This is a genomic window from Sulfitobacter sp. G5_S2_6_S6 (genome assembly GCF_054968505.1).
The window spans coordinates 168,565-226,235 of record NZ_JBQKUI010000002.1 but is presented as its reverse complement, the minus strand read 5'-3'; the positions used below and the strand labels follow the sequence as shown (position 1 = coordinate 226,235).

At 60.5% G+C, this 57,671-nt stretch carries 49 protein-coding genes (2 of these 49 only partly in view); 21 read left to right on the top strand and 28 right to left on the bottom strand.

Translation table 11 applies throughout. The annotated features are described in order from the left end of the window. A protein-coding gene (locus tag ACTRWK_RS05140; RefSeq protein WP_289081360.1) for a lytic murein transglycosylase crosses the window boundary here: on the top strand, nt 1-596 show its final stretch. The gene continues 664 nt to the left of window position 1, outside the view; only the last 596 of its 1,260 coding nucleotides appear in the window; its start codon lies off the left edge, out of view; it ends in the stop codon at nt 594-596. Nucleotides 597-675: 79 nt separating this feature from the next. Here ACTRWK_RS05140 and ACTRWK_RS05135 read toward each other — a convergent pair whose 3' ends face one another. The 6 genes from ACTRWK_RS05135 to ACTRWK_RS05110 all read right to left on the bottom strand — a co-directional run bounded on the left by ACTRWK_RS05135 (nt 676) and on the right by ACTRWK_RS05110 (nt 8,547). Beyond that, a complete protein-coding gene (locus ACTRWK_RS05135) occupies nt 676-1,854 on the bottom strand; it encodes an ABC transporter permease (protein ID WP_037942574.1) in 1,179 nt (392 codons plus the stop codon). Nucleotides 1,855-1,858: 4 nt separating this feature from the next. Further along, the gene (locus ACTRWK_RS05130) at nt 1,859-3,526 is read right to left on the bottom strand and encodes an ABC transporter permease (RefSeq protein ID WP_289081359.1); all 1,668 of its coding nucleotides are present in this window, start codon (nt 3,524-3,526) and stop codon (nt 1,859-1,861) included. A gap of 100 nt (nt 3,527-3,626) precedes the next feature. Further along, nucleotides 3,627-4,742: an extracellular solute-binding protein gene (locus tag ACTRWK_RS05125; RefSeq protein WP_009825599.1), complete on the bottom strand. Its 1,116-nt coding sequence runs from the start codon at nt 4,740-4,742 to the stop codon at nt 3,627-3,629. A gap of 111 nt (nt 4,743-4,853) precedes the next feature. Beyond that, a complete protein-coding gene (locus ACTRWK_RS05120) occupies nt 4,854-5,954 on the bottom strand; it encodes an ABC transporter ATP-binding protein (RefSeq protein ID WP_005850522.1) in 1,101 nt (366 codons plus the stop codon). Nucleotides 5,955-6,314: 360 nt separating this feature from the next. Then, entirely contained in the window at nt 6,315-7,745 is a 1,431-nt protein-coding gene (locus ACTRWK_RS05115; protein WP_289081358.1) for an aspartate aminotransferase family protein, read from the bottom strand. Between the two features lie 121 nt (nt 7,746-7,866). Then, the gene (locus ACTRWK_RS05110; RefSeq protein ID WP_051843876.1) at nt 7,867-8,547 is read right to left on the bottom strand and encodes a GntR family transcriptional regulator; all 681 of its coding nucleotides are present in this window, start codon (nt 8,545-8,547) and stop codon (nt 7,867-7,869) included. 146 nt (nt 8,548-8,693) lie between these two features. Here ACTRWK_RS05110 and ACTRWK_RS05105 point away from each other — a divergent pair, with 146 nt between their 5' ends. From ACTRWK_RS05105 to ACTRWK_RS05080, 6 genes are all read left to right on the top strand, one after another. Further along, the gene (locus tag ACTRWK_RS05105; protein WP_037942580.1) at nt 8,694-9,779 is read left to right on the top strand and encodes a polyamine ABC transporter substrate-binding protein; all 1,086 of its coding nucleotides are present in this window, start codon (nt 8,694-8,696) and stop codon (nt 9,777-9,779) included. A gap of 92 nt (nt 9,780-9,871) precedes the next feature. Further along, nucleotides 9,872-10,999: an ABC transporter ATP-binding protein gene (locus tag ACTRWK_RS05100; protein WP_132997588.1), complete on the top strand. Its 1,128-nt coding sequence runs from the start codon at nt 9,872-9,874 to the stop codon at nt 10,997-10,999. A 2-nt stretch (nt 11,000-11,001) separates the two neighbouring features. Continuing rightward, nucleotides 11,002-11,877 carry an ABC transporter permease subunit gene (locus ACTRWK_RS05095; RefSeq protein ID WP_037942582.1) on the top strand — a complete coding sequence of 292 codons (876 nt, stop codon included), beginning with the start codon at nt 11,002-11,004 and terminating at the stop codon, nt 11,875-11,877. Next, a complete protein-coding gene (locus ACTRWK_RS05090; protein WP_009825592.1) occupies nt 11,874-12,695 on the top strand; it encodes an ABC transporter permease in 822 nt (273 codons plus the stop codon). The genes ACTRWK_RS05095 and ACTRWK_RS05090 overlap by 4 nt, the downstream gene beginning before the upstream one ends. A gap of 12 nt (nt 12,696-12,707) precedes the next feature. Further along, on the top strand, nt 12,708-14,036 hold the full coding sequence (locus tag ACTRWK_RS05085; RefSeq protein WP_462843811.1) for an NAD(P)/FAD-dependent oxidoreductase: 1,329 nt from the start codon (nt 12,708-12,710) through the stop codon (nt 14,034-14,036). Between the two features lie 60 nt (nt 14,037-14,096). Further along, entirely contained in the window at nt 14,097-15,416 is a 1,320-nt protein-coding gene (locus ACTRWK_RS05080) for a UDP-glucose dehydrogenase family protein (RefSeq protein ID WP_037942586.1), read from the top strand. A 47-nt stretch (nt 15,417-15,463) separates the two neighbouring features. On the opposite strand, the gene trhO is transcribed toward ACTRWK_RS05080, so the two are convergent. Continuing rightward, nucleotides 15,464-16,363 (bottom strand): oxygen-dependent tRNA uridine(34) hydroxylase TrhO, encoded by a 900-nt coding sequence (trhO, locus tag ACTRWK_RS05075; RefSeq protein ID WP_289081356.1) that lies wholly within the window; start codon nt 16,361-16,363, stop codon nt 15,464-15,466. A 102-nt stretch (nt 16,364-16,465) separates the two neighbouring features. Here trhO and pncA point away from each other — a divergent pair, with 102 nt between their 5' ends. Continuing rightward, on the top strand, nt 16,466-17,062 hold the full coding sequence (gene pncA / locus ACTRWK_RS05070) for a bifunctional nicotinamidase/pyrazinamidase (RefSeq protein ID WP_180829228.1): 597 nt from the start codon (nt 16,466-16,468) through the stop codon (nt 17,060-17,062). Here the strand turns inward: pncA and ACTRWK_RS05065 are convergent. Next, nucleotides 17,049-17,708 carry a MarC family protein gene (locus tag ACTRWK_RS05065; RefSeq protein ID WP_005850509.1) on the bottom strand — a complete coding sequence of 220 codons (660 nt, stop codon included), beginning with the start codon at nt 17,706-17,708 and terminating at the stop codon, nt 17,049-17,051. The two genes, pncA and ACTRWK_RS05065, sit on opposite strands and share 14 nt — an antisense overlap. A gap of 125 nt (nt 17,709-17,833) precedes the next feature. On the opposite strand from ACTRWK_RS05065, the gene pncB reads away from it, so the two are divergent. Then, a complete protein-coding gene (gene pncB / locus ACTRWK_RS05060; protein WP_009825586.1) occupies nt 17,834-19,126 on the top strand; it encodes a nicotinate phosphoribosyltransferase in 1,293 nt (430 codons plus the stop codon). Between the two features lie 87 nt (nt 19,127-19,213). Here pncB and ACTRWK_RS05055 read toward each other — a convergent pair whose 3' ends face one another. From ACTRWK_RS05055 to ACTRWK_RS05030, 6 genes are all read right to left on the bottom strand, one after another. Further along, a complete protein-coding gene (locus ACTRWK_RS05055) occupies nt 19,214-19,759 on the bottom strand; it encodes a hypothetical protein (protein ID WP_037942593.1) in 546 nt (181 codons plus the stop codon). Between the two features lie 202 nt (nt 19,760-19,961). Then, complete coding sequence (arfB, locus tag ACTRWK_RS05050) at nt 19,962-20,384, bottom strand: alternative ribosome rescue aminoacyl-tRNA hydrolase ArfB (protein ID WP_005850506.1); 423 nt, start codon at nt 20,382-20,384, stop codon at nt 19,962-19,964. Between the two features lie 332 nt (nt 20,385-20,716). Next, nucleotides 20,717-21,337 (bottom strand): queuosine precursor transporter, encoded by a 621-nt coding sequence (locus tag ACTRWK_RS05045; RefSeq protein WP_037942876.1) that lies wholly within the window; start codon nt 21,335-21,337, stop codon nt 20,717-20,719. A 92-nt stretch (nt 21,338-21,429) separates the two neighbouring features. Continuing rightward, complete coding sequence (locus tag ACTRWK_RS05040; protein WP_289081355.1) at nt 21,430-22,296, bottom strand: esterase-like activity of phytase family protein; 867 nt, start codon at nt 22,294-22,296, stop codon at nt 21,430-21,432. A gap of 2 nt (nt 22,297-22,298) precedes the next feature. After that, a complete protein-coding gene (gene mepA, locus ACTRWK_RS05035; RefSeq protein ID WP_005850503.1) occupies nt 22,299-23,234 on the bottom strand; it encodes a penicillin-insensitive murein endopeptidase in 936 nt (311 codons plus the stop codon). Then, complete coding sequence (locus ACTRWK_RS05030) at nt 23,231-24,604, bottom strand: MFS transporter (protein WP_037942596.1); 1,374 nt, start codon at nt 24,602-24,604, stop codon at nt 23,231-23,233. Before ACTRWK_RS05030 ends, mepA begins: the two co-directional genes overlap by 4 nt. A gap of 201 nt (nt 24,605-24,805) precedes the next feature. Here ACTRWK_RS05030 and ACTRWK_RS05025 point away from each other — a divergent pair, with 201 nt between their 5' ends. From ACTRWK_RS05025 to yaaA, 4 genes are all read left to right on the top strand, one after another. Further along, nucleotides 24,806-25,132 carry a BLUF domain-containing protein gene (locus ACTRWK_RS05025; RefSeq protein WP_289081354.1) on the top strand — a complete coding sequence of 109 codons (327 nt, stop codon included), beginning with the start codon at nt 24,806-24,808 and terminating at the stop codon, nt 25,130-25,132. A gap of 102 nt (nt 25,133-25,234) precedes the next feature. Next, the gene (locus ACTRWK_RS05020) at nt 25,235-25,522 is read left to right on the top strand and encodes a YggT family protein (protein ID WP_005850500.1); all 288 of its coding nucleotides are present in this window, start codon (nt 25,235-25,237) and stop codon (nt 25,520-25,522) included. Between the two features lie 110 nt (nt 25,523-25,632). Then, nucleotides 25,633-27,678 (top strand): DNA helicase RecQ, encoded by a 2,046-nt coding sequence (gene recQ, locus ACTRWK_RS05015; RefSeq protein ID WP_289081353.1) that lies wholly within the window; start codon nt 25,633-25,635, stop codon nt 27,676-27,678. 29 nt (nt 27,679-27,707) lie between these two features. Beyond that, entirely contained in the window at nt 27,708-28,487 is a 780-nt protein-coding gene (gene yaaA / locus ACTRWK_RS05010; RefSeq protein ID WP_289081352.1) for a peroxide stress protein YaaA, read from the top strand. Here yaaA and ACTRWK_RS05005 read toward each other — a convergent pair. From ACTRWK_RS05005 to ACTRWK_RS04985, 5 genes are all read right to left on the bottom strand, one after another. Continuing rightward, nucleotides 28,472-30,613: a response regulator gene (locus tag ACTRWK_RS05005; RefSeq protein WP_289081351.1), complete on the bottom strand. Its 2,142-nt coding sequence runs from the start codon at nt 30,611-30,613 to the stop codon at nt 28,472-28,474. The genes yaaA and ACTRWK_RS05005 overlap by 16 nt on opposite strands. A gap of 103 nt (nt 30,614-30,716) precedes the next feature. After that, nucleotides 30,717-32,759, bottom strand: coding sequence for a hypothetical protein (locus tag ACTRWK_RS05000; RefSeq protein WP_289081350.1), 2,043 nt, complete (start codon nt 32,757-32,759; stop codon nt 30,717-30,719). Continuing rightward, nucleotides 32,756-35,518: a DUF4159 domain-containing protein gene (locus ACTRWK_RS04995; protein WP_462843810.1), complete on the bottom strand. Its 2,763-nt coding sequence runs from the start codon at nt 35,516-35,518 to the stop codon at nt 32,756-32,758. The genes ACTRWK_RS05000 and ACTRWK_RS04995 overlap by 4 nt, the downstream gene beginning before the upstream one ends. Then, nucleotides 35,515-36,399: a DUF58 domain-containing protein gene (locus ACTRWK_RS04990; RefSeq protein ID WP_289081348.1), complete on the bottom strand. Its 885-nt coding sequence runs from the start codon at nt 36,397-36,399 to the stop codon at nt 35,515-35,517. The genes ACTRWK_RS04995 and ACTRWK_RS04990 overlap by 4 nt, the downstream gene beginning before the upstream one ends. Then, nucleotides 36,396-37,403 carry an AAA family ATPase gene (locus ACTRWK_RS04985; protein ID WP_005850489.1) on the bottom strand — a complete coding sequence of 336 codons (1,008 nt, stop codon included), beginning with the start codon at nt 37,401-37,403 and terminating at the stop codon, nt 36,396-36,398. The genes ACTRWK_RS04990 and ACTRWK_RS04985 overlap by 4 nt, the downstream gene beginning before the upstream one ends. A 70-nt stretch (nt 37,404-37,473) precedes the next feature. Here ACTRWK_RS04985 and ACTRWK_RS04980 point away from each other — a divergent pair, with 70 nt between their 5' ends. Both ACTRWK_RS04980 and ACTRWK_RS04975 read left to right on the top strand, forming a co-directional pair. After that, nucleotides 37,474-38,052 (top strand): DUF1285 domain-containing protein, encoded by a 579-nt coding sequence (locus tag ACTRWK_RS04980; RefSeq protein ID WP_289081347.1) that lies wholly within the window; start codon nt 37,474-37,476, stop codon nt 38,050-38,052. A 49-nt stretch (nt 38,053-38,101) separates the two neighbouring features. Next, entirely contained in the window at nt 38,102-38,857 is a 756-nt protein-coding gene (locus tag ACTRWK_RS04975) for a hydroxypyruvate isomerase family protein (protein WP_289081346.1), read from the top strand. 24 nt (nt 38,858-38,881) lie between these two features. Here ACTRWK_RS04975 and polA read toward each other — a convergent pair whose 3' ends face one another. From polA to ACTRWK_RS04960, 3 genes are all read right to left on the bottom strand, one after another. Continuing rightward, the gene (gene polA / locus ACTRWK_RS04970) at nt 38,882-41,680 is read right to left on the bottom strand and encodes a DNA polymerase I (protein WP_289081345.1); all 2,799 of its coding nucleotides are present in this window, start codon (nt 41,678-41,680) and stop codon (nt 38,882-38,884) included. Nucleotides 41,681-41,799: 119 nt separating this feature from the next. Beyond that, nucleotides 41,800-42,429, bottom strand: a complete 630-nt coding sequence (locus ACTRWK_RS04965) for a TIGR02117 family protein (RefSeq protein ID WP_289081344.1) — start codon at nt 42,427-42,429, stop codon at nt 41,800-41,802. 50 nt (nt 42,430-42,479) lie between these two features. Next, nucleotides 42,480-42,659, bottom strand: a complete 180-nt coding sequence (locus ACTRWK_RS04960) for a zinc-finger domain-containing protein (protein ID WP_005850479.1) — start codon at nt 42,657-42,659, stop codon at nt 42,480-42,482. Between the two features lie 185 nt (nt 42,660-42,844). Here ACTRWK_RS04960 and gpmI point away from each other — a divergent pair, with 185 nt between their 5' ends. Genes gpmI through ACTRWK_RS04945 form a run of 3 tightly spaced genes read left to right on the top strand, consistent with a single transcriptional unit; the run spans nt 42,845 to nt 46,830 of the window. After that, on the top strand, nt 42,845-44,362 hold the full coding sequence (gene gpmI, locus ACTRWK_RS04955; protein WP_289081343.1) for a 2,3-bisphosphoglycerate-independent phosphoglycerate mutase: 1,518 nt from the start codon (nt 42,845-42,847) through the stop codon (nt 44,360-44,362). Next, complete coding sequence (locus tag ACTRWK_RS04950) at nt 44,359-45,489, top strand: murein hydrolase activator EnvC family protein (protein WP_064216119.1); 1,131 nt, start codon at nt 44,359-44,361, stop codon at nt 45,487-45,489. The genes gpmI and ACTRWK_RS04950 overlap by 4 nt, the downstream gene beginning before the upstream one ends. A gap of 3 nt (nt 45,490-45,492) precedes the next feature. Then, nucleotides 45,493-46,830, top strand: a complete 1,338-nt coding sequence (locus ACTRWK_RS04945; RefSeq protein WP_037942619.1) for a S41 family peptidase — start codon at nt 45,493-45,495, stop codon at nt 46,828-46,830. An 81-nt stretch (nt 46,831-46,911) separates the two neighbouring features. Here the strand turns inward: ACTRWK_RS04945 and ACTRWK_RS04940 are convergent, their stop codons facing one another. The 6 genes from ACTRWK_RS04940 to ilvD all read right to left on the bottom strand — a co-directional run bounded on the left by ACTRWK_RS04940 (nt 46,912) and on the right by ilvD (nt 52,579). Then, a complete protein-coding gene (locus ACTRWK_RS04940; RefSeq protein ID WP_180829220.1) occupies nt 46,912-48,174 on the bottom strand; it encodes a TrkH family potassium uptake protein in 1,263 nt (420 codons plus the stop codon). Nucleotides 48,175-48,251: 77 nt separating this feature from the next. Then, the gene (locus ACTRWK_RS04935) at nt 48,252-48,914 is read right to left on the bottom strand and encodes a potassium channel family protein (protein WP_005850470.1); all 663 of its coding nucleotides are present in this window, start codon (nt 48,912-48,914) and stop codon (nt 48,252-48,254) included. Between the two features lie 73 nt (nt 48,915-48,987). Next, a complete protein-coding gene (locus ACTRWK_RS04930; protein WP_037942620.1) occupies nt 48,988-49,359 on the bottom strand; it encodes a hypothetical protein in 372 nt (123 codons plus the stop codon). Nucleotides 49,360-49,368: 9 nt separating this feature from the next. Then, complete coding sequence (locus tag ACTRWK_RS04925; RefSeq protein WP_037942621.1) at nt 49,369-50,142, bottom strand: DUF6478 family protein; 774 nt, start codon at nt 50,140-50,142, stop codon at nt 49,369-49,371. A 93-nt stretch (nt 50,143-50,235) separates the two neighbouring features. Beyond that, on the bottom strand, nt 50,236-50,832 hold the full coding sequence (locus tag ACTRWK_RS04920; protein WP_132997827.1) for a hypothetical protein: 597 nt from the start codon (nt 50,830-50,832) through the stop codon (nt 50,236-50,238). Next, the gene (ilvD, locus tag ACTRWK_RS04915; RefSeq protein WP_005850463.1) at nt 50,813-52,579 is read right to left on the bottom strand and encodes a dihydroxy-acid dehydratase; all 1,767 of its coding nucleotides are present in this window, start codon (nt 52,577-52,579) and stop codon (nt 50,813-50,815) included. The genes ACTRWK_RS04920 and ilvD overlap by 20 nt, the downstream gene beginning before the upstream one ends. A gap of 152 nt (nt 52,580-52,731) precedes the next feature. Here ilvD and ACTRWK_RS04910 point away from each other — a divergent pair, with 152 nt between their 5' ends. The 3 genes in view from ACTRWK_RS04910 to accD are tightly spaced (at most 58 nt apart) and all read left to right on the top strand, a layout consistent with a single transcriptional unit that may run on beyond the window. Continuing rightward, nucleotides 52,732-55,833, top strand: a complete 3,102-nt coding sequence (locus ACTRWK_RS04910; RefSeq protein WP_289081342.1) for an ABC transporter transmembrane domain-containing protein — start codon at nt 52,732-52,734, stop codon at nt 55,831-55,833. Further along, nucleotides 55,830-56,720, top strand: a complete 891-nt coding sequence (locus ACTRWK_RS04905) for a CPBP family intramembrane glutamic endopeptidase (RefSeq protein WP_037942623.1) — start codon at nt 55,830-55,832, stop codon at nt 56,718-56,720. Before ACTRWK_RS04910 ends, ACTRWK_RS04905 begins: the two co-directional genes overlap by 4 nt. Nucleotides 56,721-56,778: 58 nt before the next feature. Continuing rightward, nucleotides 56,779-57,671, top strand: the 5' portion of a protein-coding gene (gene accD, locus ACTRWK_RS04900; RefSeq protein ID WP_005850460.1) for an acetyl-CoA carboxylase, carboxyltransferase subunit beta. The gene runs 73 nt beyond the window's last position; 893 of the gene's 966 nt are visible here — the first part of the coding sequence; the start codon lies at nt 56,779-56,781; its stop codon lies off the right edge, out of view.

Here is a 57,671-nt window from a genome sequence, read left to right as displayed (position 1 = left end):
GCAAACGCGATATCTGGAGCGATGATCCACGTGACGCGCTTGCCTCTACCGCGGCGTATCTCAAGCATTTCGGATGGGTCCAGGGGCAGCCTTGGGGCGTCGAGGTACGGCTGCCCGAGGGGTTCGACTATCTTCTGGCGGGGCGGGATATCCTGAAAACGTCCGCGGAATGGCGTGCGCTTGGGGTGCGCCCTGTGACAGGGTCGCTGGGGGATCACGGCCCTGCGTCCCTGCTTTTGCCCGGTGGGACAGAGGGTGCGGCGTTTCTGATTTATGCCAATTTCGCGGTGATCGAACGCTATAATTCGGCCGATGCCTATGTGATCGGTGTGGGGCATCTGGCGGACCGTATCGCCGGGGGCGGGCCGATCGAGGCCAGCTGGCCGGTGCAAGACCGCGCGCTGACCTATGACGAACGGATCGAGCTTCAGACGCAGTTGACGGCGCAGGGGTTTGATACGGTCCAGATCGACGCCAAGATCGGCCCGCTGACCATCAATGCGGTGCGCGAGTTCCAATTGTCGCAGGGGCTTGTGCCTGACGGCTATGCCTCCCCCCGATTGTTGGAGGCGCTGCGCGCAGCCGCGGCGGAATAATCTGGCGTAAATGAAACGCGCCGGACCTTTGGGTCCGGCGCGTGCCTTCGGCGAGGATTTTAAACCATTTGGAAGCGGCTTAGCCGGGTGACATCCCGCGCAGCCGTTCGGAGCGGCGGCGCAGCAGTTCGACCACGGTCAGCAGGCAGATCGAGATGACCACGAGGATCGTCGCCACGGCAAGGATCGTGGGGCTGATCTGTTCGCGCAGGCCGGTGAACATCTGCCACGGGAGCGTTTTCTGACCGGCAGACCCGACAAAGAGCACCACGACGACTTCATCAAACGAGGTGATGAAGGCGAACAAACCGCCCGAGATCACGCCCGGCAGGATCAACGGCATTTGCACGCGGAAGAAGGTCGTGACCGGATTGGCCCCCATATTCGCCGCCGCGCGGGTGAGAGAGCGGTCAAAGCCCACCAGTGTCGCGGTGACGGTGATGATGACGAAGGGGATGCCCAAGGCCGCGTGGGCCAGAACAACGCCGACATATGTGCCCTGCAGGCCGACGCGGCTGTAAAAGAAGTACATGCCCGCCGCCGAGATGATCAGCGGGACGATCATGGGCGAGATCAGGATGGCCATGATCGCGCGCCGGAACGGCACGTGCTGCTGGCTCAGGCCAATCGCCGCGAGGGTGCCGAAGCTGACCGACAGAAGGGTCGCGGCCGGGGCGATCTTGATCGAGTTCCAGACGGCACCTTGCCATGCGGAGCTGCTGAAGAAGTCTTTGTAGTGGCGCAGCGAATACCCTTCGGGATCAAAACGCAGCATTTCAGGGGTGAAGGTAAAGAAGTTCTCGGCGTTGAAGCTAAGTGGCATGACCACGAGGATCGGTGTGATCAGGAACACAAGGATCGCGCCGCAAATAATGCGGAAGGCAAAGTGCCAGAGCACCTGACCCGGGGTTAGGTAGGGCGCGACCTTGGCGCGGTAGCGTCCCTCGTAGAGCCAGAAGCTGAACCAGCCGAAGAACCAGCCGAAGATGGCCCCTAGGACCAGCAAGGGCACGCCGCCCAGAATAAAGCCGATCACCGCCAGCAGAATGACAGAGGTCCAGCGGGCGATGGTTTCGTTCTTGATCAGCTGCGTCAGCACAAAGGCCAGCGCCCCCATTGAGAGGGCTCCGATCAGGATGCCCAGCAGTCCGCTGCCTTGGGCGGTGCCGACAAAGAGCCCGGCAAAGGCACCTGCTGCTGCGACAACCGGTACATAGAAACCGACGGGTTTGCGGGAGATAGGTGTGAGTGCGACCATGATATCAGCCTCCCAGTTTCACGTTGTCGATGCCGACGATCTTGTCGTAGGCCCAGTAAAGCCCAAGCACCACGGCCAGCAGGATCGCCCCGAGCGCGGCCGCGAGGCCCCAGTTGAGGGAGCTGGAGATGTGGTAGGCAATCCGGTTGGAGATGAATGTCCCCGTGGTGCCGCCGACGATTTCCGGCGTGATATAGTAGCCGATCGACAGGATGAACACGAGGATCGACCCCGCGCCGATGCCGGGCACTGATTGCGGGAAATACACGCGCCAGAAGGCTGTCCAGTTCGTGGCCCCCAGCGACTTTGCCGCACGTAGATAGCTGGGCGGTACTGTTTGCATCACCGAATAGAGCGGCAGGATCATGAAGGGCAGCAGGATGTGCGTCATCGCGATGATCGTGCCGGTTTGGTTGTTGATCAGCGCAAGACGGCTGTCATCGGCTACCAGGCCCAGCCACACCAGAGTATCGTTGATCACACCCTGTTGTTGCAGCATGACCTTCCACGCCGATGTCCGCACCAGAAGCGAGGTCCAGAAGGGCAACAGCACGAGGATCATCAGCAGGTTCGCGGTACGCGCGGGCAGATTGGCGAGGATCCACGCCACCGGATAGCCCAGCAGGATACAGCTGAGGGTGATGCAGACCGACATGAACAGCGTGCGTAGGAACAGCGTGCCGTAGATGCGTTCGTTGTCGGGGCGGAATTCGGGACCGTCAGCCGTTTTCTGCATGTCGACGGCATTCAGGAAATAGCCGTTGGTCAGCGCGGGACTGTAGGCGCGGATGGTGCTCCAGATCGGGGTTTTGCCCCAATCGTCGTCAATCTCGGTGAAGGCTGTTTTGTAATCGACTGCGTCGAATGTAGGGGCGGCTGCGGCTGCCTCGGTAAGTTCGGCTGATGCCGGGCCTGAATAGCTGGCGATTTGCGATGCCGTGGGGCCTGTCAGGTCGTCATAAAGGGCCGAGTAGATCAGCGCCCATGGGTCTTCCTTGTAGAGGTTGTCTTCGTCGTCGTTCTGAACGAAGTCGGCGAAAATTTCGTAGTATTCGGCGATCTCGGGCAGAAGCTCTGCCATGCCTTCGCGCATTTCAAACGCGGGTTGGTCGTCGCCGGAGGATTTTTTCCAGTCGGAAATCTCTGCCAGCCATGCGTCGGAGCCAAGCAGAGCGTTCCAGTTTTCGCCCTTCTTCCAGAAGTCGTTCAGATCCTCGAACTGGTCCTGAAACACTTCACCAATGTCATCCACGCCGCGGCCGGATTTGCGGAACAGGGACGATGCACCGGTCAGCTCGTAGTTGAGCCTTGAGCCCAGACGGGTGTGCAGTTTGCGTTCCTGCGCGATGAACAGGTCTTCGTAGAGCGCCTTGTAGACGGGGGCACCGGGGGTTTCACCGCTTTCGCTGTCCCAGTCGGACAGGGTTTGCGTGGTGCGGGGCAGCGTGTCGCTGACGATCTGGTTCTCGACAGAGCGGAACAGCATATCGGCGATCGGGGCGATAAAGGTGATCAGGATAAAGATCAGCAGAGGGGCGATCAGCAAAAGCGCGCTGAGCTTCTGACGACGGAGCGCACGGTTCAGGCTGCGTTTCAGCGGTGTGCCGTCCGCGGCCAGCATCGGGCCGGTCTGTTCAGGTGTGTCGTTCGTCGCGTCGGCGGTATCGCTCATATCGGCCCCATGGGGTTAGGTCGCTGGAAGGTCGGGAAAATGGAAAAACAAATAAGGGGTGGAGGAGGCCAAAGCGGCCTCCTCCGAATGGTTCAGGCGATTATTGCGCCAACCATGCCTGGAACTTCGCGTCGATGTCGTCGCGGTAGTCAGCCCAGAACTCGTAGTTGTAGAGGAACGTGTTCTTTGCGTTGGCCGGGTCGGTTGGCATGTGTGGTGCCATGTCGATGCCCAGTTCTGCGTGCTTGCCAACCATAGGAGCGGAGGACAAACGGGCAGGGCCGTAGCTGATGTACTGCGATTGATCCGCCAGACGCTGGGTGTCTGTCGCGAATTTCACGAAGTCTTTGACGCGCGCCAGACGGTCGTCAGGCAGACCTGCTGGGATGATCCAACCGTCAAGGTCGAACACCTGTGCGTCCCACAGCATTGCAACGGGCTGGTCTTGCTCTTCGATAACGCTGAACAGACGGCCGTTGTAGGTGGACCCCATGACGACTTCACCATCGGCCAGCAGCTGTGGCGTGTCGGCACCGGCGGACCACCAGATCACGTCGTCCTTGATTGTGTCGAGCTTTGCCAGAGCCTGTTCCTGACCTTCCGGAGTTGCCAGAACGTCATAGACTTCGTCCTTTGCAACGCCGTCACAGAGCAGCGCCCATTCCATGTTGTTGATGGGGCGCTTTTCAAGCGCGCGCTTGCCTGGGTAGGCTTCGGTGTCGAAGACGTCGCAGATTTTGGTTGGGGGCGTGTCGCCAACCATGTCTGTGCGATACCCGAATGTGGTCGAATACACGATCTGCGGGATAAAGCAGTCGCTCACCAGCAGGTCGCCAAAGTCGTCTTCAGCGGATGTCCCGTCGGGGGCTTCTGCCAGCATTTCGTCCGCGTCGATTTCCATCGCCAGACCTTCGTCGCACAGGCGGATGGCGTCAGCGGCAACCACGTCGACCAGATCCCAGGTCACGTTGCCGGCTTCGTTCATCGCGCGCAGCTTTGCCACGGCTTCGTTGGAGCTTTCATCCCAAACAGCAGAGAGTTCAGGGTGCATTTCCAGATAGGGCTGCAGATACGCTTTGTCTTGGCTGGCTTGGTAAGCGCCACCCCAGGAAACAAGCGTCATCTCTTTGGCCATGTCCGCATGCGCATCGGCGAATGCCAATGTGCCAGCGCCAATGATCGCGGAGGATGCGAGTAGCGTTGTCGTAAACTTCATTAGATAGTCTCCCATTATATGCCCGTTAGGGTCTTGAGGGTGTGATATCGGGCTTAACCACAGCCTCGTGCGACGCCGTCGAACGTTGGACGGCCGGCCGCGTCCTGACGCTTATGCGTCGAGGGCGCGGCAATCCTCTGCCAACCAGCCAATCTCGATCTGCTGGCCTGGCTTCAAACGTACCTGATCGGGTGCGTTTCGTGTCTTGATGATAAAGTTGTCGGTCCCGGCAACCCGCAGGCGGGTGCGGAAGATGTCGCCCATATAGACGAATTCAAGAACTTCGGCTTTCAGGGTATGTGCCCCTTCCTGCATCCGGTCCTTGTTGAATTCGACACGTTCGGGGCGGATCGATACGCGGGTGCGTTCGCCGGCGCGGGTCACGTTGATCGGCTTTGCCTCGATCAGGCCGCCGCCGTCCAACTGCACAAGGCAAGTGCCGCCCTTGATCTCGGTCACGACGCCTTCAAGAGTGTTATTCTCGCCGATGAACTGCGCAACAAAGCTGTTTTCGGGCTCTTCATACAGCAGATCGGGCGGGGCCAACTGCTGGATGCGGCCGTTTTCAAACACGGCCACGCGGTCGGACATTGTCAGCGCTTCGGTCTGGTCGTGGGTCACGTAGACCACGGTGATGCCCAGTTCATGCGCCAGATGCGTGATCTCGAACTGCAATGTTTCGCGCAGCTGTTTGTCCAACGCCCCCAGCGGTTCGTCCATCAACACCAGTTCGGGTTCGAAGACCAAAGCACGGGCCAAGGCAACGCGTTGCTGCTGACCACCGGAAAGCTGTGCCGGACGGCGGCCGCCGAAGTCGCCCATCTGAACACGGTCCAGCGCGATCTTCACTTTCTCTTCACGCTCGGACTTGCCGATCTTGCGCACCTCAAGCGGGAAGGCGAGGTTTTCGGCAACGGTCATATGCGGGAAAAGCGCGTAGTTCTGGAACACCATGCCAATGCCGCGTTTGTGCGGCGGGATGTTGTTGATCGATTTACCATCAAGCCGGATGTCGCCATGCGTGGCCGTTTCGAAACCCGCCAGCATCATCAGGCAGGTGGTCTTGCCGGACCCCGATGGCCCGAGCATTGTCAGAAACTCGCCTTTCGGCATCGACAGGTTGAGGTCTTTTACGACGAGATTTTCGCCGTCATAGCTTTTCTGCACGCGTTCAAATTCTACGAACGCATTCGTTGCTGAAGTATCTGCCAAAGCTGGCTCCCCGTTTATTGTGACGTTCAAGCGCCCTTGTTGACAGGAAGTTAAAACTGGCTGGTTTCCGCTTTGCAACCAATTAACGACACTTTTGGGCAGAAAGCGTCAATTGCGGGAAGATCGACGGTTATTTGACAAGAAACAGTTCTTTTGCCTGCGGAATTACTGTGCAGCCTGCTTGAAATAAGGGGAATTCGTTAATATCTGCCATAGGTTAAGCCTCAGCGGCTCGCCCCGAACCCGGCGATTTTGAGCGCTGGTCAGCCACTGCCGATGTCGCAAACAGACAAGTCCTTGCAGGGCTTCCAGTGGCGGGACGGGCGACCTTTGCGCCGCGTCCCGAATGTATGTCACGCCTTAGCCGAGCGGCGATTCAGCGTCTTGCGCGTGGTCTTCGGCTGCCTTGAGCAGGCCGCCTTCTTTGACCGCGGTATAGGTTTCATCCAGCGCTTTGGTGGCGCGCGTCATGAATACTTTGATCTCTTCGGGGGTGATCACCAGCGGTGGCGAGATGATCATCCGGTCGCCGACGTGGCGCATCACCAGATTATTCGCAAAGCAGCGTTCACGACACATATAACCGACGGTTCCTGCATCGCCTGCGAACTTTGACCGCGTTTCTTTGCGCGGGGACAGCGGCAGCGACGCCATAAGACCCGCGACGTTGACGGTGCCAACCAATGGATGCTCTGCCAGTTTGGCCAGCCCTTCCTTCAGGGCGGGGGCGGCAACATTGTTCACGTGATCCAGAATGTTTTCGTCCTGCATAATCCGCAGGTTTTCCAGTGCCACGGCCGAGCAAACGGGGTGCCCCGAATAGGTATAGCCGTGATTGAACTCCCCAGACCCGATGGTCTGCGCGATCTCTTCACACACAATGGACCCGCCAATCGGCTGGTAGCCAGAGCTCAGGCCCTTGGCGATGGTCATGATATGCGGCTTTATCCCCATGGTCTCGGACCCGAACCAGCTGCCTGTCCGGCCAAAGCCACAGATCACCTCGTCCGCGATGATCAATACGTCGTACTTGTCACAAATACGCTGGATTTCGGGCCAGTAGGTGCTTGGCGGCACGATAACCCCGCCTGCGCCCTGAATGGGTTCACCGATGAACGCCGCGACATTATCTGCCCCAAGCTCAAGGATCTTGGCCTCAAGCTCTTGCGCGCGGGCAAGGCCGAAGGCCTCGGGCGTGAGGTCGCCGCCTTCCACCCACCAGTCGGGCTGGTTGATGTGGTGAATACCGGGGATCGGCATGCCGCCCTGTTCGTGCATATAGCTCATGCCACCAAGAGAGCCGGACCCCATCGACGACCCGTGATAGGCATTCTTGCGGCTGATGATGTGGGATTTCTCTGGCTTCCCTTTCATGGCCCAATAGGTGCGCACCATCCGGATGTTGGTGTCATTCGCTTCGGAGCCCGACCCGGCAAAGAACACATGGTTCAGATCGCCGGGGGCCAGTGACGCGATCTCTTTTGCAAGGGCGATGGCGGGCACGTGCGAGGTCATGAAGAAGGTGTTGTAGTAGTTCAGCTCGAGCATCTGGCGCGCGGCGACGTCGGCCATTTCCTGACGGCCATAACCGATGTTGACGCACCAAAGTCCCGCCATCCCGTCAAGGATCTCGTTCCCCTCACTGTCGGTCAGGTAGACGCCCTTGGCACGGGTGATAATCCGCGCGCCCTTCTCGGCAAGTTCGTCATTGGTGGTGAACGGGTGCATGTGATGCGCGGCGTCAAGTGCTTGCAGCTCGGCGGTGGGCATGTGGTTGGTGATATGGGCCATAAAGAACACCTCTGGGAATGGGGAGGGAAGATTGGGCTCAGAATATGATCAAATTATACAGAGTCAATCGAATCGCTCTGCTGTGGTGACGATAAACGGCTATCAGCCGATCAGATTTTAATCAAAGAGAGGCGCGAATCTGGACCATGCCCTGAGAAACATCCTCGGTCATGGCCTGCGCAGCCTTTGCCGCATCGCCTTCGCGAAAAGCCGCCAGCAAGTCGGCATGTTTATCTGGCAGGTTCGACGTGCCAAACCGACCGCAGACCACGCGCAGCGACGGGCCGAACATCAGCCATAAACGGTCGACGGTCGCGGCCAGAATAGGGGCCTCGGCACAGGTGTTGACGATGGTGTGAAAGCGGTAGTTCTGGGTCAGGTATTCGCCGATATCCCCACGATCAATCGCGTGGTTCAGCGCGTCGTCCACCTGTGCAAGTTCGCTTAAAACAGTCTCTGACATGCGGCTTGTGGCCCGTTGAGCAAGCTCTGCTTCAAGAGTTTTTCGCATGAATTCCAGCTCGTTAACCCCTTCGAGGTCCAGCACAGGGACCGATACGCGGCGATTGCCCTGATGCACCAGCGCGCCTTCGGCGATCAAACGGCGCAGCGCTTCGCGCACCGGGGTCATGCCCGCATCAAGGGTTTCCGCGAGGCCTTGAATGGTGACCGCTTGACCGGGGGCAAGATCGCCGAACAGGATCAGCTTGCGCACGCGTTCATAGACATGCTGATGGGCCGGCACCTTGGCCGGGCTTTCCAAAGGCTTTTGCGACGCAAGGTCAGCGGAATTTACGTTCATCAAATTTGCCTAAATTGTACTCAACCACATTTTGAACCACGGCATGCACCTGCGTAAAATTATAAATGATCTTGTCGCATGACGCAAAACTTGATCAAATTGACGAAAGGTTCGGATCAACTGAGCCTACACAACGGGAGATGACAATGAAATATAGCTTGCTCAGCTCAATCGCAGCAACGGCATTGATCGCCACCAGCGCCTTGGGTGAAGAGGTGCGGGTCTATAACTGGTCCGACTACATCGACGAAGACCTGTTGCAGAAATTTGAAAAAGAAACCGGCATTGATCTGATCTATGACGTGTTTGACAGTAACGAAGTGCTTGAAACCAAGATGCTTGCAGGCGGGTCTGGCTATGACGTGGTTGTCCCGACCGGTACCTTCCTTGAACGCCAGATCACGGCGGGGGTTTTCCAGAAGCTCGACAAAGACAAGCTACCGAACATCACCAACATGTGGGACGTGATCGAGGACCGCGTATCGAAATACGACCCCGGTAATGAATATGCCGTTAACTATATGTGGGGCACCACCGGGCTTGGCGTGAACATGACCAAGGTTAAGGAAGTGCTGGGCGAGGATGCCCCTGTTGATTCGCTTGACCTCGTATTCAAGCCCGAGAATATGGAAAAGCTGGCCGAATGTGGCGTGCATTTCCTTGACGCTCCGACAGAAATGATCCCCGCGGCGCTGAAGTTTCTGGGCGAAGAGCCTCAATCCCAGGACCCCGACGTGATCGCGAAGGCAGAGCCTGTTCTGACGGCGGTTGCCCCCCACGTTCAAAAGTTCCACAGCTCGGAGTATATTAACGCACTGGCCAACGGTGATATCTGCGTTGCCTTCGGTTGGTCGGGTGACATCCTGCAATCGCGTGACCGCGCGGCCGAGGCGGATAACGGTGTCGAAATCGCCTATTACGCGCCAAAAGAAGGGGCGCTGATGTGGTTCGACAATATGGCTATTCCAGCGGATGCGCCAAACCCGGATGGGGCGCATAAGTTCTTGAATTTCATGATGGACGCAAAGAATATGGCCGCCGCGTCGAACTACGTTTACTATGCGAATGGCAACAAGGCGAGCCAAGAGTTCCTTGCCGAGGACGTGATCGGGGACACAGCGATTTACCCAGACGAAGCCACGCTGGAAAACCTGTATACCATTTCTTCATATTCACCCAAGGTACAGCGTGTCATCACGCGTATGTGGACGAAGATCAAATCTGGTATCTAAAATCGCATCGGGTCAAAGCCTTACCGGTTTTGACCCGATCAACCGGACCCTTCCATCCGGAGGGGTAAACGCTGTGCAAAGGATAGATCAAAGTGAGCCAACCCGTTTTCGCCCCGTGGGATGACCCGAACGAAAAGCCGCTTATCCGCTTCGAGAATGTGACAAAGCGTTTTGGCGATTTCGTTGCGATCGATGATCTGTCTTTGAGTATTTATGAAAGCGAGTTCTTTGCACTGCTGGGGCCTTCGGGCTGCGGTAAAACAACGATGATGCGCATGCTTGCCGGGTTTGAAAACCCAAGCGCGGGCAAGATCGAATTGGCGGGTAAGAATATCGCGGGCATCCCGCCGAACAAGCGGGCGGTGAACATGATGTTCCAGTCCTATGCCCTGTTCCCACATCTGTCTGTCTGGGAGAATATCGCCTTTGGGTTGAAACGAGGGGATATGTCCAAGGCAGATATCGCCGCACGCGTTGAAGAGATGCTCAAACTGACGCGCCTTACCAAATTTGCCAAACGCAAACCCCACCAAATCTCGGGGGGACAACGTCAACGGGTCGCGCTTGCGCGGTCCCTCGCCAAAGCGCCGAAGCTTTTGCTACTGGACGAACCGCTTGGCGCGCTGGACAAAAAGCTGCGTCAGGACACCCAGTTTGAACTGATGGATATCCAGGAAAGCACGGGGACCACCTTTGTTATCGTTACCCACGACCAAGAGGAAGCGATGACCGTCGCGAGCCGCGTGGCTGTGATGGATGAAGGGCAGATCATCCAGGTCGCCACGCCAGGGGGTATCTACGAAGCACCTAATTCCGTCTACGTCGCTGACTTCATCGGTGACGTGAACATTATCTCCGGCACGGTGAAGCCCGCAGGCGAGGATATGTACCACCTTGATTGGGTCGCGAATGAGGCCCCCTTGCTTGCGGCATCAGAACGCCCCTTTAGCGATGGACAGGAAGCTCATCTTGCGATCCGACCGGAGAAGATCGCCATTTCTACCGAGAAGCCGACAGAAATGAAGAACGCTGTTCAGGGCACCGTTCTGGACATCGCATATCTTGGCAATCTCAGCACCTACCATGTCCAGCTGGCCGGTGGTCAAGTGATCAAGGCACAGACGGCAAACACGCGTCGGCTGTCGCGCCGCACGATCACGTGGGAGGATAAGGTCTGGATTTCATGGAGCGCCACCGCCGGCGTCCTGTTGGAGCGATGAATATGCGTCGCTTTTTCCTTATCGCGGTGCCCTATGCCTGGTTGCTCGCGCTGTTTCTCATTCCTTTCATCATTGTTTTTAAAATTTCTCTCTCTGATCTGGCTTTGTCGATTCCTCCTTACTCCCCGACGGCAAAGGACGGGATCTGGGCGATGTTCGCGGCATTCGATCTGGAAAACTTTACCTTTCTTGCTTCGGACGATCTCTACTGGAAGGCTTACCTAAGCAGTTTGAAGATTGCGTTAATATCTACAGTTTTAGCGGTTTTGGTGGGCTACCCCATGGCCTACGGCATGGCCCGCGCGCCCGAGGAATGGCGTCCGACCCTTATGATGCTGGTGATCTTGCCCTTTTGGACCAGCTTCCTGATCCGCGTTTACGCGTGGGTCGGTATTCTGAGTAATGAGGGGCTTTTGAATCAATTCCTGCTGTGGTTGGGCATCATCGATACGCCTTTGACGATCATGAACACGACGACCGCGGTCTATATAGGAATTGTTTACACTTATCTGCCATTCATGATTCTACCGATTTATGCCGCGCTAGATCGGTTGGACGAATCCTTGATCGAGGCCGCTGAAGATCTGGGATGTTCACGGTTAAAGGCATTCTGGCTGGTCACGATACCTTTGTCTCGCAACGGGATCATTGCGGGGTGTTTCCTGGTCTTTATCCCCGCGCTGGGCGAATTCGTTATCCCGTCTTTGTTGGGCGGTTCAGGGACGTTGATGATCGGCAAGGTCTTGTTCGAGGAGTTCTTTAACAACCGCGACTGGCCCGTCGCGAGCGCGGTAGCGGTGATCCTGCTGCTGATCCTGATCGTTCCAATCGTTCTGTTCCAACGCAACCAGCAACGTCAGGCCGAGGTGGAGTCATGAGACGCGCAAGCTGGTTCAATATTACGTCGCTCACCCTCGGGTTTGCTTTTCTTTATCTGCCGATGATCCTGTTGGTCATCTACAGTTTTAACAGTTCGAAACTGGTGACTGTCTGGGCCGGATTCTCGACCAAATGGTACGGCGAGCTGCTTCAGAATGAGGCATTTCTGAACGCTGCGATGGTAACGCTGAAGGTCGCGGTGGCATCCTCTACGCTGGCAACGGTGTTGGGGACGATGGCGGCATACATTCTTGTGCGCGGCGGGCGGTTTGCTGGGCGTACGCTCTTCTCGGGTATGATCTACGCGCCGCTGGTCATGCCGGAGGTGATTACCGGCCTGTCGCTGTTGCTTCTGTTTATCGGGATCGGGCTGGACCGGGGGACGCTAACCATCGTGCTGGCACACACGACCTTTTCGATGTGCTACGTGTCAGTGGTCGTGTCATCAAGGCTGGTGACTTTTGACCGGTCGCTGGAGGAAGCGGCGCTGGACCTTGGGTGCTCGCCTTTCGACGCCTTCCGTTTGGTGACCTTGCCGATCATCGCGCCGGCGGTCATTTCGGGGTGGCTGTTGGCGTTCACGCTCTCGCTGGACGACCTTGTTATCGCTTCGTTTACCACGGGCCCGTCCTCCACAACCCTGCCGATCAAGATCTGGAGCGCGGTGCGTCTCGGCGTCTCGCCCGAGATTAACGCATTGTCCACCATCATGATCGGTATCGTGACTTTCGGGGTTATCACGGCGTCACTGATATCGAAGCGCAAGGCGATCAAGGCGCAACGCGATGTGCAGGCGGCGGAACGCGCCGTGGCATGAAAGAGCGGCGGCATGAAACGAATATTTAACGATTTTGCCTATACAGATGCGCCTAGGGAAGATTGTTGGTGGGATCAAACCTGCGCCGCTACCGACAGGTCTGCGTTGGAAGGTGACGTATCCTGTGACGTGGCGATTGTAGGGGGCGGCTTTACCGGGCTCTCTGCCGCGTTGCGCCTTGCGGAGGCTGGATATTCTGCGGTCGTGCTGGAAAACCGATACGTCGGCTGGGGCGCGTCGGGCCGCAACGGGGGCTTTTGCTGCCTTGGGGGCGGGCGGCTCAGCGATGCCGCGCTGGACAAGCTTTCAGGGCGCGAGGATCGGTTGCGCTTTCGCGCGGCTGAGCTGGCGGCGATCAACTTTGTTGACGCGTTGATCACGCGGCATGGGATCGACGTTGACCGCCACTCTGACGGGGAGATCGAGCTGGCGCATCGGCCCAAGGATATGGACGATTTTCGCACGCGCGCCCGCGAGGTGCGAGAAAACTACGGGCTGGAGGCGCGGCTTATTGATCCCGCGGATTTCACGGCGCATGGGCTTTCGGGGCCGTTCCACGGTGCGCTGCATATTCCGGCGGGCTTTGCGCTGAACCCGCGGAAATACGTGACCGGCCTTGCTGCAGCGGCGGAAAAGGCGGGTGCGGTGATTTACCATGATACGCCTGCGCTTGAGGTGCGGCAGGCGGCGCAGGGTCACGACGTTCGAACGCCCAACGGCAGGGTGCGTGCACAGAAAGTGATTGTCGCCACGAACGGGTATTCGTCGGAAGATTTGGTGCCGGGGCTGTCTGCGCGCTATATGCCCACGCAGTCGACGGTCCTTGTGACCCGCCCCCTGACCGAGGCAGAGCTTGATGCCGCAGGTTGGAAGAGCGATTATATGTCCGCAGATACGCGCAATTTGCTACATTATTTCAGGCTGATGCCGGACCGCCGGATGTTGTTCGGCATGCGCGGCGGTTTGGTGACGGGCAAAGCGGCAGAGGCGCGCGCCATTGCGCGTGTGCGCCGCGATTTCGAAAAGTTTTTCCCGGCGTGGAAAGACGTTGAGACACCCTACCAATGGTCGGGTATGGTATGTCTGTCGCGCGCGCAAATGCCCTTTGTCGGCAAGCTCCCTGACCCCGGTGCTGTCTATGCAAGTCTTTGTTATCATGGGAATGGTGTTGCAATGGGCAGCTATTCGGGCGGGCTGGTCGCGGATCTGGTGATGGGCAAACCCATCGACCGGCCCTACCCTCAGGTCATGCAAAAACCGCTGCGAAAATTCGAACTGGGGCGCTTGCGTCGGCTTCTGATGCCATTTGCCTATCTTGGTTTTGCGCTGTCAGATCACTAGATGTGGGTGCACCGGCTGGCTTGGCTTGCTGACTGTCAAATTGATTTAGGATAAAGTTTCATGAAGATTGCGATGATTGGCACCGGCTATGTCGGTTTGGTCTCGGGTGTTTGTTTCTCGGATTTCGGACATGAAGTTGTCTGTGTCGACAAAGACCCCTCTAAAATCGAGAAGTTGGAAAAGGGCATCGTCCCGATCTACGAGCCCGGTCTTGATGATTTGATGGCCAAGAACGTTGCCGCGGGGCGTCTGTCTTTCACCGGTGACCTTGCCAGTGCAGTGGATGGTGCGGATGCCGTGTTTATCGCGGTTGGGACACCGACCCGCCGCGGGGATGGCCATGCGGATCTGACCTATGTCATGGCCGCCGCAGAAGAGATCGCCTCTGTCCTGACGGGTTATGCGGTGATCGTCACCAAATCGACTGTGCCCGTGGGCACCAACCGTCAGGTCAAACAGGTCGTCGCCAAAGCCAATCCCAAGGCCGAATTCGACGTTGCCTCGAACCCGGAATTCCTGCGTGAAGGGGCCGCGATTGACGACTTTATGCGCCCCGACCGCGTGGTTGTAGGAACGCAGAATGAACGCGCCGAACAGGTGATGAAGGACATCTACCGCCCGCTCTCGCTGCGCGAGTTTTCGATCATGTCGACGGATCTGGAAAGCGCAGAGATGATCAAATACGCCGCCAACGCGTTTTTGGCGACCAAGATTACCTTTATCAACGAAATCGCGGCCCTGTGTGAACGCACAGGCGCAGATGTGAAAATGGTGTCGAAAGGCATGGGGCTGGATAACCGGATCGGGTCCAAGTTCCTGCACGCGGGCCCGGGCTATGGCGGTAGCTGCTTCCCGAAAGACACGCAGGCCTTGGCGCGGATGGGGCAGGATCATTCGGTGCCGATGCAGCTGACCGAAACCGTGATCAAGGTGAACGACGAGGTCAAACGCCGGATGATCGACAAGGTGGTCGACATCTGTGGCGGGTCGGTAAACGGCAAGACCATCGCGGTGCTGGGGGTAACGTTCAAGCCCAACACCGACGATATGCGCGACTCTCCCAGCTTGACGATTGTGCCATCGCTGGTGGGCAACGGGGCCAAGGTGCGTGTGGTTGATCCGCAGGGCAAGCGCGAGGGCGAAGCCTTGCTGCCGGGCGTGTCGTGGCTGGAGGATGCCTATAAGGCCGCGCAAAATGCGGACGCGCTGGTCATTCTGACGGAGTGGAATGAATTCCGCGCGCTGGACCTCAAGCGGATGGCCAAGCGGATGACGACCCCTGCGATGGCAGATCTGCGCAATATCTACAGCCCGAAAGATGCCAAACGCGCCGGTTTCTCGGCCTATGTCTCTATCGGGCGCGAAGGGTTCGGGGCTTAACCTGCACCACCGGCCCGCGCTTGGAACAGGGCGGGCCGACAGCGAGATCAACTGCGGTGGGTTTCGCCACGTGCTTTGGCAAGCGTCATCTGCCGCTGGCGCTCACGGAACCGCGCCTTATCCGCGTCAGAGGTTTCATTGACGCACTGCGGGCAGCTGACGCCGGCCTCGTATCCGGGCTTTGCGGTATCTTCGGGTAGGATCGGGCGACGGCAACCGTGGCACAGCATATGCGGCCCTTCTTTCAACCCGTGACCAACGCTGACCCGGTTATCAAAGACAAAGCAATCGCCTTTCCAGCTGCTTTGCTCTTCGGGGACGTCTTCAAGGTACTTGAGGATGCCCCCCTTGAGGTGGAACACGTCCTCCACCCCTTGGCCGATCAGGTAGTTCGTCGATTTCTCACACCGGATACCGCCGGTGCAGAACATCGCGATTTTCTTGTTGTGGAACCGGTCCTTATTCGCCTCCCACCAGGCGGGGAATTCGCCAAAGCTCTGGGTTTCCGGGTCGATGGCCCCGTCGAATGTGCCGATCGCGACCTCATAGTCATTGCGCGTGTCGATCACGGCAACATCGTCGCGGCCGATCAGATCGTTCCAGTCGGCGGGATCGACGTAATGCCCGACCTTGGCCAGCGGATCGACATCGGGCTGACCCATGGTCACGATCTCGCGCTTCAGGCGGACCTTCATCTTGCCGAAGGGCGGCGTCGTGGCGGTGCTTTCCTTCCACTCAAGATCGGTGCAGCCGGGCAGGGCACGGATATGCGCGATGACCGCGTCGATCCCCGCACGGGGGCCGGCGATGGTGCCGTTGATGCCTTCGGCGGCGACAAGCAGCGTGCCTTTGACGTCATGTTGCGCACAAAGCGCAATCAACGGCGGGCGCAGGGCGTCAGGCGCGTCAAAACGGCTGAAATGATAGAGGGCGGCAATGGTATACATGCGCGCTGAGATACGCCCATGCGGCGGTTCAGGCAAGGGGGTGCCGTGCCGCACCCGCCGTGCTATGTCCCTTGGCACAAGCTGGCCCATGAGGAACCCGATATGACCCACGCCCTGATCGTGATTGATGTGCAAAATGATTTCTGCCCCGGCGGAGCCCTTGCGGTGACAGACGGCGACGCCATCGTCGACGGGATCAACGCGCTGATGGGGCAGGCGGATGCGGTGGTTCTGACGCAGGACTGGCATCCGGCGGGGCATTCCTCCTTTGCGTCGTCCCATGCGGATATGGTGCCGTTCGAGGTGACGCAGATGCCCTATGGCGCGCAGGTGCTGTGGCCGGATCATTGTGTCCAAGGCAGCAACGGGGCCGCGTTCCACCCGCGGCTGGATCAAACCCGTGCCGATATGATCATTCGCAAAGGGTACAACCCCGCCATAGACAGCTATTCTGCGTTCTTCGAAAATGACCAGAAAACGCCTACCGGGCTTGAAGGGTATTTGCGGACACGCGGCATAACCAAGCTGACGATGGTCGGTTTGGCGCTTGATTTCTGCGTTAACTTTTCCGCCGTGGACGCGGCGAAGCTGGGCTTTGATGTCGAGGTCCGTTTGGACCTGTGTCGTGCAATTGACCTGGACGGATCGCTTTCTGCCGCGCGCGAGGCGATGACGACGGCGGGGGTTACTCTGCGCTAAGCGGGGCGTCTTCGACGGGGGCGATGTTGAGGATATCCAGCGCATCCAGCCCGCCAAGCGTGGCATCCACCGCGACGGTCGCCAGAATGATCCCCATGACGCGGCTGATCACGCTGGCGCCCGTGGTCCCCATAAGGTGACCGATCCGCCCCGCGAGCAACAAAAGCACAAGCGTGAACAGCAGCACGACAACCAGCAGGCCCGCCGTGACCAGCTGGTCTGATATCTGGTTGGTGTGGTTGTCCGTCAGGATCACAATCGCCAGCATCGCCCCCGGAGAGGCGATAGACGGCATGGCGAGCGGAAAGACCGCACCGGCGAGATGATCCCGCTCTGCCGCCTCGATTTCCTGTGTCGGTTTCGGGTCGCCGAAAATCATGCTGAGCGCGAAGAGGAACAGGATAATCCCGCCCGCGACCTGAAACGACCCCAGCCGCAGCCCAAGGTTCTCAAGCAGATATTGCCCGCCCACGAGGAACCCAAGCAAGACCAGACCGGCCACCAGTACGGCCCGCAGCGCAAAGCTTTTGTGCAGGTGTTGCGGGACGTTGGCTGTCGCGAAAAGAAAGACGGGAAGGCTGCCAATAGGGTCGATCACGACAAACAAGGTAATCAACTCTCGCAAGAGATTGGGCCATTCCAGCATCTAGCAGCGCTCCTTAGGGGGTTAAGTCGGTGGATTACCACAGGTTTTGCACTGTGTCAGCGGCAATTCCCTTGCCCGTACAAGATGGATGGGCCACAAACACACCGCCTAAGGGAGCTTTGAACATGGTCGACATTGCAAGCCGCGTCTGGAACCACAAGTGGAAGATCGACCCTATCGTGCGGTCCCTGATCGATACGGATTTCTATAAGCTGTTGATGTGCCAGTCGGTTTTTCGCAACAAGCCGGAAACACAGGTCACATTCAGCCTGATCAACCGTTCCAAGCATATCCCGCTGGCCGATCTCATTGACGAAGGAGAGCTGCGCGAACAGCTTGATCACATCCGGTCGCTGTCACTCAGCCGCGGGGAAAGCACTTGGCTGCGTGGGAATACTTTTTACGGCAAGCGTCAGATGTTCCGCCCCGACTTCATGGAGTGGTTCGAGGGCCTGCGCCTGCCGCCCTATCATCTTGAGCGTAAGGGCGACCAATACGAGCTGACATTCGAAGGGTCGTGGCCCGAAGTCATGCTGTGGGAGATCCCCGCCCTCGCCGTCCTGATGGAGCTGCGCAGCCGCGCCGTGCTGGACCGTATGGGCCGGTTCGAACTGCAGGTGCTCTATGCGCGCGGCATGACCCGTGTCTGGGAAAAGATCGAAGCCCTGCGGGAAATCCCCGATCTGTCCATCGCCGATTTCGGCACCCGTCGTCGCCATTCGTTCCTGTGGCAGGATTGGTGCGTGCAGGCCATGCAGGAAGGCTTGGGCGACGCCTTTACCGGCACGTCAAACTGCAAAATCGCCATGAGCCGAGAGGTAGAGGCGATCGGCACCAACGCGCATGAACTGCCGATGGTCTATGCCGCATTGGCCAAGGACGACGCCGCACTTGCGCAAGCGCCCTATGACGTTCTGCAAGACTGGCACGATGAACACGAAGGCAATCTGCGTATCATTCTGCCTGATACTTACGGCACAAAAGGCTTTCTGGATAACGCCCCCGACTGGCTGGCGGGCTGGACCGGCATCCGCGTCGACAGTGGTGATCCGGCGGTGGCGGCACAGACCGCGATCGATTGGTGGAAGTCCCGCGGTGAAGACCCCAGTGAAAAGCGGGTTATTTTCAGCGACGGTCTGGATGTCGCCAAGATCAAGGAACTGCATCAACAGTTCGCCGGCAAGGTCAAAGCCTCCTTTGGGTGGGGCACCTTGCTGACAAATGATTTCCGCGGGCTGGTGCCTGACGACGCGCTCGCCCCGTTTTCGTTGGTGTGCAAAGCGGTAAAGGCGAACGGCAGCCCGACGGTGAAGCTGTCGGATAACCCTAACAAAGCAATGGGCCCGCAGTCAGAGATCGACCGTTACAAACGTGTCTTTGGCGTCGGCGATCAGGCGGCTCAGAAAGTTATCGTCTGATCCGACGGCAAAAGGGGCCAGTGGTTTCCCACCGGCCCCTCTGCTTTATGCCGCCTGCGTGGGGTGCGGGGCATAACTGCAAATCGCTTAGCCGCGGTCGTCGACGATCAGGGTCAGACCGCCCATACCGTTACCGCGCACGGCCACGACCTCTTCCGAGGTGAAGCCTTCGGCTTCCAGCTCTGCGCTCAGGTCGGCATTGGCGTCAACAGAGGCGCGCATGTCATCAACGGCCTCGGCTTGTGCGTCCAGCGCGTCGTCCAGCGCGGTTGTGGTCCCCTGTTTGGATGCTTTCAGCTCCGACACGGTTACGACGTCCAGCTTGGCGTCGGCATCGAACGCGTCAATTTCTGCTTGGGTCTGCGTGTCGGTTTCGGCACCGGCGCGCAGTTCCTGGATCAACTGACCATAGTTTTCCTGCGCGGTGTCGCCGGTGTCGGTCACGGCACCCTTGGCTTGTTTCAGTGTGGAATCGGTGGATAGTGAACCGGATGCGCCAACGTCAGCGCTGATGCCCGACCCTACGTCTGCTGCGCCGCCAACGGCACCATCAACAGAGGTTTGCGCCATCGCTGCGGTGGAAACGCCGGTGGCCATCAGGGTCGCGATCAGTGTTGTGGTCGTAAGTTTCATCTGAGTTCTCCTTAGATTTACTACCAGACATCGCTTGTATGTCTGCGAGGGGAACACCGGGCCGCGGCGATCCGTTCCGGCGCGGATTCGGCGCTATGGCGGCGATTTGCCGATAGAGGGCGCATACCGGCAAAAAACGGCGAGATAGGGGGGCTGCAATAGAAGTGATGGAACGGCGGCGCAGGGCAGGCCCCGCGGCAGGCTATTCCGGCGGATCAACCCGCCCGCGCAGCGCCTTCACCTCGCCCCGCGTCTTTTTCGCCTTCAGCCGGCGTTTCTTCGAACCGAGCGTGGGGCGTGTCGGGATACGCTTTTTGGGCGGCTTCAACGCGGCGGTGATCAGTTCCTTCAGGCGCTCGCGGATAATCTCGCGGTTGCGGACCTGACTTCGGGTTTCGTCACATTGCAGCACCAAAGCGCCCTCGGTCGTCCAACGACGGCCCGCCAGTCTGCGCAGACGGTTTTTGACCGGCGTCGGAATAGAAGGGGAGGTCGCGGCCTCGAACCGCAGTTCCACGGCGCTTGAGACCTTGTTCACATTCTGACCGCCGGGCCCGGAGGCACGCATGAAGCTTTCCGTCAGCTCCCAGTCCTGAATGGCAATCTCGTCCGTGATCCGCAGCATCAAACTCTCCTTCATGGCGACTATCGCATCGCGCAGACCCAAGGGAAAGGGGAACGCCCAGATACGAAAAGGGCCGCCCTGGTGCGGAGCGGCCCAATCGAAGGGTTTAAGGAGGTGGGATCGGTTAGATCGGCGATCCACCCGGGTTGTTTCAACCGTCAGGGGCTGCCCTAACGGGATACCTCCCAAGCTGTTCCGACACCTCGCTCCAATACCGTTCTTGACACTGGATCACCTCCTTTACATTTGTTGAACTCACTTGAAGACTGGCACAGTAATCTGAAAACGCAAAACGTTTTCTGCAGCCGTCCCGGTTCACAAAAGGGTGCCTATCAACTGCGGGTCAAAAGTTGTGCAGTGATGATGCGGAAGGGGATCAGGGCAATCAGCGCAATCCCGAGTTTCACAGACCAGTCTGCAACGGCCAGCGATACCCAAAGCGGCGCGAGCGGGCCGCTGCCGAGCAATGGCAACATTTCGGCCGCCCAGGACACATCGGTTGCAGGATGCAGGAACGACAGGACACCGGAAAATGAGATCGAGAAAAATAGCAACGTATCAAGCGTGCTGCTGACCAGCGTGCTAGCCAAAGGCGCACGCCACCACGTGCCATCGCGCAGCGCAGAGAAGATCGCAACATCGACCAATTGCGCCACGAGGAATGCCACACCGGACCCGATCGCGATGCGCAGGGTCACCAGCGGCCCGAATTCGCCCATGATCTGTGTCCCGATCAGCGAACAGACCAGCCCCACGACAAAGCCTACCAGCACGACACGGCGCGCGGCATCCTTGCCGTAGACGCGGTTCATCACATCGGTGACCAGAAACGCCAGCGGATAGGTGAACGCGCCCCAAGTCAGCCATTGGCCAAAGAGGAACTGAACAAGAATGTTGGAGGCCACAACGATGGCGGCCATGGCAAGAATGCCGGGAAGGTAGGTGCGTGTCATATTTGAAACCGTTTTTTGCAAGGGTGCGGCGACTTGGCCTGCGGGGATCGCAGACGTCATGCGTTGTAGGGAAGGCGGGGCACCCGCGCAAGCTATTGCGTTATCGTCAGCTCGATCACCTGGGTTTCCTGCACGGAGAGGAAGTTATCGTCTGATATCATCATCACCCGCGTGCGCCCGATGGCGTCGCGCCAAACGGTCAGCGCCTCTAGGTTGTCGTATCGCGCGGGCAGGGTTTGCAGCAGCGTCACCGCGCTGGTCTGATCCCCAGAGAGTTCGATCCGCCGCAGGCGTGTGCGAAACCCCAGCGGGGTGACCGTACGCTCGAGCAGATACAACCGCCCTTCGTCGTCGAAATCCGCACCCACGGGGACAAAGGGGCTGTCATTTTCGAGGTAGGCCGCGATGCGCCACGTGCCGTCTTGGTATTTGTACAGCGGGATCTGATCGCCGCGGTTATCCTCGGGCAAGGCATAAAGCGCGCCTGTTGCATCAACGGCCAAAGCTTCAAACCCGGCGTTGTCGCGCAGCACTGCGCCCTCGGGCGGGGCGATGAACTGCAATGGGGTGCCGTCGGCAAGGTTGGTACGCGCGATGCGATGATCGCCTTCGTAGCTGATATAGATGCTGCCATCCGGCGCAATCGCCAGACCTTCGGCGTCGGCCTCGGGTTTGTCCATCACCGCGCCGTTCTTATCGCGCAGCGCGACGGAATGGATGATCTCCATCCCCGTCAGCGTGCCAAGCGCGTCGCGCGACAGGTCGGCCACGATGATCCGCCCGCGGTCACTGATCGCCGTAAGCTGTTTGCCATCCGCGCGCATCTCGACACCGGACAGGCCACCGAACCAGGGGGCGTCATGCTCCCACGTCAACTGCTGATGCTGCGCAATAGGGCCATTTGCACCCGCCGCAAAAGCAGCGGAGGCAAAGCCGAGGGCAAAAAGGATCTGTAGCAAGCTTAGTTCGAATCCAGCACGGATTGGCATTGCGCTGGCAGGTCAGCAAGCAGCAGTTCGCGCTTTGGCTTGCGCTTGGGCGCATTGGGGTTTGGTGGGGGCGGGTTCAGGATATTCGCCTGCCACTGACGCGCATCGGCGCAGCCGTCGCCCGCAGGGGGCGGATCCTGGTTGACGCAGCCGGTCGCCCCTTTGGGGCAGCTTAGCCGAACGTGGAAATGATAGTGGTGCCCGTACCAAGGACGGATTTTGCGCAGCCAGCTGCGGTCGCCCTTTTCATCGGCACACATCTGCACCTTGGCCCCGGGGAAAACAAAGATGCGCGCCACGCGGGGATCAGATGCCGCGGCCTTGAGCACCTGATGGTGCTGCGGGGTCCAGCTGCTGTTCACATAGGCACCGCTGGCCCGACGCATGGAGATAGAGGAAATACTTTCACGCTCTGCCCGGCTGAGCGACAGCGACTTGGGCGGAAGCATCCAGAAATCGGCGTCCAGACCCATCTGGTGACTGGCGTGCCCTGTCAGCATCGGGCCGCCACGGGGCTGGCTGATATCGCCGACATACAGCCCTTCCCATCCGGGTTGCTGCGCGGCCTTCGCGCTGAGCGTTTTGATGTAATCGATCATCTCCGGGTGGCCCCAGTTGCGGTTGCGCGACAGGCGCATGGCTTGCCAGGTCGGCCCCGTTTCCGCCAGTTGTTGTGCCCCCGCGACACAGCCCTTTGAATAGCTGCCGTAAGCGGCGGAAGACTGCCGTGACCCGTCGGCTTTCGCGCCAAAAAGCTTCTTGGCCTGAATGTTGCTGCGCGCGCCCCCCGACGACCCGATGGTCGGCAGGATTTTGGACGCTTCCGCATTCGGCTTGGACGGTGACCCGCCGCAAGCCGCCAGCGTGAGGGCCAGCGCGGTACATGTGAGGATTCGTGTCAGGATCATTTCGCGAAATCTCCGTTCGGTTTCACCCAGACTAACAGAACCAGGCCGATGATGAACAGCCCTACGACAGGGGCGATCCCGATCCGTTGGCTGCCGGATACGTCGCTTGCGATGGCGATCAGGGCAGGGGCCAGAAACGAGGTCGCTTTGCCCGACAGCGCGTAAAGGCCAAACGCCTCTGTCATGCGGTCGGGGTTGCCCTGACGGGTCAGCATATTGCGCGACGATGCCTGCAGCGCCCCGCCCGCCGCCCCGATCAAAGCACCAGCGATGTAAAAGGCGATGTCGGGCGCGGAGGATCCTTCGGCCAGCGTGATGCCCATAATCGAGTTGGGCGTCAGCGAGATGATCAGCACGGCCGTTGCAATCAGGATCAGACAGCATGTTACGATCACAGGCATCGGCCCGATCGCACGATCCACACGCCCGCCCACCCAGCAGAACACCGCGCCTGAAATCGCAGCAAGTATCCCGAAGACGCCGATATCAATAATGCTCCAGTTCAATACGCCAAGCGCGTATATCCCGCCGAATGTGTACATTCCGTTAAGCGCATCGCGGTAAAACATGGATGATCCCAAATAGGCCAGCAGCGACGGGTGACGCGGCAGGTTCTTGAGCGTGACCCACAAATCAGAAAGCCCTTGCCCCACGCGGTAACGCGCCGCGCCGGTCACCGGCGTATCGCGCACATATAGAAAGAAGGGGATCATAAAGACCGCGTACCAGATCGCGGTCAGCGGCCCGACGATGCGCGTATCGGCTTTGGTCGTGGGGTCCAGCCCGAAGAGCGGGCTCAGCCCCGCCATCGTGCGCCCGTTGCTGCCCGCCTGAAACAACGCGATCATCACGATCAGCGCCACAACACCGCCGACATAGCCAAAAGCCCAGCCTGACCCCGACAGCCGCCCGCGCTCTCCCGGGTCGGGATGCAGCTCTGGCAGATAGGAGTTGGTGAAAATTGTCGCGAATTCCATCCCGATCAGGCCAATGCCAAAGAAGAACAGCGCCCACAGGACCGAGAAATCTTGCGGCGCGGTCCACCACAGCGCGGCTGATCCCACCACATAAAGCCCCGAAAACAGCCAGATCCAGGGCATCCGCTTGCCCGATGAATCAGCCACCGCCCCAAGGGTCGGGGCCAGTATCGCGATCATGATCCCCGCAACCGTCAGCCCGTAGCCCCAATAGGCCTGCGCCTGCGCCTTGGCGGCATCCAGCGCCATGCCGCTATCCACAAGATTTGCCGTTGCTGTTTGCGCGAAATACGGGCCGAAAATAAACGTCAGAAGAAGCGTGTTATAGGGTTGGCTGGCCCAGTCAAAGAAATACCAGCCCCAGATTTTCTTGCGCGCTGACGTGGCTGCCATGACTGCTTTCTCCTGTTTTGAGGGACGGTAGTGCAGCAGCCCTACGCGGCGCAAGAGCGGTGTTGTGCGCAACGCCAGCGTGAATTGCCCATCAGTATGTCATATGACATCTCAAAAGGGTCGCTTTTCAAATCCTCTTTGCCTACACAGGGTGCCAACGTTAAGAATGTTTTGGATAATTTTACGAGGCTCCGTATGTCGATGATCCGGCTTTTGTACTTCAGCACCGCAGTTCCTTCGGTCTCTAAGGCGGATGTTGCCGACATATTTACCGTCGCTGTGCGCGAGAATGAAAAACACGGCGTCACTGGCGCCTTGGCCTACAACGGACGCAACTTTTGTCAGGTGCTTGAGGGCGAAGAAGCCTCCATCCGCCAGTTGATCGAAAACATCCAGAAAGACAGTCGTCACAGCGGCTTCAAAATCCTCGACGAAAAGCCGATCGAGACACGGCATTTCGCCGATTGGTCCATGCTTCAGGTCGATAGTCTGGATTTTTCTGTCGTCATCAACGCGATGCAAGCGTGATGTGATGCGATTTTACCAAGAGCGGCGGTGCCAAGGCGCTGCCGCTCTTGTTCTTTGATGCCAGCGCACCTACTTTCACGCTGTGCAACGAAAGGCCCCCTTATGACATCCCTGTTTCAGATCCTGATGCTTCTGCTGAACATCGTTTGGTTCATCATCATCGCGCATGTCATCATGAGCTGGCTGATTAATTTTCAGGTTTTAAATCTTCGTCAACCTTTGGTGGCGCAAGTTTGGGATGGGCTGAATCGCTTGTTGGAGCCTGTTTATGGCCGGGTCCGCAGCTTTCTGCCGCAAATGGGCGGGCTTGATCTGGCACCGCTGGTCGTTCTGATCGCCGTTGCCGTTCTGCGTATCCTGCTGATCAACAACGCCGCGCTGTTCTACTGATCGGGCGGCTGCTGGGGGCAAAGACCCCGCCGGACGCACGGGCAGGGATTGTTCCCCGCCCGCGACTATGAGATTCTGCAAACTGCAGGTTAGATACAGTTGGGTTTTTCATGTCAGGCGCTGCCACGCTACTTCGTGATGTCTTTGGATTTGACGGGTTCCGCCCCGGCCAACAAGAGATCGTAGAGGCCGTTACCGCCGGCGAAAACACATTGGCCATCATGCCCACGGGTGGTGGTAAATCTCTTTGTTTCCAAATGCCTGCACTTTTGCGCGACGGGGTGACGGTGGTGATATCGCCGTTGATTGCGCTGATGCGCGATCAGGTCCGCGCGCTGCAAGAGCTTGGCGTCGGGGCGGGGGCGCTGACCTCTGGCAATACGCCCGAGGAAACCGATGCCGTGTGGGAAGGGCTTGAGGCCGGAACGCTCAAGCTGCTCTATATGGCCCCCGAACGGCTCGCTGCGGGGTCGGTTACGGGCATGCTCAAACGGGTTGGCGTATCGCTGATCGCCGTGGACGAGGCGCATTGCGTCAGCCAGTGGGGCCATGATTTCCGCCCCGATTACCTGCGCATCGGCGAATTGCGTCGCACGCTTGACGTTCCGCTGGCCGCGTTCACCGCAACGGCGGACACGGAAACCCAAGCCGAGATCGTTCAGAAACTATTCGACGGTGTCCCCCCGCGCGCCTTCCTGCGCGGGTTCGACCGGCCCAATATCCATCTGGCTTTTGCAGCCAAAAACGGGCCGCGCGCGCAGATACTGAACTTTGCGTCAGGGCGTAGGGGGCAGTCGGGCATCGTCTATTGCGGAACGCGGGCCAAGACCGAAGGGCTGGCCAAAGCGTTGCGCGACGACGGACATCTGGCATTGCATTATCATGGTGGGATGGAGGCGGACGACCGCCGCACCGCCGAACGCCGTTTCCAGCAGGAAGACGGGCTGATTGTAGTGGCGACAGTGGCCTTTGGTATGGGCATCGACAAGCCGGATATCCGCTGGGTAGCCCACGCCGATCTGCCCAAATCCATCGAAGCATACTACCAGGAAATCGGGCGCGCGGGTCGCGATGGTGCGCCGGCCGAGACGCTGACGTTGTTCGGCCCTGATGATATCCGTTTGCGCCGCAGCCAGATCGACGAAGGGCTCGCCCCGCCGGAACGGCGCGCCGCTGATCATGCACGGCTGAACGCGCTGCTGGGGCTGGCCGAAGCATTGGCGTGTCGCCGTGCGAACCTGTTGAAATACTTTGACGAAACCGATGTCACCTGTGGCAATTGCGACCTTTGCGATACGCCTGTCGATGTGTTTGACGGGACCACCGCCGTGCGCAAAGCGCTGTCGGCGATGCTGCGCACCGAGGAATGGTTTGGCGCAGGCCATCTGATCGACATCCTGCTGGGCAATGAAACCGATAAAATCCGTGAACGCGGGCACAGCGATTTACCGACCTATGGCGTGGGCAGGGAATATGACAAACGCGAATGGCAGGCGGTGTTCCGGCAAATGATGGGGCACGATCTGGTGCGCCCCGATGCCGCACGTCACGGTGCGCTGCGCATGACCGATGCCGCATTGCCAATCCTGCGCGGTGAGGCGTCGATCTCTCTGCGTCGGGACAGTATCCGCGCCGCCGCATCGCAGCGCCGTCCTGCGGTCAAGGCGATGGTCAGCGACGAGGATGCGCCGCTGCTCTCTGCGCTCAAGGCGAAACGACGCGGGCTGGCAGAAGCCGCCAAAGTGCCCGCCTATATCATTTTTAACGACCGCACCCTGATCGAGATGGCCGAGAAACGTCCGGATACACTGGACGCTATGGCCCGTATCGGCGGGGTGGGGGCCAAAAAGCTCGAGAATTTTGGCGATGCGTTTCTAGAGGTGATCAACGGGGCCGCCGCCGAGATGCACCCGACGCGGCGCAAGCTGGCGGGGCGCGCGGCAGGATCGGTGTTCGATCAACTGCGCGAAGTGCAAACCACCTTGTCTCGCGGGGCGGATGGTGGCGAAAAACCGTTGAGCTGCTCGACCTCGCTGCTGGCAAAAGTGGCGCAGCTGCACGCGCCAAACCTTGATGCCATCGAACGCATTTTGGGCGAGAAACGCGCCGAAAGGTTTGGCCCCGCATTTCTGGACGTTTTGCAACAAGCGGGCTAGCTCTTGCTGCGACCAAAAAAGGAAAATCCATGCTGACCGTTATCTCTCCCGCCAAGAAAATGGACTGGACCCCGCGCGACGTCGCTATGACGACGCCCGACCTGCAGGAAGATGCGGTCGCCTTGGTCAAGGTGGCCCGCGGGCTGAGCGTTGGTGATCTGCAATCATTGATGCAGCTGAGCGAGAAACTGGCCAAGCTGAACCGCGACCGTTTCGCCGCGTTCGAGGAAAATCCGTCCCCCGATGTTGTGCGCCCCGCTGCCTTTGCCTTTGCTGGTGACACCTATCAGGGGTTGGAAGCGACCAGCCTGGATCCTGATGAACTGGATTATGCCCAAGATCACCTGCGCATTCTGTCGGGGCTTTATGGTGTGCTGCGACCCTTGGATGCCATTCAGGCCTACCGGCTTGAGATGGGCAGCCGATTGAAAACGCCGCAGGGCAAATCGCTGTACGACTATTGGGGCGCGCGTCTGTCCGAAGCGTTGAACGAACAGGCGGAACAGACCAATAGCAAGGCGTTGGTGAATTGTGCCAGTCAGGAATATTTCGGCGCGGTCGACCTTAAGGCGCTGGTGCCGACGGTTGTGACACCACAGTTCATGGAAGATAAATCGGACGGCAAAGGGCCCAAGATTGTCAGCTTTTACGCCAAGAAAGCCCGCGGCGCGATGGCGCGTTTCGTAGTGCAGAACCGCCTTACCGACGCCGAGGCGATCAAGGATTTCGATATCGGCGGATACGCATGGCAGAAAGAGCTGTCGACGCCGGAAAAACCTGTATTTGTAAGGCCCTATCCCACCAACTGACCCTCCAGCGGGAAAGCCGCGTTGGGGCAGTAACGGTTAAGGAGCGCCACAAGCTCCGCCTTGCGCAAGGGTTTGGTGAGGAAATGATCCAGCCCGGCGGCGAGTATTCTTTCCTTTTCGTCCTGAATGGCATGCGCTGTCAGCGCGACAATCGGGCAGCTGCTCGCCCCGTCTTCCAGCGCACGAATGGCGGCGGCGGCGTCTTTTCCATTCATCTTGGGCATAGAAATGTCCATGAACACCAGATCGGGCCGGAAGGTTTCAAACAGCGCAACTGCCTCTTGCCCGTTGGTGGCAAGTTGCAGGTCGATGTTCAGCCGTTGCAGCATCTTTCGAAGCACCAGACGATTGGTCTTATTGTCCTCGGCCGCCAAGACCCGCATCGGGCGGGTACCAACAGGCACCGGCTGCATCGTTGACACCTCGGCCAGCAGCTCGGTGACACTAATCGGGTTCTTCATGATCCGGCGCACGCTCGTATCTTCCATACTATCTCGAATTTTGTCGGGCGTCTGACTGTACAGGATTACCTCGGTCGCGGGGTCGGAGACGTGCACCGCGCGGGCAAATTCGATCCCGTCCATATCGGGCAGCGTGTCGTCGACAAGCAGCAGATCAATACTGCCGTCCAGCGCGGCCAGCCCCTCTGAGCCGGTGCCACAGGACGTCACGCGCACACCGATATGTTCCAGATTGCGCTGCAAGATCGATCGGCAGATCGTTTCCCTTTCGACAATCAGGACATGGCGCAGGAAGGGGGGGCGCTTAAGCGGTGGCGCGGCACTGTCCTCTTGGGCCTTCAGGGGCAGTTCGAAGCCGAAGCACGACCCAACCCCATGCTCTGACGTGACCCAAATCTCGCCCCCCATCAGTTGTACCAGACGTTGGCAGATAGCGAGCCCCAGTCCCGTCCCCTCTGCATTGGGGCTGGGGTCACTGCTGGCTTGGGTGAATTCCCCCATGATATGTTCAATCATGTCCGGCGGGATGCCGATGCCCGTATCCTCGATAGAGATTTTGATCAGCACGTTGCCAGCGCCCGCGTCGGGCAGCCCCGTGGCGCGGATCAGGATATGCCCGTTTTGCGTAAACTTAACAGCATTTCCCACCAGATTGGTAAGCACTTGCCTAATGCGCCCTGCATCGCCGACCAGCTTGCGCGGCAGGAACAGGTCGTAATCCAGCGCGAGGTCCAGCCCCTTTTGCACCGCAAGGGGCTGTAAAAGCAGCAGTACCTCTTGGAAGACACGTTCCAGATCAAAGGGGGCGGGGTGGATGCTCAGCCGGTTTGCCTCGATGCGCGAGAAATCCAGAACGTCGTTGATGATGACCAGCAACGCTTCGCCAGAGGTCTTTATGGTGTCGACATATAGGCGTTGGTCTTGGGTCAGCGCGGTATCGCCAAGCACCTCCGTCATGCCTACGATCCCGTTCATCGGTGTGCGGATTTCGTGGCTCATCTTGGCAAGGAAAAGCGATTTCGCGCTGTTGGCTGCCTCGGCCGTGGCGCGGGCATCGACGAGCTTGCGTTGGTATTCCACGGTTTCGGTAATGTCGCGGGCGAGCGATACGATATCGCCGCCTTTTCCCCTTTGATCGACAATCTTGATATATGCGCCATTCCAGAGCTTTATGATGATGGGTGCCGGGGCCTTTTGCTGCGATCGCAGGAGCATCTTGGCGCGCCATTCCTCTGGCGTGCGGCGCCCGATGTTTACGATCCCCTCATCGGTGAGCACGCGAAGGATGGTAGAATAGCTGACACCCGGACGGATGGCATCAATACCGTCGAACACGGCCAGATAAGACCGATTGGCCATGATCATTTCATTGTCTTTGTTGAAAAAGGCAAAGCCGTCGTGGATGGTTTCGACCGAATGCCATAGCCGGCGTTGGGTCAGTTCGATCTGTTCCCGCGCGGCACATAGATCGGACATCACCCGTTTGTTTTCGCCGCGGATGTTTTCAACCTCCGCCCGTGTTTCAGAAATCTCGACAGAGACATTTTGCGCGTGGTCATCCAGCTTGCGGTAAGCGGCACAAAGCTCTGCCTGGGTTTGTTCAAGCAGCGCTTCCACCTCTGCGCGGCGGCGTTGTTCATGGGCAAGCTGGTCAGCTGGTTTCATCCAAAGCTCCGAATCCCTCCTATCGGGGGGATCATGGGGGGCTTGGGGTGAACAACAGCTTAAGCGTTGCGTGATTTATCAGGCGGTGGCGTTGTTTTTAAGGTTAACGTCGCCCTTCGCGCAGCCATGCTGCAAGGATCAGGGCGCTGCCCAGTAAAAGGACGAGCCACGCGGGCAGGATCGGCATCTGTCGCACGTCACGTGTTTCGTAGGCGTTGCGAGGGGTCAGCCCGATCCATCCACGTCCGGCTGCAGGGCGCCCGACACGTATGTCGCGGATGCGGGGCAGGCCGTCTTCGATCCGCGCGACACCACCGCGCAGGGGCGCAAGTACGGGGGCGAGGGTTTCGTCGCTTGCAATCGTTTCCACAAACTCCCGCGGGGCGGCGGGGCCCAAACCGATCACCGCGCTTTGGTCGCCATTTTCCAGCCGGTAAAGGCCAATCTCGGGGCCTTCGTAAACCCCTTCGAAGACACCCGGCGTGGCTGGCGAAAGCGTGATCTCTGCCGTGCTGCCATCGGGGTTGGTCAGGGTGACAGGCGGGATGTCGTCCCCCAGCGTGCGACGGGTGATGCGCATGGTCTGGCCTTCGGCTGTGGCGGTCAGGGCCTCTTCCTCAAGCTCGGGTTCTTTCATCATCCAGTGGGCCAAGCGTCGCAACAGCTCTAGCTGCGGGCCGCCACCTTCATAGCCACGGTTCCACAGCCACGCATGATCAGACGCCATGAGCGCAACGCGCCCTTCTTCCACACGGTTCAGGATCAGCAGCGGTCGGTCATCTTCGCCGGTCATCACCACATGGCCCAAGGGATCGGCCACGTCGATCTGCCGCAGCCAGCGTCCCCATGTTTCCTGTTCGGGCAAGCCGCTGGTTACCGGATGACGGTGCCCCAGCTCGGACACCAGCGGGCGGTAGGGCTGTTCGATCACCCGTGCGGTCGGCGTGGCGGGCAAGACCTCTCCGAGGGGGGAACGGTAGATGCTGTCGGCGCTGGCGAAATCCGCCCCGGCAGCGACCAGCACAGCACCCCCGCCGCGCACATAATTCGCGACGTTTTCAAGATATAGCGACGGCAGGATGCCGCGGCGTTTGTAGCGGTCAAAGATGATCAGATCGAAATCCTCGATCTTTTCCATGAACAACTCGCGGGTGGGAAAGGCGATCAGCGAAAGTTCGTCCACCGGCACGCCATCCTGTTTTTCCGGCGGGCGCAGGATCGTGAAATGCACCAGATCGACAGAGCTGTCGGATTTTAGCAAATTGCGCCACGTACGCCCGCCCTGATGCGGCTCCCCGCTGACGAGAAGCACCCGCAGGCGGTCGCGCACCCCGTTGATCTGGATCAGCGCGGCATTGTTGCGGTCGGTCAGCTCTCCTTCGGCCTCGGGCAACGAGAACCGGATCACATTGCGCCCGCCGTGGGGTAGGGTCACGGGCAGATCCAGATCTTGCCCCACGGGCACGCGGAAGGTCTGCGGCGGCTCCCCATCGACCGAGATTTCAAGCGGGGCCAGCGCGTCTTTTCGCGGGGCGGCCCCAAGGTCGTCGATGCGCAGGGTCAGGGTCACGGGTTCGCCGATGATGGCAAAGGCAGGGGCGTTGCGGACGGACAGGCGGCGATCCCAATCGCTTTGCTTTCCGGTCATCAACAGATGCATCGGTGCCGGCAGATCGACGGGCAGGTCGGCGTCGTGAATGCGCCCGTCGCTGAGCGCAAGGATGCCTGCGATCCGGGCGCGCGGCTCTTCGGCAAGCACCTCTGACAGGGCGGTCATCAGCTGCGTGCCGCTATCACCCTCCCCATCGGGCACGGTCACGCGGCGCAGTTCCGTATTCTCGCGCGCGGTGATCTGTGCTGCCAACGTCTCTGCGGCGGCGGCGGTTTGTGCGGGCCGGACTGCGAGGGACTGGCTGGCGCTTTCGTCTTCCAGCATCACGACGATATCGGTGAGCGGCGCGCGGTCTTCCTGCTGCACGGAGGGGCCAGAAAGCGCCGCCAGAACGACGAGCATCGCTGCCCCCCGCAGCGCCCAGCCTTGCAACCCGCGCAGCACCGCCAAGGCAACGGCCACCAGCGCCAGTGCGGCAACGCCCCATAAGATCGGTAGCGGGATCAGCGGGTCGAAGATGATGGTCGATGTCATTGGCCCAACCTGTCCAGCAGCGCAGGCACATGCACCTGATCGGATTTATAGTTGCCGGTCAGCACATGCATGACCAGATTGACGCCGAACCGGTAGGCCAGCTCGCGCTGACGTTCCCCGGCGAAACCGCGCCCGATAGGCACCATCGGCGCGCCGTTCGACGACACCGCCCAGGCCGCAGCCCAGTCATTGCCACCGATGACAACCGGGCTCACCCCGTCATTCAGATTGCGGAACGGCATCCCCTCTACCTGTTCTGCATCGGGGGGCGATGCCTCTACCCACAGATCGCGCCCGCTGTGCCGTCCGGGGAAGTCCTGCAGCAGATAGAACGTGCGGGTCAGCACGTGATCCGCAGGCAAGGGTTCAAGCGGGGGAATGTCCAGCGGCGCGGCGAGGTCTTGTAGCTTGCGCCCATTGGGGCTGGCGGCCCCGAAGCCCGCGATATTCGCGTCACGTGTGTCGAACAGGATCATCCCGCCGGAGCGCAGATAGTCGTTCAGCTTGCGATAGGCCGCATCCGATGGGCGGGGCTGATCGGGGGTGATGGGCCAGTATAGCATGGGGAAGAAAGCAAGCTCATCCCGCTCCAGATCCACACCGATGGGGTTGGCAGGTTCGACCGAGGTGCGGAAATAAAGCGTATCCGACAACCCGCGCAAGCCGGCATCCGACATCTCGTCAACGGACGCGTTGCCGGTGATCACATAGGCCAGCGTCATCTCCGCCGTGGCGTTCAGGGCAAAGCTGTCGTCCGCCTGCGCATCGGCCTGCGTCGGTGCATAGATCAGCGCCGCAAGGATCAGCCCTGCGGCATTGCTGTGCTTGAGCAGCCGCCCGGACAAGGACAGCGACGCGATGACATCAGCGAGCAGCAGCAGGATCGACAGGGACAACAGCCAACCGGCAAGCGGCTGTTCATCGGCCACATCAAGCCCACGTACTGGCACATCCGCTGGCCATGCCGCGGGGGGCAGGGTGGTATCTGCAACCACCACATTGCGCGCAATACGCCGATCGCCAGAGGCATAGACCCCCGGTTGCAGGTCTGGGCCCGCAGGCGCGGCCATCAGATCAGCCCCGTCCACACCGGGCAGCGTACCCGCGTCAGACAGTGTACCAAACCCGTCCATCACGCGCAGGGGCGTCCACGTCGTGCCTTGTAGGTCCGAAGCCTCGATACCGGCGGAAGATGAAGAAATCGCTAACCGTTCCATCATCTGCACAAACAGCCCCGACAGCGGCAACGTCGACCACTCGGCCGTGGCTGTCACGTGAAACAATACGATCTGCCCCTGTCCTACCTGCTTCCGGGTGACCAGCGGGGTGCCATCGCTCAGCGATGCGATCACACGCTCTGCCAGTGTCGGGTCGGGCTGCGCGACGACCTGGGCCGAGACGGTCACATCCTGCGGTATCTCTAACCCGTAGAAAGGAGAGGACTCGCGGAAGCTGTCCAGCGTTTTCGGGGCGCCCCAGCTCATTGCGCCGCCGACACTGCGGCCACCGGCACGCAGGCGCACAGGCATCAGCGGGTCTTCGGTATCTCGGCTGATGTCGCTGGCAGCGATGCGTGGACCGGCGAAACGCACCAACATGCCACCAGCTTCGATCCAGTCGATCAAGGGGGCCTGCTCTGCCTCCGATAGGGTCGCGATATCGGCCAGTACGATCACATCGGGGTTTGCGGGCAGCACATCGCCAATTCCCCCCTCAATCAGATCGGCGGCGGGGGCCAAGGCCTGTTCGATGTAGTGCAGGGGGGACAGCAGCTCCAGCCCTTCGCGGTTTTCCCGCCCGGCGATCAGCCCGACCTCGCGCCGCCGCAACGCATCATCCACCAGCGTCGTCGCCCCGGCGGAGCGTTGGCCCGCGATGTCGAAACGCGTGATCCGCGCGCGCAGCTCTGCGGGCAGGGACAGGGCCGCGCTGGCCTGCGTTGATCCTGCGTCGAATGTGGCCGGAACGCTGGCAAGGACGCGGATATTCCCCGCCGGATCACGGCCCTGCGCCGTGATGGTCACTGACCGCTCAGCACCAGCGAGGGCGCGCTTGGCGGTCAGGGTAATCGCCCCGTCCTCATAGGTCGCGGGGGCCAGTGCCAGTACGTCTGCGCCAGTCTGATAGACCTCGACGCTGCCCTTGCCCTGAAGCGCATCAAGCATCGCGTCGCGCCCCGCATAGGCTAGCCCGTCGCTGAACCACAGGGTATCGAAACCGCCGAGCGCGTCCGCGATCTCTATCGCGCGGTCAATGTCGGCGGAGGCGGGCTGCCAGGGGGCGGGATCGAACCCGGCCAGACGGCTGCGCCATGCGTCAGCGGATTGAAAGGCGGGTGCTTCTGGTCGGGTGAGGGTCAGGAAACCGACCGTGCGTCCAGCGCGTGCCGCACGGGTCAACTGCGCCTCTAGCGCTTCGGTTTGCTGCGGCCAACGCGTGGCTCCTGCCCAAGACCCGTCGAGCACAATCAGCAGCGGGCCGGTGCCTTGGGTCTGTTCCTCTTGCGGGTTCAGGATCGGTCCGGCCAGCCCGATGATCAATGCGGCCACCGCCAGCATGCGCAGCAGCAGCAACCACCACGGCGTGCGGTCGGACACGCTTTCATCATCGTTCAGCCCAAGCAGCAGCGCCACACCGGGAAAGCGGCGGCGGATCGGCGCAGGCGGCACCGCGCGCAGGATCAGCCACAGGATCGGCAGCGTCAGAAGCGTCAGCAGCATCCACGGCGCGGTAAAGCCGATGCCCCCCAGAACGGTCATGCGGCCCCCCCGCTGCGCGTATCCAGCGCCGTATAGAGCCACAAAAGCGCCGATTGTGCGGTGCTGTCGGTGTGGTGCAGCCCGTATTGCCAGCCAGTCAGGGCACAAAGCTGCCGCAGCTCTGCCTTGCGCGCGGCGAGCCGTTCCAGATAGCGGTCTTTCAGGTCGTTCGCTTTCAAGGTCTCGTGGCGCAGCGTGCCGCCGACGCTTTCAAAGATGGTGCGACCGGTGAAGGGGAAGGCCTCCTCCGAGGGGTCCAGCACATGATATAACACGCCGCGCACCCCGCGGTCCGCCGCCTTGGTCAGCGCGGTGGTCACCCCCGCAAGATCCCCCATGAAGTCAGAGATAAACACAGCCCGTGCATGGGGGATCATGGCGCGATGTTCCGGCGGGGCGTAGTCGGCGGCGTCGTCCTGACACAGGGCTTCGGCAAGGCGCAGGATCTGCGGCCTGCCTGATCGCGGGGGCAGGGCGCTGCCGGTCAGCCCGACCCGTTCACCGCCCCGTTGCAGCAGGATCGCCAGCGCCAACCCGATCAGCCGCGCGCGGTCGCCCTTCTGTTCCAACGCAGCCGTCGAGGCAAAGCGCATGGACGCCCCCTGATCGACCCAAAGCATGACCGACTGCGCGATCTGCCATTCGCGTTCGCGCACGAACTCATGGTCCCCCATGGCCGAACGCCGGTGGTCGATGCTGCGACGGCTATCCCCGGCCTGTGCCGGACGGTATTGCCAGAAATCATCCCCCACCCCTGCGCGTCGACGCCCATGGGCCCCCAGCAGGACTGCACCGGCCAGATGCTCTGCACGGGCCAGCAGCGCGGGCAAACGGGCGGCTTGCTCCTCTGATCGGATGCGAAGGGTGTCAGGGCTGTTCACGCCGCGGCCTTTTTCCCGATCAGGCTGGCAGCGGTTGTGTCAATCAGCGCGGATAGGCTGTCGCCACGAGCGCGCGCCGCGAAGTTCAGCGCCATACGGTGCAGCAACACAGGACGGGCCATATCGATGACATCCTCCGCCGACGGTGCCAGACGCCCCTGCAACAAAGCGCGCGCCCGCACCGTCAGCATCAACGCTTGTGCGGCGCGTGGGCCGGGGCCCCATGCCACGGTATCGCGCACTTGCGGGCTGGCATCAGGCCCGTCAGGGCGGAAGGCGCGGACCAGATCAAGGATCAGCTCGACCACCGATTCACCCACCGGCATCTGCCGCAGCAGCGTTTGCGCGGCCAGTAGCTCTGCCGTGGTAAAAACGGGCGCGGCCTGCGCATCGGTATCCCCTGTGGTGGCCAGCAGAATATCCCGCTCTGTCTCCCGGTCGGGGTAGGCCACATCGATCTGCACCAAAAAGCGGTCAAGCTGGGCCTCGGGCAGCGGGTAGGTGCCTTCTTGTTCAATAGGGTTCTGGGTGGCGAGCACGTGAAACGGATGCCCCAAGGCGCGGTCCTGTCCGGCGACGGTCACGGTCTTTTCCTGCATCGCCTGCAGCAAAGCCGACTGGGTGCGCGGCGAGGCGCGGTTGATCTCGTCCGCCATCAGCAACTGGCAAAAGATCGGCCCCTCGACAAAGCGGAACGCGCGGGTGCCATCGGCGGCGGTGTCCAGCACCTCTGACCCCAGAATATCGGCAGGCATCAAATCGGGCGTGAACTGAACCCGATTGCCATCCAGCCCCATTACCGTGCTCAGCGTTTCGACCAGCCGCGTCTTGCCCAGACCCGGCAAACCGATCAGCAGCCCGTGGCCACCGCAGAGCAGGGCCGTCAGCGTCAGATCAACGACCCGTTGCTGCCCGATGAAACGCCGGTTGATCGAGGCCTTCGCCTCGGCCAGCTTTTCGCCAAGCGTCTCGATTTCTGCTACCATATCGCGGGCTTGGGTCATGACTTTTGCGTCCTCGGGATTATATCAGTTAGATGTAAGTGTATCGTGTGAACAGGAAATGGCAAAAGCAATGAGTGGACAAAAAACCGTGACCCCGACAGCAGAAAGCCTTGCCGCCTCTGTTTCCGCCGCCAAAACACGCGGATTGCCGCCGGTTGAAAAGTGGAACCCCCCGTTTTGCGGCGATCTGGACATGGAGATCAAACGCGACGGCACCTGGTTCTACCAAGGCACCCCCATCGGACGCATCGGGCTGGTAAAGCTGTTCGCATCGATTCTGATCCGCGAAGAAGATGATTATTTCCTTGTGACGCCGGTTGAAAAGGTCGGCATCAAGGTCGAGGACGCCCCCTTTGTCGCCATCGATTTCGAGGCCGAAGGCAGTGGCACCGACCAGAGGCTGACCTTCCAGACCAATCTGGAAGACATCGCCGTCGCCGGCCCCGATCTGCCTATCCGAGTTGAGCGCGACCCAGAAGATGGTGAACCCGCGCCCTACGTCCGGATCCGCCGCAACCTGGAGGCGCTGATCGACCGCAAAAGCTTTTACCGACTGGTCGAGCTTGGCGTGCATCACGACGGCTGGTTCGGCGTATGGTCGGGCGGCAGATTCTTTGGTATTATCCCCTCGGACGAACTGCCCGATTGATCCTGCCTGCCACAGCGCGACGATAGCGGCCCGAACCGGATGATCCTTCATGAAGCCAGCCGCGAACCTTACTCTGCTGTGGCCCGAGCTGCCCTATCTTGACCGTTTTGCCGCCGCCGCGAAGGCAGGATTTACCGCGGTAGAGGTGCTTTTCCCCTATGATCTGGCCGCCAAAGAGACGCTGCGCGCCTGTGTCGCCAACGGCTTGCAGCTGATCCTGATCAACGCCCCGCCGCCCAATTACACCGGCGGCGCACAGGGCTTTGCCGCGGTGCCCGAACTGGCGGCGCGTTTCCGCGTCGATATCCAGCGGTCGTTTCGATATGCCACCGCGCTCAAGGTCCGCTATCTGCATGTCATGGCGGGCAACGGGCAAGGCGCGCTGGCGCGGCAAACCTTCATCGACAATCTGATCTGGGCGGCTGATATCGCGCCCAAGGGGCTCACCCTGACGGTTGAACCGCTGAACCCCGTCGCGATGCCGGGGTATTTCATGAACGACTACGCGCTTGCCGCCGATGTGCTGCGTGCTGTGAACCGGCCGAACGTCCGGCTGCAGTATGACAGCTACCACGCCCAGATGATCCACGGTGACGCGGTGGCGGTGTTCGAACAATACAAAGACCTGATCGTACATGTGCAGCTTGGCGACGCGCCCGATCGCAGCGCGCCAGGTACGGGTACGGTTGATTTCCCTGCGCTCTTCGCCGCCCTGCGCCGCGCGGGGTATCGCGGATGGGTCAGTGGCGAATATGTCCCCGGCCCACGGACCGAGGACAGCCTCGGCTGGACGACACTCAGCTAGCCGCAGGGGGTACTTCAGAGGCAATTAATGCGCCTCCGCCCAACTCGCCCCGACGCCCGCATCCACGTCAAGCTTCACATCCAGTTTGACCACCGGATCGGCTGCATTCTCCATCACCTGGCGCGCGGCGGCGATCAGATCGTCCTCGGCCCCTTTCTCCACCTCGAACAGCAATTCATCGTGGACCTGCAACAACATGGTGGCGGGCAGATCCTTGATCGCGTCGGGCATGCGGATCATCGCGCGGCGGATCACATCGGCGGCGGTGCCCTGAATCGGCGCGTTGATGGCCGCCCGTTGGGCAAAACCTGCGCGGGGGCCCTTGGCGCTGATCTCGGGCGTGTGGATCTTGCGCCCGAACAGCGTCTGCACAAAGCCATGCTCTTTGGCGAAAGCCTTGGTGTCATTCATATAGGTACGGATGCCGGGGAAACGTTCGAAATAGCGGTCGATGAACCCCTGTGCTTCGGCGCGCGGGATACGCAGGTTGCGCGCCAGACCAAAGCCCGAGATGCCATAGATCACGCCAAAGTTGATCGCCTTGGCCTGACGACGCACGTCCGAGGTCATCTCGTCCAGCGGCACGCCGAACATTTCCGAAGCGGTCAGCGCGTGAATGTCGATGCCGTCCTGAAACGCCTGCTTAAGCTCGGGGATATTTGCGATATGCGCCAGTATCCGCAGCTCGATCTGGGAATAGTCAAGCGCGACCAGCGCCTTGCCCGGCTCTGCGACAAAGGCCTCGCGGATGCGCCGCCCTTCTTCGGACCGGATCGGGATGTTTTGCAGGTTCGGATCGGTCGAAGCCAGCCGCCCGGTCGACGCCCCCGCGATGGAATAGGACGTATGCACACGGCCCGTGTCGGGGTTGATGTGATCCTGCAGCGCGTCGGTATAGGTCGATTTCAGCTTGGACAGCTGCCGCCAGTCCAGCACCCGCGCCGGCAGATCATGTTCTGTCGCGAGGTCCTCAAGCACATCGGCACCGGTGGCATAGGCCCCCGTCTTGCCTTTCTTGCCGCCTTCCAGCCCCATCTCGTCGAACAGGATTTCCCCCAACTGCTTGGGCGAGCCGACGTTGAATTTACGCCCGGCGAGCTCATAGATCTCGTCCTCAAGCCCCGCCATCTTCTGGGCAAAGGCGTTGGACATCCGGCTCAGCGTATCGCGGTCCACCTTCACGCCAGAGCGTTCCATTGCCGCCAAAACAGGCACAAGCGGGCGTTCAAGCGTTTCATAAACCTTCGTCACCCCGACGCGGTGGAGCTGGGGTTTGAACAATTGCCACAGCCGCAGAGTGATATCCGCATCCTCGGCGGCATATTTCACCGCATCGTCGAGCGGCACCTTATCAAAGGTGATGGCCGATTTGCCTGTCCCCAGCAGCGGCTTGATCGGGATCGGTGTATGCGACAGATAGCGTTCAGACAGCGTGTCCATGCCGTGGCCGTGCAGCCCGGCGTGCATCGCGTAAGACAGCAGCATCGTGTCGTCGATGGGCGCGACGTTGATCCCCAGCTGAGCGAAAATCTTGCTGTCGTATTTCATGTTCTGCCCGATCTTGAGGATCGAGGGATCCTCCAGCATCGGGGTCAGCAGGCGCAGCGCCTCTTCGGTAGGGATCTGCCCCTCGGCCAGATCATCACTCCCGAACAGATCGTCGCTGCCGCGCGCCTTGTGGATGAGCGGGATGTAGCAGGCCTTGCCCGGTTCGACACAGAGCGAAACGCCGACAAGCTGCGCGACCATATCGTCCAGCCCGGTGGTTTCTGTATCGACGGCGACATAGCCGAATTCATAGATACGGTCGATCCAGGCCTGCAGCGCCGCTGTGTCACTGACGTGTTCATAGAGCTCTGCATCAAAGGGCACATCCGCCACGGCCGGGGCATCGGCGGCGACCGGTGCCTCAGCGATGGTGGGGGCCTCTTTCCCCAGCACCTCGGCCACACGTTTGGACAGGGTGCGAAACTCCATCTCGGCCAGAAAGCCCAGCAGTTGATCTGCATCAGGGTCGCGCACCTCAAGATCGTCAAGGGTGAAGTCCAGCGGCGTGTTTTCGTCCAGCTTGACCAGATCACGGGACAGGCGGATCTGGTCGGCATGGTCGATCAGGGTCTGGCGCCGCTTGGGCTGCTTGATCTCGCCCGCGCGCTCCAGCAGCGCATCGAGATCACCATATTCGTTGATCAGCAAAGCCGCAGTCTTGATCCCGATCCCGGGTGCCCCGGGGACGTTATCGACAGAGTCGCCCGCCAGCGCCTGCACATCCACCACACGATCGGGATAGACGCCGAATTTCTCGAACACACCGTCGCGGTCGATGCTCTTGTTTTTCATCGCATCCAGCATTTCAACACCGCCGCCGACCAGCTGCATCAGATCCTTGTCCGAACTGATGATGGTGCAGCGGCCACCTGCGGCGCGTGCCTGTACGGCGAGCGTGGCAATGATGTCGTCCGCCTCGAAACCTTCCTTTTCCTTGCAGGCGATGTTGAACGCTTCGGTGGCGGTACGGGTCAGCGGGATCTGCGGGCGCAGGTCTTCGGGCATGGCCTCGCGGTTGGCCTTGTATTTGTCGTACATGTCGTTGCGGAAAGTATGGCTGCCCTTGTCAAAGATCACGGCCACATGGGTCGGTGCATCCGGCCCTGTGTTGCCTTCGACATAGCGGTGCAACATGTTGCAAAAACCCGCCACCGCCCCAATCGGCAGCCCATCCGACTTGCGCGTCAGCGGTGGCAGCGCGTGATAGGCGCGGAAAATAAACGCCGACCCGTCGATCAGATGCAGATGGTGACCTTTGCCAAATGTGCCGGACATGTCGGTGCTCCTCTTTCAGACAAGCTTTCTTGTGCCACGAAGCCGGCAAACTCTCCAGCGGCCAATTGCCCGTGACCGGCTTCATTTTGCCAAATAAACTCCCCGCGGAGCGTCCCTGCCTAGCGGGGCTCGCTTTGGTAAAGGCGCCAGGAGAGGCTCACTGACAAGGGGAGCGGCGTCCAGCGTCCGAACCGCAGCCCTGCCGCGCGGAGTTGGTCGCCGATCCAGACGTTGCAGGTGCGCAGGATGCTAAAGCGTCCCTTGGCGGCAAAGAATCCATCGGTGGCGGTATACCCATCCACATCCACACGTTGAGGCAGCCCGTCAGGGCCGGGGTCAAGCGCCGACCAGACATTCGCGACCAGCCTGCGGTACGCGCCTTCGGTCATCGTCACGGTCCGGCGTTTGGCGGTCGGGGCGATGGGGCCAATGACATCAATCCGCAGCACCGCGTCATCGCCGATAATCCCGCGCCAGACATTGCCGGGTTTCAATTCGCGATAGGTGGGGGTTTCCGTATAAAACTTGCGCGCCCCCCATCCGATGACAAGCCACCGCGCATCGGGGTGCGATAGCGGCAGACCCCGCGTCTCGAGCGCGGCAAACCGCGGGCCCGAGATATCATCAATCGGGATCAGCAGATCATAGTGGATGGGTCCGTGGACCAGCAGCACCTCGCGCGTCGGCACCGCGCGCGGTTCATCAAAGGCAGGAGCGGCCCAGAGGGCACCGATCACTGCGGCAAGCACAAAGCACGCGGGCAAAAGCGCAAGCGCGCCCAGCCATCGTAACGCTTTGGTCAGACCTTGCCCTCAAACTCGGCGTGGATGAACTTGCAGTCGCAGTACCCACATTCGACCCAGCCCTTGTCTTGCGGGATTTGCAGCCAGACGCGCGGGTGCCCCAAGGCGCCTTCGCTGCCGTCACAGGCGACGCGCCAGGTGTTCACAATGCGGGTTTCCGGTGCTTGGGATGTCATGCTGTCGTCCTTGGCTTTGATGCGCCCATCTTATGACCAAACCGCGCAGGCAGGGCAAGGGTGCGCCGTGTGATTTGGCCGCCCTCTGCTTACAAGTTTGTAAACTGCGTTGAATTAGGTTCACCATCGGCGACAGAGCCGCTAAAAGACGGAAAACCACTGTAAACCTGCGGAGCGGTCTCAGGATGAACACCCCAAAACCTGTCGTATTGTGCATTCTGGATGGGTGGGGCCTGCGCGATGACCCTCAGGGCAACGCGCCCCTTCTGGCAAAGACCCCGCATATCGACCGGATCATGCAAAGCTGCCCTTCGGCGACGCTGACCACTTTCGGGCCTGATGTGGGGCTGCCACAGGGGCAGATGGGCAACTCCGAGGTGGGGCATACCAATATCGGGGCTGGTCGTGTCGTCGCGATGGATCTGGGACAGATCGATCTTGCGATCGAGGAAGGCGCGTTTGCCACCCATCAACCGTTGCTGGACTTTGTCGAGACGCTGAAACAGACTGGCGGCACGGCGCATGTGATGGGGCTTGTCTCTGATGGCGGGGTGCATGGGCACCTGACGCATATGATTGCCGCGGTGCGTGCGCTGCGGGCGCAGGGTATTCCGGTGGTGATCCATGCGCTGACCGACGGGCGCGATGTCGCGCCGCGCTCGGCCTTGGGCTATTTCGAGACGCTGCAAGCCGCCTTGCCCGACGGGGCGCGTATCGCGACCGTCTCGGGGCGTTATTACGCGATGGACCGTGACAACCGCTGGGACCGCGTTGCCAAAGCCTATGAGGCGATCGTGCAGGGCAAGGGCAGTGCCGCCCCAACCGCCCGCGATGCGGTGAATGATGCCTATGGTCTTGACGAAAACGATGAATTTATCACGCCCACGGTGTTGGAGGGCTACACCGGCGTACAGGACGGCGATGGGATCTTCTGCCTGAATTTCCGCGCCGACCGCGCGCGCGAAATCATGTCGGCGCTTGCGGATCCGGAGTTTGACGCCTTCGACACAGGCGCGCGGCCTACGTGGTCTGCGGTGATGGGCATGGCGGAATATTCCGACGCGCATGGGGCGTTCATGACCACCATGTACCCCAAGCCCGAGATCGTGAACACGCTTGGCGCATGGGTCGCACAGCACGGCCTGCGGCAGTTCCGCTTGGCCGAGACAGAGAAATACCCGCATGTGACGTTCTTTCTGAACGGGGGCGAGGAAACACCCACAACGGGCGAGGACCGCTATATGCCCAAGTCGCCGAATGTGGCGACCTATGACTTGCAGCCAGAGATGTCTTGTGCGGAAGTTACCGACCGTTTCGTGCAAGCGATCAAAGACCGCTACGACCTGATTGTGGTGAATTACGCGAACCCCGATATGGTAGGGCATACCGGTGATCTTGATGCCGCCATCGCGGCCTGCGAGGCGGTGGATACCGGCCTTGGGCGCGTGCTTGAGGCGCTTGAGGAGGTCGGCGGCGCGATGATCGTCACCGCGGACCACGGTAATTGCGAAACGATGATTGATCCCGAAACCGGCGGGGCGCATACGGCGCATACGCTCAACCCCGTGCCCGTGGCGGTTGTCGGCGGGCCCGATGGGGCCAGCCTGCGCAGCGGTCGTCTGGCCGATCTGGCGCCGACAGTGTTGCAGTTGATGGGGCTGGATCAACCGGCCGAGATGACGGGAAAGTCGCTGCTCGAATGATCCGCCTTTGCGCCCTTGCCCTGATGTTCTGGCCCGTCGGCGTGTTTGCGCAAACCGAGGCAGCAGAACAGGCGCGCCGCGCGATGGCCGACCTTGAAGCGGCCTCTGCCCAGTTGGACGCCGCAGATGGGGCGCGGGACCGCGTGCAGGCGCTGACCCAGACGATTCAGGCGTTTGAAACCGGCCTTGGGGCCATGCGCGAGGGGCTGCGTCAGGCGGCCATCAACGAGGCGCAGCTGAGCAAGAAGCTACAGGCCCGCGATGGCGAGGTCGCGCAGTTGCTAGGCGTGTTGCAAAGCATCGGCGGTAACCCGTCGCCCACCTTGTTCCTGCATCCTGAAGGGCCCGTTGGCACCGCACGCGCGGGTATGCTGCTGGCAGAGCTGACACCGGCCCTGAACACCCGCGCCGATGTCTTGCGGCAGGATCTTGAAGACGTGCAGACCCTGCGGGCGCTTCAGACCGATGCGGCACAGCGCTTGCAGGACGGGCTGACAGAAATCCAGCGCGCCCGGACAGAGCTTAATCAGGCGATGGCTAACCGGACCGATCTGCCCAAACGCTTCAACGAAGACCCGGTGCGCACCGCGATCCTGATCTCGACTTCCGAGACGCTATCGGGGTTCGCCAGCGGCCTGTCCGAGATGACCTCGGACCCGATTGCGGATGCGCCCGCCGATTTCGAAGGGCGGAAGGGCGACCTGACCTTGCCGGTGCAGGGCGTGATCCTGCGCCGTGCCAATGAAACCGATGCGGCGGGGGTGACGCGCCCCGGGATTATCCTCGCGACCCGCCCGCGTGCCATCGTGACATCGCCCACGGCGGCGACAATCCGCTACACCGGCCCGCTGCTGGACCTGGGAAACGTGGTCATTCTTGAACCTCGGGCCGGGGCGTTGTTTGTATTGGCAGGGCTGGATGTGGTTTATGGCGAGGCAGGGCAGGTGATCGGGGCAGAGACGCCGATTGGCCTTATGGGCGGCCCGGCCGGCGTAAATCAACAGGCGCTGTCACCAAATGGTGATGGGGCTGGCGTGGAGCGTTCAGAAACGCTCTATATAGAAGTAAGAGAGAACAATGTTCCGCAGGACCCGTCAGACTGGTTCCGAACTGATAAGGATGGATAAACGATGAAGAAGTTCGTGATGGCTGCCGTGGGCGGTACGCTGGCAGGGGTAATTGCCACGACGCAGATTGCGGGCCCCTTGCTGGCACAGGAAACTGAAAAGAACAGCAACGTTTATGAACAGCTTGATCTGTTCGGCGACATCTTTGAACGCATCCGTGCGCAATACGTCGAAGAGGTCGACACCGAAGAGCTGGTAGAGGCCGCGATCAACGGCATGCTTACCTCGCTTGATCCACACTCCAGCTACCTGTCGCCGAAAGACGCGCTGAAGATGCGCGACCAGACCCGTGGTGAATTCGGCGGTCTCGGCATCGAGGTGACGCAGGAAGAGGGTTTCGTCAAAGTTGTTTCCCCTATTGATGGTACGCCTGCCTCTGAAGCGGGTATCGAAGCGGGCGATTTCATCACCCATGTGGACGGCGAAAGCCTGCTGGGGCTGACGTTGGATGACGCGGTCGAGCTGATGCGCGGGCCGGTGGGATCAGAGATCGAGATTACCGTGGTGCGAGAAGGCGAGACCGAACCCTTCGACGTGTCGCTGGTGCGCGATACCATCCAGCTGACCGCAGTGCGCGCCCGTACCGAAGGCGACGCGGTTGTGCTGCGGGTCACCACCTTTAACGAACAGACCTACCCCAAGCTGAAAGAGGGTCTGGAAGAGCAGGTCGAGGCCGCCGGCGGCATCGAGAATGTCAGCGGCTTTGTCGTGGATCTGCGCAACAACCCCGGTGGTCTGCTGAATCAGGCCATCGCCGTGTCGGATGCTTTCCTTGAAGAAGGCGAGATCGTCAGCACCCGTGGCCGTGATGCCGCGGATGGCGACCGCACCAACGCCACCCCCGGCGATCTGGCCGAAGGCAAGCCGATTGTGGTGCTGATCAACGGCGGCTCTGCCTCGGCTTCCGAGATCGTTGCCGGTGCCTTGCAAGACCACCGTCGCGCGATTGTCGTCGGGACCAAAAGCTTTGGTAAAGGGTCGGTGCAGACGATCATGCCGCTGCGCGGTGAAGGGGCGATGCGCCTGACCACAGCGCGGTACTACACGCCGTCGGGCCGCTCTATTCAGGCACTTGGCGTGTCCCCCGACATCATCGTCGCCCAGCCACCGGCACAGCCTGCGGACACCGAGGAAGAGGATGCAACAGCACGCCCCCTGCGGTCCGAAGCAGACCTGCGCGGCAGTCTGAACAACGACAGCCTGACCGACGATCAGGTCGACCAGATCATGGAAGACCGCGCCAAGGCCGAAAAAGCTGCGTCCTTGCGGGAAGAGGATTACCAGCTGGCCTATGCCATCGACATCCTCAAGGGTCTGTCCGCATTGGGCCCGAAGAAGTAAGCGCGGCGATCACGCGTTCGCATCAAAGACCGGTCCGCAGATAGGCGGGCCGGTCTTTTTTGTTGGGCCAAGGGCGGGTGTTCAGCCCAGATAGACCTTGCCTTCGGGGTAGCGCACGCGGGGCACCGATTGCGTCGCCAGAAAGAACCCGATGGTCAGCGGGCCGACGCGGCCCAGAAACATCATCAGCATGATCATCGCGCGGCCGGTGCTATCAAGCTCTGCCGTGGCACCGCGCGACAGGCCGACGGTGCCAAAGGCCGATGTTGCCTCGAACGCGAGGTCGATGAACTCCCCGTCATGTTTGATCGACATGATGAAGATGCCCGTCAGGACCAGAAGGATGCTGATCGTGGTCAGCGCCATGACCTTGAACACTTCATCCGGCCCCATCGACCGACCAAAAGCATGCAGGCTGGTGCTGCGCCGGAAGAAGGCCACGGTGGCGAGGATCAGCACGATGAGCGTGGTCACCTTGATGCCGCCTGCCGTCGACGTGCTGCCGCCGCCGACCAGCATCAGCGTCATGGTCATCAAGGCAGTACTCTCGTGGACCTCGGCGTAATCAAGCGTATTAAAGCCCGCTGTCCGTGGGGTGACGGCCTGAAACCAACTGGCCCAAAGCTTGCTGCCAAGGCTGCCGAACTGGCCCAAGGTCGCGGGGTTGCGCCATTCAAGTGCTGCAAACAGCGCCCAGGCCAGCAGGATCAGCACCACCGTGCCGGTGAGCATCAGCTTGCTGTGCAGGCTGAGCCGTCGCCAGCTGCGTTTTTCCCAGATATCGGCCAGCACGATGAACCCGATGCCGCCGATGATGAACAGGGCGGGGATCACGACGTTGATAATCGGATCGCTGACCCAGTTACTTAGGCTGTCGGGGAACAGCGCGAACCCCGCATTGTTGAATGCAGAAATGCTTAGGAACACCGAATGCCAAAGCCCCTGCGCCAGCCCGAATTCGGGCACGAAGACAAAGGCCATCAAGGCAGCGCCGATAAGCTCTGCCAGAATGGCGATCTTCAGGATCGCCATCACCAGCGAGGTCAGATTGTAGATGCTCGGCTGGTTCAGGTCTTCGCGCAGGATAATCCGCTGCGGCATCCCCAAAGGGATACCAAGCGCGGACAGCACCAGAACGGCAAAGGTCATCAACCCCAAGCCGCCCATCTGGATCAGAAGTGCGATGACCGCCTGCCCGAAACCGGTAAAAGCGGTGCCAGTATCGACCACCGCCAGCCCCGTCACCGTAACAGCAGAGGTAGAGGTGAACAGCGCGTCCGACAGGCTGATCCCCGCAGTATTCGCCAGCGGAGTCCACAGGATCAATCCGCCCAGAACCACCATCGTCAGATAGATCAACACAAGCACGGCGGGCGGGGGCAGAAGCCGCCACGCGCTTTTCTGTGACTTTGAAAAGAGCTTCAAAGGCTTGCCGCAAAGCTGCGCAGGTCGGTGCGCTGCCCGAGCAGGATCAACAGATCGTCCCGTTGCAACGTGCAGTCCAACCCGTCGCGCCCGATATATTCGGTGCCCCGCATCACGCCCAGACAGCGCAGGTCGAACTTCTTGCCGTATGACAACGTCTCGAGCGATTTGCCCTCAAGCGCTTCTGGGATGCGGAAGTTGACCACGTGGTATCCGTTCCCGAGGCTGACATAGTCGCGCACCAAGGGGTTGTGGATCACCTGCGCGATATGCTGGCCGACTTCGACTTCGGGGTGGATCACGCGGTCGACACCCAGTTTCGACAGGATGCGGTGATGCGTTTTTGTCTTGGCCTTTGCCCAGATCGTCTCGACGCCCAGCAGTTTCAGGTTGATGGCCGACAGGATGCTCGATTCAAGATCGCTGCCCATGGCGACCAGCGCCATCGAACAGTCGCCCAACCCGGCCTCGCGCAGGGCGGCATCATCCCGGGCGTCCACGATAACGGCTTGGCTCAGCTTTTCGACATGGTTGCTGACGCGCTGGTCGTTCAGGTCCACGCCGATCACGTAGTTGCCAAAACGCTGCAGCTCGGTTGCGACCGTAGAGCCAAAATTGCCAAGGCCGATCACGCCGATAGTCCGTCTTTTCACTGCCATCACGAGGGTCCTCTGAAGGGCTCAGTCTTGCCAAGGGATACATCGCGTCACAGGGGCAAGCAAGCAAGCGCCGTCAGGTCGTTTCGACGCAGTGCCGCCGGAACGCACGCTTCAGCATATCAAGCTCGGCGCGCAGCAAATCCACCTCGGCGCGCAAATCGGGGCCGGTGACCTCGTCCCCGATCAGGGTGATGCTGGCCAATGTCGAGCCAGACGCGCGGTCGACCACCAGCAATGTATGCAGCCCATCGGCGATTGCGGCTGCGGGCACAGGGATGCTGAGCACCCAGTGATCCGATGACGCGTCATGTTCCAACTGCACCCCCGCGACATCGGCATCGGCGTGGGTGACCGCAAGATCGGGTTTGGTATCGTCCGCGCCGGTCACGATCCCTTGCCAGGTGCCGTCGCGCATCTGGGTTTTGGTGAGGGTCAGGTTGCTCATGCGGGGCTCCTACAACTGGGCGCGGGGGCGGCGCGAAAAGGTCAGGTCACGCAGCATGATCTGGTTCATTTCGGGCCCTTCAAAAATCAGGTCGATCCAGGCTTTCTCGACGCGTTTTTCGTTCAGGTTGGAATAGGCGAGGTCGAATTCTGCCGTGACCTCGGATTTGTTCACCGGCAGTTCCTGCACCATCTGTTCGGTGTTGGGCCCGTGGCGGATGTTCAGGCGGGCGAAAATCTCGATCGGTTTCTCCATCTCGATTACGGCGTCCACGCGCAGGACATGCGTGCGCTTCATCCCGTCAACGCAATCATCCTGCAGGTCCAGCACCAGCGACAGGAAAGACCCGTCGAAACGGTAGACCTCAAGCCGAAGCCCATAGGGTGCCAGATGGTTTTCTTCGAGGTTGCGGATTTGCCGGATGCCGAGTTCGGACAGGGTGCAGTCGTGGAAAATCGTGACCTCATCGCCCATGGTCGCCTTGGATTGCACCGACGACAGCCCCGATTTGGTCAAGGGCGCGCGCCAAAGCTGCGGGCGCCAGGACCAATCGGTGTTATGGGGCCGAGAGAACTTGTTAGAGCCGATGCGGGGCAGGGCAAGCCGGTCTTCGGCGGTGTAGATCAGCTTGTCCAGATGCCGACGCAAGGCGCGTGCTTGACCTGCTTGTTTGCGCAGCACGGACAGTTCTGTCTGGGGGGCACGGTCGGCTTTGGCGGACCAGCGGCGGGTAAACCGCGCGATCAAGGCGCTGTCGATCAGCTTTTTCCCGAGTTTGCGCATGTGCCTGTTGCCCCGATTACGAATGGGTTGTTGGTCGTACCCTACCGCCTGTGGCTTGGGGGCACAAATGAAATGGGCCAAGGGGCCGGCGCGCTAGTTGCGTTGCGCGACGGTAGTTTTTGCAGGTGCACTGGCGTCGATGCTGCGGGTGATCAACTGTGTCAGAACCCTTCGGCCAGAGGGGCTGACGATCTCGCCGCGTTCGGGGCCGTAGACAGCGATACCGGCGGTTTGCGTGCCCATCCGTGCGACGCCGCGCCACTGGTTGGGGGAAAGCCCACCGACAGGAATACGCCCCTGCGCGCGGAAGGTGACGCTTTGGTCGCCTTTCTCCACATCGCGCACATTCTGGAGCGAGGTTTCAGCCGCGATCTGCTGGGCGCTTGGCAGGGAGCCGGGTTTGGACTGGGTCAGGCTGACCGTGATCAACCCGCGCGGTGCTGCCCCCGCAGAGGCAGGGGCCCCTAATCCGTCACAGCGTGCAATCACGGCAAAGCGCGCCTCGAGGCTGGTTTGGTCGATGCAGAAACCATCGGGGGCGACCAGTTCGACCCCTCCGGCCATTTTCGCGCGTGACAACGGCGGCTTGGCGGCACCCGAGGACGCGCCCAGCCCCTGACCGCCCTCGCAGGCGGTCAGAAGCATCACGCCAAAGGCGGCAAGCGGACCTTTACAGGTCCATGTAGTCATGTGTTTCCGCCTTCGCGCCGGGATGCGTCACCGCACCAAGATAGGTTGGGCCCACAAGCTGCGCGTATTTCCACAGAGCACCGCTTTGATAGTTGGTTTTGCGGGCACCGGGCCAAGCCGCTTTGCGCTCTGCCATTTCCTCGTCCGAGATATCGACAGAGATCGAACCGGTGATCGCGTTCAGCGTGATCATGTCGCCCTGTTTGAGCAAGGCAATCGGTCCGCCATGCGCGGCTTCGGGGCCGACGTGACCAACGCAGAAACCCCGTGTCGCGCCGGAGAAACGGCCGTCGGTGATCAGCGCTACCTTTTTGCCCATGCCTTGACCGGACAGGGCCGCCGTGGTCGCCAGCATTTCGCGCATGCCGGGGCCACCAGCGGGGCCTTCGTTGCGGATCACGAACACGTCGCCTTCGCTGTAGGCCCGGTTTTGCACGGCTTCGAACGCGTCTTGTTCACATTCAAAGATCAGCGCCGGACCGGTAAAGACGATGTCTTCTTCGGACATGCCAGCGATTTTCACGATGGCCCCTTCGGGCGCGAGGTTGCCCTTCAGACCAACGACGCCGCCGGTCTTGCTGATCGGTGTTTCGATCGCGTGGATCACCTTGCCGTCGGCCTCGCGTTCGATCTTGTCAAGCTCTTCACCGATGGACAGGCCCGAGGCGGTCAGGCAGTCATCATGCAGCAGGCCAGCCTTGCGCAGTTCTTTCATCACAACTGGCACGCCGCCCGCGTCATACAGGTCTTTGGCCACATGCGACCCGCCGGGTTTCATGTCGACGAAATAAGGCGTGTCGCGGAAGATGTCGCATACATCGCTGAGGTTAAAGTCGATACCCGCCTCGGCGGCCATAGCGGGCAGGTGCAGACCGGCATTGGTCGACCCGCCGGTGCAGGCCACGATGCGCGCCGCGTTCTCGAATGCTTCGCGGGTGCAGATGTCGCGCGCGCGGATGTTCTTTTCGATCAGGTTCATGACGGCTTCACCCGAGGCCGCCGCATAGGCGTCGCGCGATTCATAGGGCGCAGGCATGCCAGAGGAGTTCAGCAGCGCCAGACCGATCGCCTCGGACACGCAGGCCATGGTGTTGGCGGTGAACTGGCCCCCGCAGGCACCGGCTGTCGGGCAAGCGACGCGTTCCAGAACTTCAAGCGCGGCTTGCGACATGCTGCCGTTCTGGTAGTTGCCCACGGCTTCGAAAACGTCTTGCACAGTCAGGTCGCGGCTGGCGAAATCGGCAGGCACATCGGCCCCTTCCGGGACTTTGCCCGGCAGGATCGACCCACCGTAGAGGAACACGGACGGCACGTTCAGCCGCAGCATCGCCATCATCATGCCCGGCAGCGATTTGTCACAGCCCGCAAGGCCGACAATCGCGTCGTAGCAGTGACCGCGCATTGTCAGTTCTACCGTGTCGGCAATCGCTTCGCGCGACGCTAGGGAAGAGCGCATGCCCTCGTGGCCCATGGCGATCCCGTCGGTGACGGTGATGGTGGTGAATTCGCGTGGCGTGCCTTGCTGCGCCTTGACGCCGACCTTGACCGCTTGGGCCTGACGGTTCAGCGCGATGTTACAGGGGGCCGCTTCGTTCCAGCAGGTTGCCACACCCACCAGAGGCTGGTGAATCTCTTCTTCGGTCATGCCCATTGCGTAGTAATAGGACCGGTGCGGCGCGCGCTCTGGCCCCTCGGTCACGTGCCGGCTTGGCAGTCTGGATTTATCAAAGCGGGTGTTGGTGGACATGTGGCAGGCCTCCCTGAGTGGACGTTTACACCGGAATAGCCACCCAGCCCTGTCGCTGCAAGGCTCAAGCCACCAGTTGAACAGCGCGGGCTGTGGGCTTAGGTGTTAAATAATCCTTGGCTCTGTGCCGCCCCTAGCGAAAGCGACCCTGCATGGAGCATTCGATTTTTTCCTTTATTTGGAAATACTCCCGTCGTGACCAACTGGTTTTGCTTGTCCTCACGCTGATTACCTTCCCGATCCTCTACATCACCCTCGAACTGCCCAAGCGCATCATCAACGATGCCATTGGGGCAGAGACCGATGTGATCGACGTTTTCGGGGTGTCGTTCAGTCAGGTGCAGTTCCTGATGGTGCTGTGTTTTGCCTATCTTTTCTCCGTGCTGATCCACGGCCTGATGAAGATGCGTCTGAACACGATGAAGGGGGTGCTGGCAGAGCGGCTACTGCGTCGCTTCCGCTATCAGTTGATCGCGCGGATGATGCGTTTTCCACGCAGCTATTTCGAAAACACCAGTCAGGGCGAGCTGGTGTCGATGGTCACCTCGGAGGCAGAGCCGATGGGCGGGTTGATGGGCGATGCGGTCGCCCAACCTGTGTTCCAGGCGGGGCAGATGCTGATCATCCTGCTGTTCCTGTTCCTGCAATCCCCGTGGTTCGGGTTGGCAGGCGTCGCATTGATCCCGTTGCAGGCGTATCTCATCCCGATGCTCCAGCGGCAGATCAACCTGCTGAACAAACAGCGGATCAAGGAAGTGCGGCACCTGTCGTCTGAAATCGGCGAGACCGCCGCCGGTATCACCGATCTGCGCACCAACGGCGGCTGGCGCTACCGTCTGGCGCTGTTCACCGACCGGCTGGGCCAACTGTTCGAGGTCCGCTTCCAGATCTATCAGAAGAAATTCTTCATGAAGTTTCTCAACAACTTCATCACCCAGCTTACACCGTTCTTTTTCTATGCCGTGGGGGGATATCTTGCGATCAAGGGGCAGATCACGGTGGGCGCGCTGGTCGCGGCCTTGGCCGCCTACAAGGATTTGTCGAGCCCGTGGAAGGAACTGCTGACCTATTACAACCAGACGCAGGACATGTCGCTGCGGTGGGATGTGGTCATTGAACGTTTCGCCCCGCGGGGCGAGATCGACGCGCGCCTGTTCGAAGGCGAGCCCGAAGAAGTCCCGCATCTGCGCGGCCCTATTGTGCTTGAACATGTGTCTTTGCGCACGCCGGACGGGAATACGATCCTGGATGATCTGAACCTCGAAATACCCAAAGGCGCGCGCGTCGCGCTTGAGATGCCCAACCAATCCGAACGCAACGCTCTGGCAGAGCTTTTGGTGCGCGAGGCCGTGCCGAGCCGCGGGCGGATCACGATGGCGGGGCATAATCTGGCAGAGCTGCATCAGGCCGTGCTTGCGGCGCGGATCGGCTATTCCGATGCGCACCCCTATCTGTTTCAGGGCACCGTCGGGGACAATCTGCTGATGCCTCTGCGGTCGAGCCCGAAAACCGTGCTCTGGGACCCCATGAAAACCGACCGCGCCGCGATCGAGACAAAGCGGTCGGGCAATAGTCTGGACAGCACCAAGGCGGATTGGCTGGACCCCGGGCTCGCCGATCTGAGCACCCGCGAGGACATCAACGACTGGTGGTATGAGCTGGCCAGCGCGGTTGGCACACAGGACATGATGTTCCGTCGCATGGCCGCCGACCGGATGGACCCGGACAAACACCCCGAGCTTGCGGCCCGCGTGGTTGCCCTGCGCGACGAGGTGCACGAGCGGCTGAAAGAGCAAGGACTGGACAAGGTGGTGCACCGCTTCGACCCAGATCGGTTCAACCCGGCGCTGCCGCTTGGGGGGAACCTGATGTTCGCCGCGCCCATCCGCAGCATCTCGCAGGCGGGTCTGGCGCTTGAACGCAGCTTTCTGGCGATGATCATCGAACAGGGTCTGGCCGAGCAGGGCATCGCGATTTCGCAGACGCTGGTAGAAACGTTGCACCAGACCTTTGGACGTGATGGCACCGACCACCCGCTGTTCACCGCGCTCGGCATCGAGGAAGAACTGTACGAACAACTGGTCGATATCGCGCTACGGCGTCGCGCCAAAGGGGATGAAGCGCTGAGCGAGGATGAATTCTCGTTGCTGCTTACCGTGCCCTTTGCCTTCACGGCCGAACAGATCGGCCCGGCTTTCCCTGCGACCTTCAAGGATGAGATCCTGAAAATCCGTAAGCAGCAGGGCGCCGAGATGCGCGAACGGGCGCGGGATATGTTCGTGCCGATCACACCTGACCAGTATCTGCCGCGTCTGACGATACTTGAAAACGTGTTGTATGGCCGGATTTCCGCCGTGGCGGGGCTTCAGGCGGATCTGGTTCTGGATGTGGTGTCGGACGTGTTCAAGAAACACGGGCTGCAACAGGATGTCGCGCTCAACGTCTTTGATCTGCCGGTCAGCATCGGCGGGTCAAATATCGCGATGATGTTCCAGGAACGCGCCGGATTCAGCCGCGCGGCGATGAAACGACCCGATATCCTGATCCTGAACCAGTCGCTTGCGGGGCATGACGCAGAAAGCCTGCAACGGTTGCGCGACAAGGTCAGCGAACTGCTGCCCGAAACGACCCAGATCTACATGGATAGCTCCTTTGCCAATCCTGACGATTTCGACATGTACATCAAGATCCGTGGCGGGCGCATTGACGGTCTGGCGCAAGTTGATACTCCCAGTCAGGACGACAGCATCTCGGACGATTTGCGACGCAAGCTGCGGATCATCGCGCGCAACGACTTGTTCGGCAACCTCGACCCGCGCAACCAGCGCCTGCTGGCCTTTGCGGCGCAGTGGTACACCGTCGCACAGGGAGAGATGGTCTTTGCTCAAGACCAACGGCCAGATGCGGTCTACCTCTGTCTGTCGGGCAAGGGAGAGCTGAGCTGGCGCGACCCCGAAGGGTTGGCGCATCACGTCTCGACCGTCGAAAAGGGGCGGTTGATCGGTGACCTTGCGGTCATCGTGAACGAGCCGCGGCAGATGGATTTTGTCGCTGTCGAAGACAGCCGTTTCCTTCGGATCGGCGCGGATCAATTCAAGTCTGTGGTTGAAAACGACCGTGTGATCCTGCTGAGCCTTCTACGCACGGTATCAAGCCATCTGACCAACGCCGCCGACTTGCTTCGTGCGGCACGGGTGGATATCCCGCGCGAAGACGAAGCCTTGCCCCCGCCCGTAGGAGATGACCCCGCGTGACCCGATACGCTGCCCACAAAGCCTTTGTCGCTCCTGCGATCCCCTCGGCGGCGCTGTGGCGGCTGATCTTGGGGTTTCTTGCGGCAACCGCGATCTACCTGCTGCTTAACAACCTGATGTTCACCACCCTGTTCAACCTGATGGGGCCGAGTGCGGACGGGTTTTATGACAGCTTGCTGTCAGGCAAGACGCCGATGGCGATGTTCCTGCTGCTTGGCAGCTTCGGGCTGATGATCGTCGGCGTGGCCGTGGTGACACGGGTGATCCACAAACGTCCCGTGCGTGGCCTGATCGGCCCGTCGGGGCTGGTGGTGCCGCAGTTCTGGGCCGTGCTCAAGATGCTGGTGCTGCTTGGTGCGGTGACCTATTTGCTGCCGCCTTGGAACCTTGGCGCGCCCTATGTGCCCAACCTCGCGCTTGGCACATGGCTGATGTTGCTGCCGTTTTCGCTGCTCGGGGTGCTGGTACAGGTCAGCGCCGAAGAGATCGTCTTTCGCGGTTATGTCCAGCAGCAATTGGCGGCACGGTTCAACTCTCCGCTGGTGTGGATGGTGCTGCCGGCCGTGATTTTCGCGCTTGGGCACTATCTTCCCGACCAAGCCGGCGAAAATGCGCTGGTCATAGCACTTTGGGCCGGTGTCTTCGGGATGTTGATGGCCGATCTGACCGCGCGGGCAGGGTCGCTGGGGCCAGCCATTGCAGTGCATTTCTGCAATAATGTCGCGGCGATCGTCATTACCTCTCTGCCCGATGACCTATCGGGTTTGGCGCTGTATTTGACCCCCTTCGGGATGAATGATGTCGACGCGTTGCGCGCGTGGTTGCCCGTCGATTTCGCGCTGATGCTGGTCAGCTGGCTTGCCGCACGGCTGGCGATCCGCCGTTGATTGCAATTTACTGCGCGTCAGCTTATTTGGAAGGCGAAACTGGAAGCAAAGGTTCACCATGAACTGGATCAACAACTACGTCCGTCCTCGGATTAACTCCATCTTCTCGCGTCGCGAGACGCCGGACAATCTGTGGACGAAATGCGAAGAATGCGGCACCATGCTGTTCCACCGCGAGGTGTCGGACAACCTGAACGTCTGCACCAGCTGTGGTCACCACATGGCGATTACCCCGCGTGAACGCTTCAAGGCGCTGTTCGACGGCGGCATCTTTACCGAGGTCAAAGTCCCCGCGCCGACGCCGGACCCTTTGCACTTTCGCGATCAGAAGAAATACCCCGACCGTCTGAAGGCCGCCCAGAAACAAACGGGCGAAGCCGAAGCGATGCTGGTCGCCACCGGTGAAATCGGCCGCACGCCGATCGTCGCGGCAGGTCAGGACTTTTCGTTTATGGCCGGGTCCATGGGCATGTATGTCGGCAACGCCATCATCGCCGCGGCTGAAAAAGCGGTTAAGCTGAAATGCCCGCTGGTGCTCTTCTCCGCCGCCGGTGGCGCGCGTATGCAAGAAGGCATCCTGAGCCTGATGCAGATGCCGCGCACCACCATTGCCGTGCAGATGCTGAAAGAAGCGGGGCTGCCCTATATTGTCGTTCTGACCCACCCCACGACCGGTGGTGTCACGGCGAGCTATGCGATGTTGGGCGATGTCCAGATTGCGGAACCCAATGCGCTGATCTGCTTTGCCGGCCCACGTGTGATTGAACAGACCATTCGCGAGAAACTGCCCGAAGGCTTCCAGCGCGCCGAATATCTGCTGGACCACGGCATGTTGGACCGCGTGACACCGCGCACCCAGATGCGGGACGAGTTGATCGACATCACGCGGATGCTGATGAAGCTGCCCCCCGCGGTGCGCGGCGATCTGCCTGCGCCGACCGAAGGCGGCGA

Excerpts from the sequence above, each read along its gene's own strand:
- ACTRWK_RS05090 (WP_009825592.1), top strand. The coding sequence starts at position 11,874 with ATGAGACGCGCAAGCTGGTTCAATATTACGTCGCTCACCCTCGGGTTT.
- ACTRWK_RS04985 (WP_005850489.1), bottom strand. The coding sequence starts at position 37,403 with ATGACCCAAGCCCGCGATATGGTAGCAGAAATCGAGACGCTTGGCGAA.
- ACTRWK_RS04940 (WP_180829220.1), bottom strand. The coding sequence starts at position 48,174 with ATGGTGGTTCTGGGCGGATTGATCCTGTGGACTCCGCTGGCGAATACT.
- ACTRWK_RS04930 (WP_037942620.1), bottom strand. The coding sequence starts at position 49,359 with ATGAGCAACCTGACCCTCACCAAAACCCAGATGCGCGACGGCACCTGG.
- ACTRWK_RS05065 (WP_005850509.1), bottom strand. The coding sequence starts at position 17,708 with ATGCTGGAATGGCCCAATCTCTTGCGAGAGTTGATTACCTTGTTTGTC.
- ACTRWK_RS05045 (WP_037942876.1), bottom strand. The coding sequence starts at position 21,337 with ATGACACGCACCTACCTTCCCGGCATTCTTGCCATGGCCGCCATCGTT.
- pncA (WP_180829228.1), top strand. The coding sequence starts at position 16,466 with ATGACCCACGCCCTGATCGTGATTGATGTGCAAAATGATTTCTGCCCC.
- ACTRWK_RS05110 (WP_051843876.1), bottom strand. The coding sequence starts at position 8,547 with ATGAACGTAAATTCCGCTGACCTTGCGTCGCAAAAGCCTTTGGAAAGC.
- ACTRWK_RS05020 (WP_005850500.1), top strand. The coding sequence starts at position 25,235 with ATGACATCCCTGTTTCAGATCCTGATGCTTCTGCTGAACATCGTTTGG.
- ACTRWK_RS05030 (WP_037942596.1), bottom strand. The coding sequence starts at position 24,604 with ATGGCAGCCACGTCAGCGCGCAAGAAAATCTGGGGCTGGTATTTCTTT.
- ACTRWK_RS04920 (WP_132997827.1), bottom strand. The coding sequence starts at position 50,832 with ATGACTACATGGACCTGTAAAGGTCCGCTTGCCGCCTTTGGCGTGATG.
- ACTRWK_RS04960 (WP_005850479.1), bottom strand. The coding sequence starts at position 42,659 with ATGACATCCCAAGCACCGGAAACCCGCATTGTGAACACCTGGCGCGTC.
- pncB (WP_009825586.1), top strand. The coding sequence starts at position 17,834 with ATGGTCGACATTGCAAGCCGCGTCTGGAACCACAAGTGGAAGATCGAC.
- polA (WP_289081345.1), bottom strand. The coding sequence starts at position 41,680 with ATGTCCGGCACATTTGGCAAAGGTCACCATCTGCATCTGATCGACGGG.
- ACTRWK_RS05080 (WP_037942586.1), top strand. The coding sequence starts at position 14,097 with ATGAAGATTGCGATGATTGGCACCGGCTATGTCGGTTTGGTCTCGGGT.
- ACTRWK_RS04925 (WP_037942621.1), bottom strand. The coding sequence starts at position 50,142 with ATGCGCAAACTCGGGAAAAAGCTGATCGACAGCGCCTTGATCGCGCGG.
- yaaA (WP_289081352.1), top strand. The coding sequence starts at position 27,708 with ATGCTGACCGTTATCTCTCCCGCCAAGAAAATGGACTGGACCCCGCGC.
- ACTRWK_RS05055 (WP_037942593.1), bottom strand. The coding sequence starts at position 19,759 with ATGAAACTTACGACCACAACACTGATCGCGACCCTGATGGCCACCGGC.
- ACTRWK_RS05115 (WP_289081358.1), bottom strand. The coding sequence starts at position 7,745 with ATGGCCCATATCACCAACCACATGCCCACCGCCGAGCTGCAAGCACTT.
- ACTRWK_RS05000 (WP_289081350.1), bottom strand. The coding sequence starts at position 32,759 with ATGACATCGACCATCATCTTCGACCCGCTGATCCCGCTACCGATCTTA.
- ACTRWK_RS05095 (WP_037942582.1), top strand. The coding sequence starts at position 11,002 with ATGCGTCGCTTTTTCCTTATCGCGGTGCCCTATGCCTGGTTGCTCGCG.
- ACTRWK_RS05130 (WP_289081359.1), bottom strand. The coding sequence starts at position 3,526 with ATGAGCGATACCGCCGACGCGACGAACGACACACCTGAACAGACCGGC.
- ACTRWK_RS04950 (WP_064216119.1), top strand. The coding sequence starts at position 44,359 with ATGATCCGCCTTTGCGCCCTTGCCCTGATGTTCTGGCCCGTCGGCGTG.
- ACTRWK_RS05025 (WP_289081354.1), top strand. The coding sequence starts at position 24,806 with ATGATCCGGCTTTTGTACTTCAGCACCGCAGTTCCTTCGGTCTCTAAG.
- mepA (WP_005850503.1), bottom strand. The coding sequence starts at position 23,234 with ATGATCCTGACACGAATCCTCACATGTACCGCGCTGGCCCTCACGCTG.
- ACTRWK_RS04975 (WP_289081346.1), top strand. The coding sequence starts at position 38,102 with ATGAAGCCAGCCGCGAACCTTACTCTGCTGTGGCCCGAGCTGCCCTAT.
- recQ (WP_289081353.1), top strand. The coding sequence starts at position 25,633 with ATGTCAGGCGCTGCCACGCTACTTCGTGATGTCTTTGGATTTGACGGG.
- ACTRWK_RS04910 (WP_289081342.1), top strand. The coding sequence starts at position 52,732 with ATGGAGCATTCGATTTTTTCCTTTATTTGGAAATACTCCCGTCGTGAC.
- ACTRWK_RS05125 (WP_009825599.1), bottom strand. The coding sequence starts at position 4,742 with ATGAAGTTTACGACAACGCTACTCGCATCCTCCGCGATCATTGGCGCT.
- ACTRWK_RS05105 (WP_037942580.1), top strand. The coding sequence starts at position 8,694 with ATGAAATATAGCTTGCTCAGCTCAATCGCAGCAACGGCATTGATCGCC.
- ACTRWK_RS04945 (WP_037942619.1), top strand. The coding sequence starts at position 45,493 with ATGAAGAAGTTCGTGATGGCTGCCGTGGGCGGTACGCTGGCAGGGGTA.
- gpmI (WP_289081343.1), top strand. The coding sequence starts at position 42,845 with ATGAACACCCCAAAACCTGTCGTATTGTGCATTCTGGATGGGTGGGGC.
- ACTRWK_RS05135 (WP_037942574.1), bottom strand. The coding sequence starts at position 1,854 with ATGGTCGCACTCACACCTATCTCCCGCAAACCCGTCGGTTTCTATGTA.
- ACTRWK_RS04995 (WP_462843810.1), bottom strand. The coding sequence starts at position 35,518 with ATGACCGTTCTGGGGGGCATCGGCTTTACCGCGCCGTGGATGCTGCTG.
- arfB (WP_005850506.1), bottom strand. The coding sequence starts at position 20,384 with ATGCTGCGGATCACGGACGAGATTGCCATTCAGGACTGGGAGCTGACG.
- ACTRWK_RS05085 (WP_462843811.1), top strand. The coding sequence starts at position 12,708 with ATGAAACGAATATTTAACGATTTTGCCTATACAGATGCGCCTAGGGAA.
- ACTRWK_RS04935 (WP_005850470.1), bottom strand. The coding sequence starts at position 48,914 with ATGGCAGTGAAAAGACGGACTATCGGCGTGATCGGCCTTGGCAATTTT.
- ACTRWK_RS04980 (WP_289081347.1), top strand. The coding sequence starts at position 37,474 with ATGAGTGGACAAAAAACCGTGACCCCGACAGCAGAAAGCCTTGCCGCC.
- ACTRWK_RS05005 (WP_289081351.1), bottom strand. The coding sequence starts at position 30,613 with ATGAAACCAGCTGACCAGCTTGCCCATGAACAACGCCGCCGCGCAGAG.
- ilvD (WP_005850463.1), bottom strand. The coding sequence starts at position 52,579 with ATGTCCACCAACACCCGCTTTGATAAATCCAGACTGCCAAGCCGGCAC.
- trhO (WP_289081356.1), bottom strand. The coding sequence starts at position 16,363 with ATGTATACCATTGCCGCCCTCTATCATTTCAGCCGTTTTGACGCGCCT.